General features: G+C 62.1%; 44 protein-coding genes and 2 pseudogenes. 21 read left to right on the top strand and 25 right to left on the bottom strand.

Annotation, left to right across the window (positions count from 1 at the left end):
- Window positions 1-214: 214 nt before the first annotated feature.
- From AC1D0I_RS25850 to AC1D0I_RS25835, 4 genes are all read right to left on the bottom strand, one after another.
- Window positions 215-739: an HK97 family phage prohead protease gene (locus AC1D0I_RS25850; protein WP_477398669.1), complete on the bottom strand. Its 525-nt coding sequence runs from the start codon at window positions 737-739 to the stop codon at window positions 215-217.
- 686 nt (window positions 740-1,425) lie between these two features.
- Complete coding sequence (locus tag AC1D0I_RS25845; RefSeq protein WP_477398667.1) at window positions 1,426-1,686, bottom strand: hypothetical protein; 261 nt, start codon at window positions 1,684-1,686, stop codon at window positions 1,426-1,428.
- Between the two features lie 353 nt (window positions 1,687-2,039).
- A complete protein-coding gene (locus tag AC1D0I_RS25840) occupies window positions 2,040-2,414 on the bottom strand; it encodes a hypothetical protein (RefSeq protein WP_477398665.1) in 375 nt (124 codons plus the stop codon).
- Window positions 2,415-3,650, bottom strand: a complete 1,236-nt coding sequence (locus AC1D0I_RS25835) for a tyrosine-type recombinase/integrase (RefSeq protein WP_477398663.1) — start codon at window positions 3,648-3,650, stop codon at window positions 2,415-2,417.
- 500 nt (window positions 3,651-4,150) lie between these two features.
- Here AC1D0I_RS25835 and AC1D0I_RS25830 point away from each other — a divergent pair, with 500 nt between their 5' ends.
- Together AC1D0I_RS25830 and AC1D0I_RS25825 are read left to right on the top strand one after the other, a co-directional pair.
- Window positions 4,151-4,546, top strand: a complete 396-nt coding sequence (locus AC1D0I_RS25830) for a hypothetical protein (RefSeq protein ID WP_477307219.1) — start codon at window positions 4,151-4,153, stop codon at window positions 4,544-4,546.
- Window positions 4,547-5,585: 1,039 nt separating this feature from the next.
- Window positions 5,586-5,852: a hypothetical protein gene (locus tag AC1D0I_RS25825; protein ID WP_477228830.1), complete on the top strand. Its 267-nt coding sequence runs from the start codon at window positions 5,586-5,588 to the stop codon at window positions 5,850-5,852.
- Here AC1D0I_RS25825 and AC1D0I_RS25820 read toward each other — a convergent pair.
- The 4 genes from AC1D0I_RS25820 to AC1D0I_RS25805 all read right to left on the bottom strand — a co-directional run bounded on the left by AC1D0I_RS25820 (window position 5,830) and on the right by AC1D0I_RS25805 (window position 10,471).
- Window positions 5,830-7,137 carry an O-antigen ligase family protein gene (locus tag AC1D0I_RS25820; protein ID WP_477398661.1) on the bottom strand — a complete coding sequence of 436 codons (1,308 nt, stop codon included), beginning with the start codon at window positions 7,135-7,137 and terminating at the stop codon, window positions 5,830-5,832. The genes AC1D0I_RS25825 and AC1D0I_RS25820 overlap by 23 nt on opposite strands.
- Window positions 7,134-8,672, bottom strand: a complete 1,539-nt coding sequence (locus AC1D0I_RS25815) for an undecaprenyl-phosphate glucose phosphotransferase (protein WP_477398660.1) — start codon at window positions 8,670-8,672, stop codon at window positions 7,134-7,136. The genes AC1D0I_RS25820 and AC1D0I_RS25815 overlap by 4 nt, the downstream gene beginning before the upstream one ends.
- Before the next feature lie 96 nt (window positions 8,673-8,768).
- Complete coding sequence (locus AC1D0I_RS25810) at window positions 8,769-9,899, bottom strand: glycosyltransferase family 4 protein (RefSeq protein ID WP_477228827.1); 1,131 nt, start codon at window positions 9,897-9,899, stop codon at window positions 8,769-8,771.
- An 8-nt stretch (window positions 9,900-9,907) separates the two neighbouring features.
- Complete coding sequence (locus tag AC1D0I_RS25805; RefSeq protein WP_095081215.1) at window positions 9,908-10,471, bottom strand: polysaccharide biosynthesis/export family protein; 564 nt, start codon at window positions 10,469-10,471, stop codon at window positions 9,908-9,910.
- A 259-nt stretch (window positions 10,472-10,730) separates the two neighbouring features.
- Between AC1D0I_RS25805 and AC1D0I_RS25800 the strand changes: the two genes are divergently transcribed.
- Window positions 10,731-13,040, top strand: coding sequence for a GumC family protein (locus tag AC1D0I_RS25800; protein ID WP_477398658.1), 2,310 nt, complete (start codon window positions 10,731-10,733; stop codon window positions 13,038-13,040).
- Between the two features lie 13 nt (window positions 13,041-13,053).
- On the opposite strand, the gene AC1D0I_RS25795 is transcribed toward AC1D0I_RS25800, so the two are convergent.
- Both AC1D0I_RS25795 and AC1D0I_RS25790 read right to left on the bottom strand, forming a co-directional pair.
- On the bottom strand, window positions 13,054-13,890 hold the full coding sequence (locus AC1D0I_RS25795) for a GNAT family N-acetyltransferase (RefSeq protein ID WP_477398656.1): 837 nt from the start codon (window positions 13,888-13,890) through the stop codon (window positions 13,054-13,056).
- 101 nt (window positions 13,891-13,991) lie between these two features.
- A complete protein-coding gene (locus AC1D0I_RS25790; protein ID WP_477398654.1) occupies window positions 13,992-15,221 on the bottom strand; it encodes a GNAT family N-acetyltransferase in 1,230 nt (409 codons plus the stop codon).
- A gap of 91 nt (window positions 15,222-15,312) precedes the next feature.
- On the opposite strand from AC1D0I_RS25790, the gene AC1D0I_RS25785 reads away from it, so the two are divergent.
- Window positions 15,313-16,371: a polysaccharide deacetylase family protein gene (locus AC1D0I_RS25785; RefSeq protein ID WP_477228823.1), complete on the top strand. Its 1,059-nt coding sequence runs from the start codon at window positions 15,313-15,315 to the stop codon at window positions 16,369-16,371.
- A 23-nt stretch (window positions 16,372-16,394) separates the two neighbouring features.
- Here the strand turns inward: AC1D0I_RS25785 and AC1D0I_RS25780 are convergent, their stop codons facing one another.
- Window positions 16,395-16,610 carry a DUF2842 domain-containing protein gene (locus tag AC1D0I_RS25780; protein WP_457152663.1) on the bottom strand — a complete coding sequence of 72 codons (216 nt, stop codon included), beginning with the start codon at window positions 16,608-16,610 and terminating at the stop codon, window positions 16,395-16,397.
- A 186-nt stretch (window positions 16,611-16,796) separates the two neighbouring features.
- Here AC1D0I_RS25780 and AC1D0I_RS25775 point away from each other — a divergent pair, with 186 nt between their 5' ends.
- Complete coding sequence (locus tag AC1D0I_RS25775) at window positions 16,797-17,888, top strand: COX15/CtaA family protein (RefSeq protein WP_477398652.1); 1,092 nt, start codon at window positions 16,797-16,799, stop codon at window positions 17,886-17,888.
- A 123-nt stretch (window positions 17,889-18,011) separates the two neighbouring features.
- On the opposite strand, the gene AC1D0I_RS25770 is transcribed toward AC1D0I_RS25775, so the two are convergent.
- The 4 genes and pseudogenes from AC1D0I_RS25770 to speB all read right to left on the bottom strand — a co-directional run bounded on the left by AC1D0I_RS25770 (window position 18,012) and on the right by speB (window position 21,226).
- A complete protein-coding gene (locus AC1D0I_RS25770) occupies window positions 18,012-18,335 on the bottom strand; it encodes a hypothetical protein (RefSeq protein WP_477398650.1) in 324 nt (107 codons plus the stop codon).
- Between the two features lie 95 nt (window positions 18,336-18,430).
- A pseudogene (locus AC1D0I_RS25765) lies at window positions 18,431-19,261 on the bottom strand (aminoglycoside phosphotransferase family protein); the annotation flags it as partial.
- Window positions 19,258-20,184, bottom strand: a complete 927-nt coding sequence (gene argC / locus AC1D0I_RS25760) for an N-acetyl-gamma-glutamyl-phosphate reductase (RefSeq protein WP_477398648.1) — start codon at window positions 20,182-20,184, stop codon at window positions 19,258-19,260. The pseudogene AC1D0I_RS25765 and the gene argC, both read right to left, overlap by 4 nt.
- Window positions 20,185-20,215: 31 nt before the next feature.
- Window positions 20,216-21,226 carry an agmatinase gene (speB, locus tag AC1D0I_RS25755; protein ID WP_095081232.1) on the bottom strand — a complete coding sequence of 337 codons (1,011 nt, stop codon included), beginning with the start codon at window positions 21,224-21,226 and terminating at the stop codon, window positions 20,216-20,218.
- A 124-nt stretch (window positions 21,227-21,350) separates the two neighbouring features.
- Between speB and AC1D0I_RS25750 the strand changes: the two genes are divergently transcribed.
- The gene (locus tag AC1D0I_RS25750; protein WP_477398646.1) at window positions 21,351-22,559 is read left to right on the top strand and encodes an acyltransferase family protein; all 1,209 of its coding nucleotides are present in this window, start codon (window positions 21,351-21,353) and stop codon (window positions 22,557-22,559) included.
- Window positions 22,560-22,708: 149 nt separating this feature from the next.
- The gene (locus AC1D0I_RS25745) at window positions 22,709-23,767 is read left to right on the top strand and encodes a glycerophosphodiester phosphodiesterase family protein (RefSeq protein ID WP_477398644.1); all 1,059 of its coding nucleotides are present in this window, start codon (window positions 22,709-22,711) and stop codon (window positions 23,765-23,767) included.
- Window positions 23,768-24,070: 303 nt separating this feature from the next.
- Here the strand turns inward: AC1D0I_RS25745 and AC1D0I_RS25740 are convergent, their stop codons facing one another.
- Window positions 24,071-24,943 carry an aldo/keto reductase family oxidoreductase gene (locus tag AC1D0I_RS25740; RefSeq protein WP_477398642.1) on the bottom strand — a complete coding sequence of 291 codons (873 nt, stop codon included), beginning with the start codon at window positions 24,941-24,943 and terminating at the stop codon, window positions 24,071-24,073.
- A 94-nt stretch (window positions 24,944-25,037) separates the two neighbouring features.
- Here AC1D0I_RS25740 and AC1D0I_RS25735 point away from each other — a divergent pair, with 94 nt between their 5' ends.
- Complete coding sequence (locus AC1D0I_RS25735) at window positions 25,038-25,937, top strand: LysR family transcriptional regulator (protein ID WP_477398640.1); 900 nt, start codon at window positions 25,038-25,040, stop codon at window positions 25,935-25,937.
- Window positions 25,938-26,088: 151 nt separating this feature from the next.
- On the opposite strand, the gene rpsI is transcribed toward AC1D0I_RS25735, so the two are convergent.
- The 3 genes from rpsI to AC1D0I_RS25720 form a co-directional block, all read right to left on the bottom strand.
- Window positions 26,089-26,571, bottom strand: a complete 483-nt coding sequence (rpsI, locus tag AC1D0I_RS25730) for a 30S ribosomal protein S9 (RefSeq protein ID WP_457152847.1) — start codon at window positions 26,569-26,571, stop codon at window positions 26,089-26,091.
- A gap of 1 nt (window position 26,572) precedes the next feature.
- Window positions 26,573-27,037: a 50S ribosomal protein L13 gene (gene rplM / locus AC1D0I_RS25725; protein ID WP_010915638.1), complete on the bottom strand. Its 465-nt coding sequence runs from the start codon at window positions 27,035-27,037 to the stop codon at window positions 26,573-26,575.
- 215 nt (window positions 27,038-27,252) lie between these two features.
- Window positions 27,253-27,717: a PaaI family thioesterase gene (locus AC1D0I_RS25720; RefSeq protein ID WP_477398638.1), complete on the bottom strand. Its 465-nt coding sequence runs from the start codon at window positions 27,715-27,717 to the stop codon at window positions 27,253-27,255.
- A gap of 212 nt (window positions 27,718-27,929) precedes the next feature.
- Here AC1D0I_RS25720 and AC1D0I_RS25715 point away from each other — a divergent pair, with 212 nt between their 5' ends.
- The 7 genes and pseudogenes from AC1D0I_RS25715 to AC1D0I_RS25685 all read left to right on the top strand — a co-directional run bounded on the left by AC1D0I_RS25715 (window position 27,930) and on the right by AC1D0I_RS25685 (window position 32,493).
- Complete coding sequence (locus AC1D0I_RS25715; protein WP_477398636.1) at window positions 27,930-28,751, top strand: enoyl-CoA hydratase; 822 nt, start codon at window positions 27,930-27,932, stop codon at window positions 28,749-28,751.
- Window positions 28,752-28,753: 2 nt separating this feature from the next.
- Complete coding sequence (locus tag AC1D0I_RS25710) at window positions 28,754-29,176, top strand: VOC family protein (RefSeq protein ID WP_477286223.1); 423 nt, start codon at window positions 28,754-28,756, stop codon at window positions 29,174-29,176.
- Window positions 29,176-29,295 (top strand): annotated as a pseudogene (locus AC1D0I_RS25705) (AAA family ATPase); the annotation flags it as partial. The gene AC1D0I_RS25710 and the pseudogene AC1D0I_RS25705, both read left to right, overlap by 1 nt.
- Before the next feature lie 50 nt (window positions 29,296-29,345).
- The gene (locus AC1D0I_RS25700; protein ID WP_477398634.1) at window positions 29,346-30,104 is read left to right on the top strand and encodes a GNAT family N-acetyltransferase; all 759 of its coding nucleotides are present in this window, start codon (window positions 29,346-29,348) and stop codon (window positions 30,102-30,104) included.
- Window positions 30,091-30,612: a CoA-binding protein gene (locus AC1D0I_RS25695; RefSeq protein ID WP_457152843.1), complete on the top strand. Its 522-nt coding sequence runs from the start codon at window positions 30,091-30,093 to the stop codon at window positions 30,610-30,612. The genes AC1D0I_RS25700 and AC1D0I_RS25695 overlap by 14 nt, the downstream gene beginning before the upstream one ends.
- 249 nt (window positions 30,613-30,861) lie before the next feature.
- The gene (locus AC1D0I_RS25690) at window positions 30,862-32,142 is read left to right on the top strand and encodes an O-acetylhomoserine aminocarboxypropyltransferase (protein WP_477398632.1); all 1,281 of its coding nucleotides are present in this window, start codon (window positions 30,862-30,864) and stop codon (window positions 32,140-32,142) included.
- A gap of 6 nt (window positions 32,143-32,148) precedes the next feature.
- Window positions 32,149-32,493 carry a cupin domain-containing protein gene (locus AC1D0I_RS25685; protein WP_095081251.1) on the top strand — a complete coding sequence of 115 codons (345 nt, stop codon included), beginning with the start codon at window positions 32,149-32,151 and terminating at the stop codon, window positions 32,491-32,493.
- Between the two features lie 70 nt (window positions 32,494-32,563).
- Here AC1D0I_RS25685 and AC1D0I_RS25680 read toward each other — a convergent pair whose 3' ends face one another.
- From AC1D0I_RS25680 to AC1D0I_RS25670, 3 genes are read right to left on the bottom strand one after another with little or no spacing between them, the layout of a single operon-like run.
- Window positions 32,564-33,292, bottom strand: coding sequence for a transporter substrate-binding domain-containing protein (locus AC1D0I_RS25680; RefSeq protein WP_477398630.1), 729 nt, complete (start codon window positions 33,290-33,292; stop codon window positions 32,564-32,566).
- Window positions 33,293-33,304: 12 nt separating this feature from the next.
- A complete protein-coding gene (locus AC1D0I_RS25675) occupies window positions 33,305-34,372 on the bottom strand; it encodes a hypothetical protein (protein WP_477398628.1) in 1,068 nt (355 codons plus the stop codon).
- A 24-nt stretch (window positions 34,373-34,396) separates the two neighbouring features.
- Window positions 34,397-35,647, bottom strand: coding sequence for a cytochrome P450 (locus tag AC1D0I_RS25670; protein WP_477398626.1), 1,251 nt, complete (start codon window positions 35,645-35,647; stop codon window positions 34,397-34,399).
- A gap of 104 nt (window positions 35,648-35,751) precedes the next feature.
- Here AC1D0I_RS25670 and AC1D0I_RS25665 point away from each other — a divergent pair, with 104 nt between their 5' ends.
- The gene (locus tag AC1D0I_RS25665; RefSeq protein ID WP_477398625.1) at window positions 35,752-36,855 is read left to right on the top strand and encodes an NAD(P)/FAD-dependent oxidoreductase; all 1,104 of its coding nucleotides are present in this window, start codon (window positions 35,752-35,754) and stop codon (window positions 36,853-36,855) included.
- Between the two features lie 23 nt (window positions 36,856-36,878).
- On the opposite strand, the gene AC1D0I_RS25660 is transcribed toward AC1D0I_RS25665, so the two are convergent.
- Entirely contained in the window at window positions 36,879-37,073 is a 195-nt protein-coding gene (locus AC1D0I_RS25660; protein ID WP_477398623.1) for a hypothetical protein, read from the bottom strand.
- The gene (locus AC1D0I_RS25655; RefSeq protein WP_477398621.1) at window positions 37,066-37,656 is read right to left on the bottom strand and encodes a hypothetical protein; all 591 of its coding nucleotides are present in this window, start codon (window positions 37,654-37,656) and stop codon (window positions 37,066-37,068) included. Before AC1D0I_RS25655 ends, AC1D0I_RS25660 begins: the two co-directional genes overlap by 8 nt.
- A gap of 352 nt (window positions 37,657-38,008) precedes the next feature.
- Here AC1D0I_RS25655 and clpP point away from each other — a divergent pair, with 352 nt between their 5' ends.
- The 5 genes from clpP to AC1D0I_RS25630 all read left to right on the top strand — a co-directional run bounded on the left by clpP (window position 38,009) and on the right by AC1D0I_RS25630 (window position 44,019).
- Window positions 38,009-38,638, top strand: coding sequence for an ATP-dependent Clp endopeptidase proteolytic subunit ClpP (clpP, locus tag AC1D0I_RS25650; protein ID WP_095081259.1), 630 nt, complete (start codon window positions 38,009-38,011; stop codon window positions 38,636-38,638).
- Between the two features lie 295 nt (window positions 38,639-38,933).
- Window positions 38,934-40,208 carry an ATP-dependent Clp protease ATP-binding subunit ClpX gene (gene clpX / locus AC1D0I_RS25645; RefSeq protein ID WP_023759839.1) on the top strand — a complete coding sequence of 425 codons (1,275 nt, stop codon included), beginning with the start codon at window positions 38,934-38,936 and terminating at the stop codon, window positions 40,206-40,208.
- A gap of 306 nt (window positions 40,209-40,514) precedes the next feature.
- The gene (lon, locus tag AC1D0I_RS25640) at window positions 40,515-42,926 is read left to right on the top strand and encodes an endopeptidase La (protein WP_477398619.1); all 2,412 of its coding nucleotides are present in this window, start codon (window positions 40,515-40,517) and stop codon (window positions 42,924-42,926) included.
- 302 nt (window positions 42,927-43,228) lie between these two features.
- Window positions 43,229-43,501 (top strand): HU family DNA-binding protein, encoded by a 273-nt coding sequence (locus tag AC1D0I_RS25635; protein ID WP_023798342.1) that lies wholly within the window; start codon window positions 43,229-43,231, stop codon window positions 43,499-43,501.
- Between the two features lie 335 nt (window positions 43,502-43,836).
- On the top strand, window positions 43,837-44,019 hold the full coding sequence (locus AC1D0I_RS25630; RefSeq protein WP_477398617.1) for a hypothetical protein: 183 nt from the start codon (window positions 43,837-43,839) through the stop codon (window positions 44,017-44,019).
- Between the two features lie 168 nt (window positions 44,020-44,187).
- Here AC1D0I_RS25630 and AC1D0I_RS25625 read toward each other — a convergent pair.
- Window positions 44,188-45,055, bottom strand: an 868-nt coding sequence (locus tag AC1D0I_RS25625) for an aldo/keto reductase (protein WP_477398615.1), incomplete at its 5' end; no start/stop codon positions are given.

Here is a 45,055-nt window from a genome sequence, read left to right as displayed (position 1 = left end):
ACTCCTGGACTTCGCAGGCTGAAACCCTGCACAGCCTCGCCAGTTGCGTTTCCCGCCGGCCGCTGTCCTAGACCCCCGAACCACACCGCGCGTCCTGGCGCCCACCTGTGGCCGCGTGCCACCGCAACCAAACCCGCTCTGCATCATGTCGATATGGGTGCACGGCGGTACGCAAGGGCGATGGCCGGCAACCTGACTCCACCCCTCCCGGCGCTTACCGGATACCACGTAGCCGCTGCGCTGCTTCGGCCCGCCGTCTGCTAGCAGCCAATCGGTTGGCTGCCGCAGTGTTGTCTGAGCCGCGTGACAGTGAAGCAGACGTCTTGTCGCCATAGGCGCCGTGAAGGACCAGCGATATCTCATACAGCCTAGCCTCTGTTATGAGCCTTCGCGGCATGTCAGCGGTATCGTCCCACTCCTCGATCCATGGACTGAAAGACACGCTGACTTCGCCGACCAGTGCCGCGGCGACCGTCGCCAGTGCCTCTTGCCCCATCGGCGATTCCAGGTTCGGCTCGATAGAGTACCAAAGCCCGGCAGGCGTAGACTTCAAGGTTAGCGTGCCATTGCTGACACGAGCCAATGGCCTGCTCGGATCATGAGCCCACAGCGCCGCTACATCTGGGAACTGAGATAAGGATTTGTCGAAGGCGCCACGCGCGAACCGCTCTTCAAAAGCGCCCGCAATCACGGCAGGCTGATTCCATTGGATTGCAAAACCGGTAATCAGGTCAGCCATCAACCACCTTCCGCATGCGTCGTTCGCGCTTGTCGAGTTCTAGTTTTCGCGCGATGTAGAGGGCCGAGTCTGATCGCTCTGCGTAGCCTTTTTCACCGGGCAACTTCACCATGCGTCGACCAGGCTTCAGCCGACCTTTTGCATCTGTCGAAGCGTGCTCCGCGCGTTCACTGTGCATAGCCGGCTGCCTCCGCTTCGCGCAGGTAACTGGCAATACGGCCCGAGCCTCTGTCTCCGAGCCAATAAGGTTTTGGTCCCAAATGGCCGTACTGAATGTCGACGGCATCCATGTCCTGGCACAACTCGTCAAATTCAGCGTGAGCAGCGTCTAGCGCTCGCATTGCCTCGAGCATCTTGCGGGTGCGCCTGCCGAACTCCGGTCTGGCCAATTCCGCGGCCTTGCGGTTCGCGGCGGGACGGGCCTCGGCGATAGCCGCGGAATGTCGTTATGCTTGATCTCGGTCCAATGGCCGGCGAACTTTTCGACGGTGTCGCGTGTTGTGTTTGCCCAATCAGGCTCGCCGTCCGCGAAGGGCACCAAAACGATGTCACCGCACAGGATGTCTGCAAAGTCGGCCAGGCAGTCCAACGCGTGTTCTCGCGGATCGATACCGACAAAAACAACGGCTGGCTCAATGTCGTAATCTTTGAATCCGTCCGGCAGAGCGAACGGCGGCAATATTTCATTAAGAAGGGACATTGGCGACGACGCCTCCAACCTGCTCAAAGGCGGCATCTGCCATTTGGCGCGCGTAGGCGCCTGTGAACTTGGCGAAGCGCTGTCCTAGCCTCTGCGGGGCGAATACGAAGCGCCTGCCCTCGGGCGTTAGCGCCAATTTGAGGCCGAGCACCTCAAAGCCTTCAACAATCTCGGCATCGAAAATCGCGACGTCGCGATACCGCCCGCCGCCATGATGGACGGCAGGCCTACAGTTCTTGATTATCAAGTGACAGTTCCTGTTCTAGGAGTTGCCGCCGTTGGGTCGGCGGAGGTTTTTTATCGAAGGGGCAGGGCGGCTAGGCTGCCTTCGCCGCAGCGCGGTTATCGTTGGCCGCTCGCCGATTAGATGCGACCCATTCGTCAAGGTCTTCGGTGCGGTAGATAACGCTGCTACCCAGCTTGATATAAGCGGGACCGGTGCCGTAACAGCGAGCCTTGTCTAGGTAGGATTTAGACAGGCCAACATAGTCCGCAGCCTGAATTACTCGTAGGTTTGCCATGCGTTTACCTCCGTGCATGTTGTTGCATGGGGATAGATAGGCAAGCGGAGCGATTCAGTTAACGCAAAAGAAATCCGACTTATTCGCGGGACGCCTCGTCGTGCGCTTCCTTGGCTTCCTGATACGTGCGGATGGCGGTGCGAACATGCGTCTCTGAGTACCCAAACTTCGTTGCTACCTGGCGGAGCGCCTCGTCGTAAGGAACACCGTTGTTGCGGAGCCAGCCGAACTGTTCGCCGATATCCAGCCAGTATCGCGGAAGCGCCCGTTTTCTCCCACGTGGCCTCTTCGCCGGTTTGAGCAGATCTGCGGCCAATCCCTGAACTATAGGGTCAGCCTTGCCCGAGCGCAGTATCTCGACAACCAGTGTCTTGGCATCCTCTGTGCGTCCCTCACTTAGCGCAGCCTCGATTGGAAGTGCCTGCAGACTAAATCCCTTTGGAAGCGGTGCCATTCACCGGCCTCCGATCGCATCGGCGATCTTTCCGGCAATGGCATCTGCCGCAGCGCGCACCGGGTCGACATGAAGGTGGGCGTAGCGTTGCGTGGTGCCAGCATCGGCATGGCCGAGCAACTTCCCTATGATTGGCAGGGACATGCCGTCGCCTGCGCCGACCGACGCGAACGTGTGGCGTAGGTCGTGAAGATGGACATCACTAAGGCCGGCCCGCGCGGCTATTGCTGCCCACGGCTTTTTTAGATCGGCGCGAGGTGCCTCATGCTCCGTTGCTGCCGAGTGACCGRCAATCACATATTTGCCAACGCGCGGCAAAGCGTCCAACACAGCTTGGGCTGCGCCGGAAAGCACTACGGTCTTGCGCCCTGTCTTTGAGTCCGGCAGGAGCAGTAATCCGCGCTTGGGATCATATTCCGACCATCGCAGGTTCAAGATCTCCCGCAAGCGGCATCCGGTCAGCATCAGCAATCGAATGGCGCCCGTTACATGTGGCCCGTAAACGGTGCGGTTGTTCTCTTTGGGCGCATGTTTGCTGTCTGACCGCTTGTGCGGAATGCCGATCGTCTCGGCTTCACGCAGCGCATCTCCTAGGCTTGCCATTTCGTCAGAAGATAGGAACCGCTCGCGGGCTTCCTCTTTGTTTCTGTCGATCTTTGCCGCCGGATTCATTCCCTCCGGAACATAGCCGCGCTTGGCGCCCCAAACAAAGGCGGCAGACAGCAGTGCTATTGCCCTGTTCGCTGAATATTTCGCCTGCTTAGACATGGTGGAATGCGCGCGCTGTACGTCGACACGGGTGAGGGCAACCGCCTTCGTTGTGCCCATGTGAGGCTCAATATGTTTGGCCAGCGTGATTTTGTAGAACGCGCGTGTCGACTCCTTCATATCCTTGCCAGCGACATAGTCCTCAACCAGCTTCTTGACTGTGCAGCCGCCCCGTTCGTCCGACCGCTCTTTGACCAAATCCTTGCCAAGGGCAGCGTTCGCAATCGCCCTGCGCGCTGCCTCGCGCGCCTCGTTGGCTTTTAGAGTTCCGACGCGGCCGAGCTTCAATCGCTTTTTGGCGCCGCCAGCCACCGGCCGATATTCGGCGAAATATGTTCCTGTATTGCCAGTCGTCCGGTACAGGCCGAAACCGGTTAGGTCATCGTCAAAATAGTAAGTTGTTTTGTTCGGCCTGGCACCTTCCATGATGCCTGAAACTGCCGCCGCCGTAATCTTGATTGTAGCCACACCCATCCCCTTTATAGCCACTATGTAGCCAGCATTTAGGTAGCGGCATCATAATAGTCAAGCGGGCATAAGTTGGATATCGTTGGATTTCTGCGGTTTTTGCCTACTCCGTGCAACGATGGGAATGGCTATAAAACCTAGTATTTAAGACTGGGGGTCAAGGGGTCGTCGGTTCGAATCCGGCCACTCCGACCATTTAAAAAACAAGGACTTACCCCCAAAGTCCTACCTTCCAAAAATAGCTGAAAAATCCGTCTGGGTAACAAAACCGACGAGTGACAACAAGCAGATACAGGACAAAGCGGCCCAGGTAGCCACCACGGCTCTCCCAAGTAACTGAAGAGCCGTGGCTACCGCCCCCCGGCCTATGCTGCTGCATATTAGAGACAGCTAACGGAAGTTTGCGTGCAACGCAATATCTTTGTTGCGCTGCACCATGATTTTCTACCGGCCGCCCATCGCGGCCGACACTACCGGCCTGGCCGGTTTCTCCAGATGGGATGACCACCCATGACCAACTCATCATTCATCAGCAGACCACGCTTGCTGTGCCGCGAAAGCAGCGGGGAGCCGTTTCACTGCAATACGAAAGAAGAGCGTGCTGCCCTACGCGCCAGGCTGGCCATGAACAAGCAGGACGAGCAACGTCGCATGGACGCCTGAGCGGCTACGACTTCTTTGAGGATCTCGTAGAGGCTGGAATTGTTGAGAACCGCCGCGAGGTGCCGCGCGATTTGGCAGAGGAAACTTGGCGTCGCATTGGCAATGATGTTCTCGATTACATGGTGGAATTCCACCGTGGCTTCGTGCCCCCGGAGCGGCCTATCTGGGCAGAGCGTGAGTTCGGCCCACCCGATAGGAAGAAGCGGCACGCTGGGACGCGCTGGAGGGAATAGGCGTCGCGCAGAATCATCTGCATCTTCCGCGGTCGATGTGGCCGCGGTTTATGGTCGACGCCTGCGGATGAAGAGGATCTCTGAAATAGGATTGCCAACTTGTAACTTGGAAAAAGGGGAAAACAAGTATTTACAAGGCCATCTCGCTTGGCTGCTCGATGAGTTGGAAATCAAAGATCCCCATGGAAAAGGTGAACGTGCCGCCGTCCGCTTTATCCGGAGTCTACGCCACCCTAAGTCGCGGTTTTAAGGGCGAGGATTTCAACTTGATGTTTAGCAAGAGCGTCTTATTCGTAGAGTACACGGAAACACGCTTGAAGAGGGCGCGCGCAAAATCAAAACGGTCTGTGCCCTCCTTCCTCGCGGCAGTGTCGCTGCGAGCGGATAATGACAGTCCGGGAACGGAGTTTTCTAGGTAGGAGCGCCGRCCGCCTAAATCGGCCACTGGCTGAATGCGCGCCGTCTCAGGAAACAACATGACCACCACACAACGCGGCCGCGGCGCTCGCAAATGCGCGGCGTCGCATCGATGTCGCTCGCGCCGAGACGGCAATGAGGCTGCGCGGCATCCTGCAGGGGGCAGCCCCATAGGAAACTAGCCCGCCAATCTTTACCGGCCCCTCATTTCTGCGCGGCCAAAAAATCTGAGATGTTCTTAAAGGTTTCGGGATCGTGGATGGCCGCCTCAAGATGGATCTGTAGGGTGGCATCCTCTTGAAACATTTTGAGCATGTCTCGGATTAGAAATACCGCCAGATCTCCCGATCTCCCGCTGAACTGACTATCGAGATGGGCTGAGCGCTAGAGACGCGGCACGAGGACAGCCATCCTGGCGACTGATCGATGAGGCGATGTCCAACCTTAGGCGGATCGCCTCGATTTTGAACCACGACGACAGAGAGCCGCCCAAACCCGCCAATTGATATTGTCAAAGTCCCCTTCTGCCATCCAGATACCAAGCGCACAGCACCGAACAGGGAACTGCGGTAATCTCGGCTGGCTCTGCGCTTTTCTTGAAAGGTCCGAAAAGGAGGTTGACGTGAAGATCAGGACGACAAGACACAATCACCCCGGTGAACCCGGCGTCATTCTGCTCGACCAGTCATTGCAAAACATGATCGTGGCGACCGACATACGCGATGGCGCAACGACGCTGTTCGGGACAGTAAATCTGCAGGTGAATTATTCCGGGCAGTACGACATCAGAGTCGAATTATCGCCAGGGGAACTCACGCAGGTCTACCAGTTGCTGGTCAAAAACCTCCTGGAAAAGATACAGGAACTTACGAGCGCTCAAGATCCTTGACGCTCGCAAACCAACCGCGTTCTACAGCTAGCCTTCCACCTTGGGCTTGAACCGGGTCCGGCCGCAACAGCCGCTGGTGTCTGTACTCAAGCGCGATGGCTCCCCAGATCAGGCCGAGCAGCAGGTAGACGTGGCGCCAGTGGTCGATATCGATGAAGGTGCCGAGCCCGATATTGCCGATGAAGGCGACATAGGCGCACAACAGGTAGGGCTGCCATGGCCGGTCGCGCAGCAGGATGCGGAATCCGGCTGCTATCGTCCAGGCGACGAGCGTCAGGAACGACACAAAGCCGAGCCAGCCATAGTCCATCAGCATCTTCAGCCAGATATCGTGCGTGTCTTCGCCAAAGATCGTGCCGAAGACCAGCGGGCCGATGCCGAACGGATGCTCGAGCGCCATCTGGAAGCCGATTGCGTAGCGGGCGAAGCGGCCGAGGCGGGCTGTGTCGTAACTCTGTTCGAGATGGGCGCGGTTGGAAAACATCTCCGACACCCCGGGCAGTTGCAGGATGACGATCATGGCGACGACCAGCAGCGACAGCGCGGCAACCGTCATCACCACCACGCGCAGCCGGAACATGCCGCTGGCGCTCTGCAGGAACAGGCAACCGGTGAGCAGGACAGCAGAAACGGCGAACATGCCCCAGGCGCCGCGCGAGAAGGAAAAGAAGATGCCGGCGGTGATGATCAGCAGCGGCACCGCCAGCAGCGGCATGCGCGTGACCGGTCCGGTCAAAAGCAGATAGAGCAGATAGATGCCGGGCAGAACCAGGAACGGTCCGAACACATTCGGGTCCTGGAAGGCACCGGCGGCGCGGTCGTATTTGGTGAACATCTCGGCGCCCGGAAAGGCGTGGAAATAGCCCGCTATGCCGAGCAGTGAGGTTATCACCGCCGACACGACATAGGCGAAGAAGATCAGCCGGTAGAGACTGGGTTGCACCGCGGTCACCGAGGCGAAGAACACCGCGGTGAAGGCGAGAAACAGCGAGACGGCGAGATAGAGCGGCGTGTTGGCGAGATCCGCCATCTGCGTCATCGCCATCATGCCACCGATGTTCATCGCCACCAGCAGCACCAGCAGCGGCATTGCCGCGCGCGACAGCCTGAGGCCGAAGAGGGCCCAGATGGCGATCAGCCCGGCCATATAGAGTTCATAGGGCGCCGGTTCGCTGATTACGAAGCCGGACAGGAATATGCCGACGAACACCGCGGCTGAGGAAATCAGCGCGATCAGCTTGGCGTTGACCGCGGCCTGCGGCAGCTCATGGGAAATCGCGCTCAATAGGCGTTTTCCGTGTTCAGCAGCCGGGCCGGCGTCAGGAACAGGATCCGCAAGTCGAACAGCAGAGACCAGTTCTCGATGTAATAGAGGTCATACTCCGTCCGCATGCGGATCTTCTCGTTGGTGTCCATCTCGCCGCGCCAGCCATTGATCTGCGCCCAGCCGGTGACGCCGGGCTTGACCTTGTGACGCGCGAAATAGCCGTCGACCACTTCGTTGTAGAGAAGGTTGTGCGACTGCGCGGCGATGGCGTGCGGGCGCGGGCCGACCAGAGACAGCGAACCCAGCAGCGAATTGAAGAACTGCGGCAGCTCGTCGATCGAGGTCTTGCGGATGAAGCGGCCGACGCGGGTGACGCGCGGGTCGTTCTTGGTCACCGTCTGCTTGGCGGTCGGGTCGGCCTTGTCCGTATACATCGAGCGGAACTTGTAGACCTCGATGATTTCATTGTTGAAGCCGTGCCGCTTCTGGTGAAACAGCACCGGCCCCTTGCTGTCGAGCTTGATGGCGATGGCGGTCGCCAGCATCACCGGCGAGAACACGACGATGCCGATGAGGCTGAAGGCGATGTCGAAGGCGCGCTTGGCGACCGAATCCCAGTCGTTGATTGGCCTGTCGAAGATATCGAGCATCGGCACCGAGCCGATGTAGGAATAGGCGCGCGGGCGAAACTGCAGCGCGTTGGAATGGGCCGACAGCCGGATGTCGACCGGCAACACCCACAGCTTCTTCAACAGCTGCAGCACGCGCGATTCGGCGGTCAGAGGCAGCGATACGATCAGCATGTCGATGCGGGCGATGCGGGCGAACTCGATCAGCTCCGAAATGGTGCCGAGCTTGGGATAACCGGCGACGATGGGCGGTGAGCGCTTGTCGCCGCGATCGTCGAAGATGCCGCAGATGCGGATGTCGTTGTAGGGCTGCTTTTCGACCGAGCGGATCAGCATTTCAGCCGCCTTGCCACCGCCGACGATGACGGCGCGCCGTTCCATGCGGCCATCGCGCGCCCAGCGCCGGATCAGCTTCGACATCACCAGTCTGAGGCCGAAAAGGAGAACGAAGCCGATGACGAACCAGGTGCCTAACAGAAGGCGCGAATAGTCTTCCGACATCTTCATGACGAATGCCGTCAGCGCCATGAGGGCGAAAGTGCCGGCCCAGACCAGCAGCACGCGGCCGAAATTGGCGATGGGCCGCATGAGGGCCACGATCTGGTAGCAGTCGGTGACGTCGAGCAGCACCACGGCAAGGAACGACGACGCGGCGATCGTCAGCGGGTATTGCCAGGCGAGATAGTTGAAGAACCCGACATAGTAGAAATAGATGCCGAGCCCCGACACCAGCAGCAAGCCGAATTCGACCATGCGTAGCACGCCGCTGACCATGATCGGCGACATGGTATCGCGCCTGTACTGCGAGGCGACCTGGCGGGCGACATCGTTCATGCCGCCGGGCGGCGTGTCGCCTTCGGCCGGGCCGTCGAATTTACGCACCGCCTCTGGTGAAAAGCGGCGCGCGGGGTCGATCTCGTTCATGGGGCTTTCCGCAAGCTTCCCTACGGTGAATAGCAAAAGAGAGCTAAGAAAGCCTTGAAACAACAAGTGGCTTTGAAACGGCCTGGGGCTTGAGGCCTATTTGTTGATCGCGGCGAAGTAGGCCTTCTCGATGTCGGCGGCCATCACATCGGCGCCGAAGCGTGCCTTGAGGCTGGCGCCATCGGGCATCAGCTTGCGATAGGCGGCGAGGTCGCCCAGCGCCTGGCTCACCTTGTCGGCAAGCTCGACTGGGCTAGGCCGGATCAGCGCACGGGAGCCGGAGCCGAAGATCTCCGGTATGCCGCCGACGGAAGTGGCGATCATCGGCTTACCGGCGGCAAGCGTCTCCAGGACGATGTAGGGCATGGCTTCGGCGCGCGAGGGAACGATGACGAGCGCCGCCAGCGCGAAAGCCTCCCTGGCCGGCATCGGCGGCAGGAAGCGGACGTAGCCCTCAAGCCCGAGGCTTTTCACCTGGGCGTGGTAGCGGGGCAGGTCGTCGCCGGAGCCGACCATCACCGCGGTCAGCGCGCGGCCGAGCCGAGGGCCGGCGAGGGCCAGCGCGTCGATGAAGATGTCGGGACCCTTCAGGTCGCGCATCATGCCGATATAGAGCAGATCGGCTGCGTCGGCCCCGGTGATCGCGGGCTCGAATTCGGCGGCGCGCAATCCGTTGTAGACCAGGGTGTTGGGGATTTGCGGCTCTCCGACCTTGCGGCGATAGGTTCGCCTTTCGTAGTCGGAGACAAACAGCAGGTGGTCGGTGAAGAGCGCCATGAAGCGCTCGAGCGCGAAGAACAGCTTTCCGGTGGTCGTGTTCTCGTCATAGTGGAGAGAGCCACCATGCGGCGAATAAAGGCGGGCTACGCGAGACCTTGATACCCGCAACAATGAGCCGAACAGACGGGTATAGGCGCCACCCTTGGCGCCGTGCCCGTGCAACACGTCCGGCCGCAATTCCTTGATGATCCTGTAAGTGCGCCAGGCCGACGCAAGGTCGCCCGGTCCGACATGGCGCTGCATCGGCGTGCGATGGATGCCGAGCGCCAGCATATCCTTCATCTGCTCGAACAGACGTTCCTCGAACTCGCCGCCGGTCGTCGAATCGCAGACGATGCCGACGGAATGTCCGGCAGCGACCTGCGCCTCGGTCAGGTCGCGCACATGGCGGAAAATTCCTCCGACGGGTGAGCGAAAGCAATGGACGATCCTGAGGTTGTCCACCACGTGGGTCGTCAGAACAGGCGTTCGCGGACGTAGACTGTATCGCCCGGCAGCAGCGGGTCGGACGTGACCACACGGCCGGTCATCACCTTACCGTTGATGTCGCGGGTGATGTCGACGCTTTCCTGGTTGGCGCGCGGGGTGAAACCGCCAGCGATGGCGATTGCCTTCTGCACCGTCAGGCCGGGGACGTACGAGTATTGGCCTGCGGCACCCACTTCGCCCATGACGAAGATCGGCCGGTAGCGGTCGATCTCGACCGAAACGTCGGGATCGCGCAGATAGCCTTGCCGCAATTTGTCGGCGATTTCCTTTTCCATCTGCTGCGCTGTGTGGCCGCGCGCCGGTACGGCGCCGACAAGCGGGAAGGAGAGGTAGCCGGATTGGTCGACGCTGTAGGTGTTGGTCAACCCGTCCTGCTCGAACACGGTGACGCGGACGCGGTCGCCCGCGCCAAGACGATAAGGCTGTTCGAGCACTTCGTGGAAGGCTGCCGGCGTCGGCCGGTAGCTGGAACAGCCGGCAAGCATCGATACGGCAAGCAGCGCGCGAAACAGGGAAGCAGTGCTTTTCATGACCGGACAGGTACCTTCGACTGGCCGCTGCAGCCCCGCAGCAACTCTAGGGATCGAGGTCCGTTATCATCCTGTTAGGGTTAATGGCCGGTAAAGGGAGCGGCCGACACAGCGCGCGGCGGCGAGAGTTTTGCGATTTTTTTGGCGGTTTTGTTTGGCGTCCGCCAGTAAACCCTAACGCAAACTTACGGCCATCTTAACGGCTGAGTTACCATAGTTGTTTACGGTGTGTCCTGACCCAGTATCGGAGTAGGGATGCATGTCCGTTCAGTCCGCGGCCGCAGATGTTGACGTCGATCTCAGGCAGCTCTTCGCCAGCCTGGCGAGGAACTGGCTGCGCATCCTCGTCGTCGCACTGGTGGTGACCGGCGCGGCTTTCGCGCTCGCCTCGTTTGCCACACGTCACTACAAGGCACAGACCCAGGTCGAGATTGCGCCGCGTGAATCCGTTTATACGCGGCCGGCCAGCAACAACGACGCCGACAAGCCAATTCTCGATGAACAGGGCGTCGCCACCCAGGTCCAGATCATTTCCTCCAACGAAATCCTCAAGCAGGTCGCGCAAAAGCTTGGTCTGGAGAAGCTGCCCGAGTTCGACGAAGCACTCGACATGTCGCCGTTGAGCCGCGCTCTGGTCCTCGTCGGTCTGAAGAGCGACCCGATGGAAATTCCGACGGAAGAGCGCGTCCTCAAGAAAATGCATGAGAAGCTCAACGTCTATAGCGTCGAGAAGACCCGCATCATTGCCATTGAGTTCTCATCGGAAGATCCCAAGCTCGCGGCTGCCGTACCAGATGCCATTGCCGTCGCCTATATTGAGGGGCAAGGGGCCGCCAAGCTCGAATCGAACAACGCCGCCGCTGATTTTCTGGCGCCGGAGATCGCCGACCTGCAGCAGAAGGTTAGGGATGCCGAGGCCAAGGTTGCCACCTACCGTGCACAATCCGATCTTTTGATGGGCGGCAACAATTCGGTGCTTGCCACGCAGCAGCTTTCCGAACTGTCGAGCGAACTGATGCGTGTACGCGCCAACCGCGCCTCGGCGGAAGCGACCGCCGACAGCGTGCGCAAGGCGTTGCAGGGCGGCGGTTCGCTCGATGCCGTGCCTGAGGTCTTGTCTTCCGATCTGATCCAGCGCCTGCGCGAGCGGCAGGTCGAGCTCAGGGCCAACATCGCCGATCTTTCCACCACCTTGCTCGACAATCATCCGCGCATCCGGGCGTTGAAGTCTCAGCTTGCCGATCTCGACGGCCAGATCCGCAACGAGGCGCAAAAGCTGATGAAGGGTCTGATGACCCAGGCGCAGACCGCGCAGGCTCGTGAGAACCAGCTTGTCGCCGACGTCAACACATTGAAGGCGGCATCGGCCCGCGCCGGCGAACAGCAGGTCGAGCTTGATGCCTTGCAGCGTGATGCGGCCGCCAAGCGCCAGCAGCTCGAATCGTACCAGGCGAACTACCTCAGCGCGGCGTCGCGCAAGGATCGCAACTATCTGCCCGTCGATGCAAGGGTGGTTTCCTTGGCGCAGGTGCCGTCCGAGCCGTATTTCCCGAAGGTCCTGCCCATCGTCAGTGCCGCCTTCGTCGCATCGCTGCTGGTCATGGCCATCGTGACGCTCCTAAGGGAGCTGTTTTCTGGCCGCGCCATGCGGCCGGCGACCGGTTCCCGCTTCGAACGCATCGATGAGGTCGCGATGCCCCATGTAGCTCAGGCGCTGGATAGGGTCGCGATGCCGGCTGTCCACCAGGAGCCCGCCGTCCTCCAGGACCCTATCCTTCGCCCGGAGATGGGAGAAGGCCCGGCTGACACGAGGTCGGAGCCCTACACAGCCGTGATGCCCTATGCCACCGCGATGCCCGAGATCGATGCGCCTTATGCGCATGCGGCCGAAGCGCCTGATATGGTCGCGATGACCGAAGCAGCGACAGCGCAGGAGACGGCTGCCGAGGCCGAACCGGTGCGTTCCACTCTGGGCGAGATCGACATTGAGAAGGCCGCCGAAAAGCTGATCGCCAGCGGTGCGGCGCGCGCCATATTCGTCTCGCCGGAGGGCGACGAGGCCGCCGCGTCGGCGGTCCTGGTGGCACGCGAGGTCGCCGACGCCGGCCTGCGCGTCCTGTTGCTGGACCTTACCGCTTCGGGGGCCGCCTCGCGGCCGATGCTGGACAGCGGCCTTTTCCCCGGCATCACCAACCTGCTCGCTTCGGAAGCGCAGTTCAGCGACGTCATCCATGCCGATCTCTATTCTGACTGCCACGTCATTCCTGTCGGCACCGCCGATCCGGTCCGCGCCATGCGCGCCGCCGACCGGCTGCCGATCATCATGCAGTCGCTGACCACAGCCTATGATCTGGTGGTGGTCGAATGCGGACCGGCCGACGCGCAAGGCATCAGCCGTCTGGCCGGCGATGCGACCGAGGTGTTGCTGTCCATGCTGGAGCCGGACGATGAAGTGACGCAGGCCGCGGTCAAGCTGATCGAAAGTGGCTATCCCGACCTGACGCTGGTGACGCCGCTCGGCCACGAACCGCCCGGCAATCCGGTGCCGGGACGGCGCTCGGCGGCCTGACGCTCCGCCTGATCTATCCCAATTCCAGGGTCGTCACGCCGAACAGCCGCTGCAGGCCGAGCTCCGGGGCCGGGCCCTTGTACATGCGGGTGGTCTTGAAGGTCGGCGCAAAGCCGGCCGCCTCGAGTGCCGCAATGAAACCGGCCTTTTCGGCGGGAACGTCGATGTGCAGGTCGCCGCCCTCGCAGGCCCCCGCCAGTCCGTCCAGCAGCTGCAGCGCCGTGTCGTCGCTGTCGGCAAACAGCGGGCCGATCTTGAAGCCCGAGCGGCACGGTCGAGCCACGCCATAGCCGGTGGTACCGCGCGGGCTGACCGCCGCCAACGCATGATGCGGCGCCTGCAGCCATCGCTGCAGGAAGGCTCGCCGGGGTGCCGGAAAGCAATATGCGTCATAAGCGATGATGTCGGGCACGAGCTTGGCCGTCACGGTGCGCAACCCGTCGGCCTCGACCACCGGGCCTGCCGCGCGGCCGCTATAGCGGATGGTCTCGTAGGCGGGTTTGAAGCCCTTGCGACGGTAATTGGCGCGCTGCTCGGCGACGCCGTCGAGGCCGACGGTCCTGCCGGCAAGCCTGTCCATGCCGGCGTCCCACACCGCCTTGCCGTAGCCCTTGCCGCGCTTGTCCGGCCGGCAGATGTAGAGGCCGATGAAGCCGAATCCGCTTCCATAGGCCACTGCCGAGATTGCCGCGACCATTTCGTCGCCGGCAAAGGCGCCGATAAAGCCCGCGGGATCGGCAGCCTGGAACATCGCCGCGTCTTCAAGACCAGGGTTCCAGCCTTCCACCGCCGCCCAGTCGATGAGAACCGCCAACTCATGCAGTGACAGCGTGCGGATGGTCGGCATCATCGTCCTCACTCCGTGGCGACAACTTAAGGCTTTGACGACATCGAGGCCGATCTCGATCTCTGAGTCAAACCCGCCCTTAGAGAAGCCCTGAATTTCCGAAACTAGCTCTCATTCTCGCCGGTTATGGGCGCTGCTTGTCCGGCAGTCTTGCGGCGCAGCATCTTGGTCAGCTTCCAGATCGTCGGGCTGTTCTTAATGAAGGCTTTGAACCTTGCTCCCTGCCGGAGCGTCACCGCCAGCGCGCGGCCCTTCAGAGTCAAGGGAACCAGCACCTCGAAATGCTGGGTTTCGATATCGCACCATAGCCGCTTGTAGGGCTCGTCGCCGACAGAGAAGTCGTAGACGGCAAAACCGGTCTCGCAGGCTTCCTGGATGTTGTCGAAGAACAGGAAGTCGCCGGGACTGGTGTTGCCGAGATCGTCCTCGGCGATCGCTCCGAACTCGCAGATCAGGCGCTTGCCCGAGCGGCTTGACCCGGTGACGGCGCGCAGCTTGCCGGCCACCTCGAGCCCGTGCAGCACGAAGGAGGGCTTGTCTTCGGCAAGCGCGTGCGTGAACAGCGCGCGGAAGAAAGCGCGCACCTGCTCGTCGCCAAAGACGTTGCTGATGCCCATCTTGCGGAAGCGGAATACCTTCATCTCGAAAAAGGCATCGAGCAGCCTGTCCACCTCGTCGGCCGTGCGCGCCTCGATGCGTCGGTGGCTGCCGACGGCTTCGAACTTGCGCATCTGCGAGCGGTGCTTCTTGCGCTTGCGCTTGCCGCTGGCGCGCAACAGCAGCGCATCGAAGCCACCGCCGAGATCGACGGCCAGCGACAAGTTTGGGCTGGCAAAATGGTCAAGCAAGGCGAGTGGATTGATGACACCGTCGAGATCGGGCAGCAACCGCTCGAGCGCGACGAGATCGATGTCCGGGCGTGCCTTGGCGATGGTCGCCAACAGCGATCGAATGGCCGGGATATCCGCCCTGGCCAGCCATTGCGGATCACAGGCGACGAAGTTGCCGTTGGCGTGGCGGTCGCCCATGAAGCGGGCGACGCGGTACGGACCTTTCGCGGTGACCTCCAGGGCCAGCGAAAAAACCGGCCGGCCTTCGGCGCTGAGCGTCGCTATGAGCAGATCCGGTCCGACCTGCTCGGCCCAGTTCAGTATCCAGCCGGCACTCTGCGCCGGTGCAAACAGGGCCGAGCGGCAGAATCCGGCATAGGCCGCGAGCCCTTCCGCGGACATCACTGAAATCGACAGGCCGGCCTGGTCTCCCGGCAAGGCTCGCGGCGACGCCTCGGTTGCAGCGAGCCGATTGCCGTCAAATGACGCTGTTGCGTCAACCATACCTCAATCCTTAGGGCGTACTGATGGCGATTTGGGGAGCCGCATAGGCGCATTCCGTGCTTGGTTTAGCCTAGGCGCAAAAGGTGAATGAATGATCGACGGGGGCGAGGCAATCCGGAAACTGGCGCTGAACGTCGCCCGTTATTCCGGTCTTGCACCGCTGGCCAAGCCGTTCATCGGCGGCATTGGCGCTATACTTATGCTGCACCGCGTGACCGCGACGCCCGAAAAGCCCGACAGCGTCAACCGTCATCTGAACATCGCGCCTGGCTTCCTCGATGCTGTGATCGCCGACATGAAGGCGAGCGGCTATGCCTTTGTTTCCATGGACGAAGCGGTCGAGCGCATCAAGGCGGGCGGCAAGGGTGGCGAGTTCGCAACCATCACCGCCGACGACGCCTATCGCGACAACATGACGGAGGCGCTGCCGGTGCTGGAGAAGCACGGCGCGCCGATGACCATCTATGTCGCGCCCGGGCTGATCAATGGCACCGCCGATTTGTGGTGGGATGTGGTCGAGGACATCGTCAACGTGCGCGACAGCCTCACCCTGACGCGGCCGAATGGCCCGCTGGTGATCGACTGCTCGACCCCTGCGAAGAAGTTACAGGCCAATATACGCCTGCATGTCTATCTCACCTCCGAAGTCCGCGAGGAGGACCTGCAAGCCGTGCTGCGTGACCTGGCTCGCTCGAATGGCGTCGACGCCGACGGCCCGCGCCTGCGGACATTGATGAACTGGGATGAAATCCGCAGCATCGCCACGCATCCGCTGGTGGCGATTGGCGCCCACACGATCAACCACAGCAATCTGAAGCGGCTTTCCGAAACCGATGCGCGGCACGAGATCGGCGCCGTGGGTGACATGCTGCAGGCGGAACTGGGCGAAAAGCCAAGCCATTTCGCCTATCCCTATGGCTATGCCAGGGCGGTGGGCTGCCGCGAAGTAGGCTTTGCCCGCGACGCCGGCTATGCCTCGGCCGTGACCACGCGCCACGGCGTGCTGCGCGCCGAACATGCCGGGTTCCTCCATGCCTTACCGCGCATTTCAGTCAACGGCCGCTACCAGAGCCTCGCTCATATCCGCACCATGCTGTCGGGCGTGACCACGCCGCTCGCCAACGCCGGCAAGATGCTCGTGACGATCTGACTGCGGCGGGGCCGGGTTCCGGTTCAGCGCTTCGCCTTCGGCTCCAGCATCAGCCACTTGATGATGCCCATCGCCGGAAGCACCCACAGCAGGCCGCTGAGCAGGAAGAACAGGAAATGCACCCACGGGCTCGACTCCGAGAGCCGGGCGACCGCGAAGATCGATGCGACCAGCGCGTAGATGATGACCAGCGCCACCAGCAGGAACGCTCCGATCAGCTTTTTCAGGCGCACGGGCATGGTTGGCCTCCTGGTCTAGGCCGCCGGGACCTCGCAGGTCCGGCAAGCTCTTGGCTTCGCATAGGCCTTGACGCGACCCTGTGCAACCGGTGAGACGCGGCGCGACGGCGTGCCGCGCCGTCTGGTCTTGCCAGCAAGGGTGCGATGGTCCACCAATCCGCCAAACCAACCTGCCGGGACAAGACCATGGCTGCCATATCAGCTGCCGCGCCCTTCGTGGCCCGCGACCGCGACCTGTACAATCGGGCGCTGCTGCGCGGCTGGCTCTATGTGGTGGTGCTGGTGCTGTTTGCGCTGGTGCTGGTCGGCGGCGCCACCAGGCTCACCGGTGCCGGCCTGTCGATCACGGAGTGGAAGCCGATCCATGGCGTGATACCGCCGCTCAACGACGCCGAGTGGCAGGAGGAATTCCAGCTCTACCAGCAGATCCCGCAATATGCCGAGCTCAACAAGGGCATGAGCATCGAGGCGTTCAAGTCGATCTTCTGGTGGGAATGGGCGCACCGCATCCTGGCGCGCAGCGTCGGCCTGGTGTTTGCCTTGCCGCTGCTGTTCCTCTGGGCGACGCGCCGCATCGAGCGCGGCCTGGGACCAAAATTGGTGGGCATCCTTTTGCTCGGCGGCCTGCAGGGCGCCATAGGCTGGTGGATGGTGGCCTCAGGGCTGGTCGACCGGGTCTCGGTCAGCCAGTACCGGCTGGCGACCCATCTGACGCTGGCGGCGCTGATCTTCACTGCCACCATGGTCGTTGCGCGTGGGCTGGCGCCGCATTCCGAACCCGCCGCCGACCGCTCGACGCAGAGGCTGGCCGGTTTCATCGTGTTTCTGGCGTTGATCCAGATCTATCTCGGCGGCCTGGTCGCCGGGCTCGACGCCGGCCTGAGCTACAACACCTGGCCGCTGATGGACGGCAAGCTCATCCCTGGTGATTTGCTGATCCTCGAGCCGGCGTGGCGCAATTTCTTCGAAAGCCCCAAGACGGTGCAGTTCGTCCACCGGCTCGGCGCCTATACGGTGTTCGTCGTGGCCCTCTGGCACATGATCGCCACGCGTCGGCGCCTGCCAGGCTCAACCCATGCCCGCCGCGCCACGCTGCTGTTTGTGCTGGTTTTGGTGCAGGCTTCGATCGGCATCGGTACGCTGCTGATGCATGTGCCGCTGCATATGGCACTGACCCATCAGGGGTTTGCGCTCATCGTGCTGGGCTTTGCCGCCGCGCATTGGCGCGGCACCAAGGGTGCCTATCCCTTGCCGCACGAAATCGCGCTCAGGAGCTGATCCCCAGAGCAGTTTCACCGTTTCACGGAAACGGTGAACTGCTCTATCTCTTTGTTTTGACGCAATTCCGGACGGAAAATCCGTTTCACACTTTTCCTGGAATTGCTTCAGCCGATCGGCCGGTCACATCCAGAATTCGTTTGACGCTGTCGTCTTCTCGCCGTCGAATTCCGCCTGGCGCAAGGCTGCGGCGGATGGCGTTGACTGGCTCTGAGCGGCCTTGGCCGCCTTGTCGGCGTCGGCGGCCCTGAGTGCATCAAGTTTGGCGTGGGCGACAGCGATATCCTGCTGCACCTGGGCGGCCTGGACCTGGTCCTTGATCGCCTTGGCCTGGTCTTCCAGGTCCTGGATCTGCTTTTCGAGCGCGGCTTCCTGGGCTGCATTGCTCGATGAACTGGACGAGGAATACTGGGTTGCCTGGGAGGAACCCGAAATCGCGCTGACCATGAGAATTCCCCTGATGGAGCCACGCAATGTGAGTAGCCCATCATGGTGAACAAGCCCTTACCGTCGCCGGTTGACCGGCTGGAACAGAAGCTTGGCCGCACCGCCCGGATCGCCTCGGCGATCGACAATTCGCGGTTCTCCTCGACCGCGTTGTCGTCTTCGTGATGCCAGGATGCCGACAGGCAACCATAGGCGATGGCATGATCAAGAATGGCGGGCGGAGCCTGGCCCAGCGTTTTGGCGAAGACCTCGGCCATATCCGCGATCCGCTCCGGATCGAGGCAAAGATCGTCCCGGTCGAGCGGGTTGTAGAACATGTTCGCGGCGTCGAAGCCGGGATCGCCAAGCACACCCTTCGGGTCGATTGCCAGCCAGTCGCGCGGCCCGTGCAGGATGTTGTCGTGATGCAGGTCGCCATGCAGAGGCATGATATCGTGCGGATCGGCCAGCAACCGATCGGCGATTGCCGCGGCCTCGACATAGAGACTGTCATGGCCGGCGTTGCGGTCGCTCGCGGCTTTCCTGAACAGGCTGGCAAACCGCTCCCTGAGCGGCTGCAACTCGGGCGGGAAGGGGTCTTTCCCAGGCGAAAACAGTTTCGCCATCACTTCGGCCGCGATTTCAGTGGCGGCGTTGTCGCCCTCTTTGTCGAGAACCTGCTGCAGCAGGGTTTCACCGGCATATTCGAGCAGCATGCTGTGGCCGTCGCGGCCAAGCAGGCGGACCGCGCCGTCGCCGCGCCGCCAGGCGAGATAGTGCTCGCCGCGCAATTCGTCCGCGACGTCGTCGAAAGGCTTGAGCGCCTTGACGATCGCCGGCGAACCATCCTCGTGCCGCACCTTCCAGATGCGGCTCGAAAAGGTTTCGGCAATAAGTTCGGGCGCGCTGACCTTCCAGCGCGTCGGAAAGACAGGTGCGTCCATCAGAGGCCGAGCATCAAGTCCATGTTCTGCACGGCGGCACCCGAGGCCCCCTTGCCGAGATTGTCATAGACCGCCAGCAGCAGAGCCTGTGCCCGTTTGTCGTTGGCGAAGACGTAGACCTTCATCCGGTTGGTGCCGTTGTAGATCTCCGGATCGATCTCCGGCATGCGCTCCAGATGCGCATAGGGCGCCACCTCGACCACACCGCCCTCGATGGCGGCGAAATGGTCGGCAATCGCCGCATGAAGCTCCGCACCCGTCGGCACATGGTCGAGACCACCGAGTTGCAGGGGCACCACCGTAATCATGCCTTGTGCGAAATTGCCGACCGCCGGCTGCATGATCGGATCATGCGACAGCCTGGCATAGGCCCTGAGTTCAGGCACGTGCTTGTGCTGCAAGGTGAGGCCATAGGGTAGGAACTCCGAGGCGTCCTCACCCTTGGCGACATAGTCCTCGATCATCGGCCGTCCGCCGCCCGAATAGCCGGAAATGCCGTTGACCGTGATCGGGAAGTCCGCCGGCAGCAGGCCGGCGGTGACCAGCGGCCGCAGCGTCGCGATCGGCCCCTGCGGCCAGCAGCCGGGGTTGGCGACGCGTTTTGCCGAGGCGATCGTCTTTGCCTGTTCCTTGTCCATCTCCGCGAAACCATAGGCCCAGCCTTCGGCGACGCGATGCGCGGTCGAGGCGTCGATGACCTTGGTGGTGTCGTTGGCGATCAGCGAGACGCTTTCCTTCGCCGCGTCATCGGGGAGGCACAGGATGGCGACATCGGCGGCATTGAGGAACTCGGCACGCGCCGCCGTGTCCTTGCGGCGCTCGGCAGGAACGGAGATGATTTCCAGGTCACCGCGCTCGGCAAGCAGCGCCCTGATCTGCAGGCCGGTGGTGCCGTGCTCGCCGTCGATGAAGATTTTCGGTTTCATTTGCCTGATCAAATTCCCTGATATTTCAAGGCTATATGCCTTGACCGTGATTCACCGCGGCACCGTTGTGGTTGCCGTTGTTGTTCAGCTCTTCCAGCCGGGCCTTTCGTTCGGCCAGCAGGCCGAGATACTGCATGGCCACCATCGAGCCGGCGATCGCCGTTATATCGGCGTGATCATAGGCCGGCGCAACCTCGACGACATCGGCGCCGACAATATCGATCTGGTTGAGCTGACGCAGCGTCGACAGGATCTTTGCTGAGGACGGCCCGCCGGCAACCGGCGTGCCGGTACCGGGCGCATAGGCCGGGTCAAGGCAGTCGATGTCGAAGGTGAGATAGGTCTTCTTGCCGCCGGTGCGGTCGACGATGGCGTAGGCGATGTCGGACGCGCGCATCTCCTCGATTTCGTGCCCGTACAGGATCTTGATGCCGAACGTGTCGGGCGCGTGGGTGCGGATGCCAATCTGGATCGAGCGGTCGGGATCGATTATGCCTTCATTGACGGCGCGGCCGACGAAAGACCCGTGGTCGATGCGCTTGCCGTCGTCCGGCCAGGTGTCCTGGTGGGCATCGAACTGCACCAGGGCGAGCGGGCCGTGGATGGCGGCATGCGCCTTGAGCAGCGGCCAGGTGACGAAATGGTCGCCGCCGAGCGACAACAGGAAGGCGCCGGATTTGAGGATCTTCGCCGCTTCGCGCTCGATCGTGCCGGGCGTCTTCTGGTGATTGCCCGAATCGAGCAGGCAATCGCCATAATCGACCACCGCGAGATGCTCGAACAGATCACGTGAAAACGGGTATTGCGGGTCGTTGTCGAGGATCGCCGAGGCGCGGCGGATCGCCTGCGGCCCGAACCGGGCGCCGGGCCGGTTGGTGACGGCGGCGTCGAACGGAATGCCCCATATCACCGCGTCCGCGCCCTTCACGTCCTTCGTGTATTTGCGCCGCATGAACGACAGCGCGCCCGAATAGGTCGGCTCGAGGGCAGCGCCCGTTTTGGAGCGGGCGGTGAAGGCATGGTCGATGTTGTTGGTCGCCATTACGGGTCCTTGTTTTTCATCGGGGTGCAACAACTACAGAACCGGCACGGAAGATGCCAGTCACAGCTTGGGGAGACGAAATGGCGCCCCTCAAGTGCCATGGCAAAACAGGATTTGTATCATCATGACGCAGACCGCGTTTCTTAATCCTCCCCGCGCCGTGGTGTCGACCCACAGCGGCACGATTGCCGGCGAACGCTTCCTGGTTCTCGATTCGTGGCGCGGCATCTGCGCGCTTATGGTGGCGCTGTTTCACTTCCCGACCGGTTCGACGATTTCGCAAAGCGCCTTCATCGGTTCGTCCTACCTCTTCGTCGACTTCTTCTTCGTTCTTTCCGGTTTCGTCATTGCCAGCAGCTACGGCAGCCGGCTCAGCCAGCCGGAAGAAGTGGCTCGCTTCGCCCTGGTCCGCTTTGGCCGCATCTACCCGCTGCATTTGCTCATGCTGGCCGCTTTCGCCGGCTTCGAGCTGCTGCGGCTGGCGCTGCCGCAGCTGCACGGCACCGGGGCAGCTCCCTTCACCGGAGGTTTCGACCTCAGGAGCCTGCTTGCCAATCTTCTCTTGCTGCAAGGCGTCGGCTTCGAGGATCACCTGACCTGGAATGCGCCAAGCTGGAGCATTTCGGCGGAGTTCTTCGCCTATCTCCTGTTTGCGGGCGTGGTCTTCGTCGCCGGCGAGCTCGCCTGGATATGGTTCGTCGGCGCTGCCGTCACCGCGCCGCTGTTCCTGCTTGGCTTCTCGACCCATCATATGGATGTGTCCTTCGATTTCGGCTTCATCCGCTGCCTGTACGGCTTCTCGCTCGGCGCCTTGCTTGCCTGGTTTCAGCATGATTCCATTGCAGGGGCGCGACAGGCCCTGGCCAGGGGCGGCCCGCGCATGGCCTGGACCCTTGCCGAGATCGTCATGGTCGCCGTCATCGTGCTTTTTGTCTCGCTGTCGGGCGATAATGATTTCGGCATCGCAGCACCCCTGGTGTTCGCGCTCGCGCTGTTTCTCTTCGCTCATGAAGGCGGCTGGATCAGCGCCCTACTGAGGACGCCGTTCATGCTGACGCTCGGCGCGCTGTCCTATTCGATCTACATGGTGCACATCTTCGTCCAGGCACGCATGATCAACATCGCCGGGCTCGTCGAGCGCAAGCTTGGCGTGGGCCTGATAGACGACATCGTGTTGCGCGGCCAGCCGGCGACCGGCTTCGGCGCCGGCTGGACAGGGGCCGTGGCGATCATCGCCATGCTTGTCGCCACCATCGCTGCCTCCTGGATCACCTGGCGTTTCGTCGAAATGCCGGCCATGGCCTGGTTCCGCCGGCTGTCGAAACGCATCTGATGCATCTGTCGCGAGCATGATCCCGAAAAGTGGAGACCGGTTCTCGGAAAGAATCATGCTCAAACAAGACATCTGCTAGCCGGCTTCGTTCACCGGGCTGTCACGGGCATCGCCTATCCGGGTTTCGATCCGGCAAGGAGCGATTCTCGATGCGGACCATCTGGCTGAGCCTTCTGCTTTGCGCGGCACTTGCGGCCGCCTCTGGCCAATCATTGGCTGGAGAAACGCGCGCCAGGCAGATCCTCGACCGCTTCGAACATGCCAACCAGTGGCGCGACCACGTCATGATCGCCGCGCATCGCGCCGGCAGCATGCAGGCCGGCAAGACGCTCTATGCCGAAAATTCGATCGCGGCCGTCAAGGGCTCGATCGCCATGGGCGCCGAAATCGTCGAGGTCGACATCAGGCGCTCGAAGGACGGTGAGTTCGTCGTCATGCATGACAGCTGGCTCGACCGCACCACGACCTGCAAGGGCGAGGTGGTGAAATACACGCTGGCTGAGCTGAAGACCTGCCGACTGGTGATTGAGGGTACCGGCGCCATCACCAATGAGACAGTTTCGACGCTGCGCGAGATGCTGCTGGCGACCAGGTACCGGATCCTCATCAACCTCGACAACAAGCTCGAGGTCGGCGATCTCTCCGGCATGATTGCGGTGGCTCGCGATCTCGGGATGGCCGAACAGGTCATCGTCAAGGAGAACCTGTGGAACGCCACCCGGATTGCCACGGTCAAGGCCGCCATGGATGCCATCGGCGGCGGCTTCCAATTCATGCCGATCATTGCTGACGACGCGGTGCACGATGCCGCTTTCGCCGAGACGGTCGACCACGCCTTTTCGCCGCGCGCGACCGAGCTGATCAACTGGCGGGCAGGCGCCGAGACGCTGACCGAGACCGGCGGGCCGCTGTTCAGCACGCGCATGCGCGCGGCCGCGGTGCGTGGCAACTGGCACATCTGGGCCGACACCTACGCAATCGTCAACAAGCCGGGCGGCTTCCTCGCCGGTGGCCGCGGCGACGAGCTGGCGGTCCAGGCCAGCCTGCCGCGCGAGACGTATGGCTTCTGGGCCGATCGCGGCGCCACCATCATCCAGACCGACGAGCCGAAGGCGGCGATCGACTGGCTGGCGGCGAATGGCTACCGCGTGCCTTACGCCGACGAGGCGCGGCCGGCTGAGCCGGCGAGTACGGCGAGCATCAACTAGGAGCGTTGGCGCCGCACCCCGCCTGGGAATGCCAGCGCCGTCACCCCTCCCGGCGCTACGCGCCGACCTCCCCATCGAGGGGAGGTAGGGGTCGCGGCTAACCGCGCGCGCCGAGTGGCTACAAGGCAAAGGTTTGTCGCCAGTTGGTCGTCGGAATGTTTGCAGAGTGATGGCAAACCTGGGCGCCCTACCTCCCCTTGATGGGGAGGTCGGCGCGCAGCGCCGGGTGGGGTGACTGCCGAGCCCGAACAAGCCGGCCGAAGGACGGCCTTTTGCTTTGCAACTGCTCGCAGTGCTGCGTCGTCAGGCAGCAGCCGCCATGCCATCCAATTCCCTGAGCACATCGTCCGAAAGCTTGAATTCGGCAGCGGTAAGGTTCTCCCGCAGATGCGCGACCGATGATGTGCCGGGGATCAGCAGGATGTTGGGCGCGCGCCGAAGCAGCCAGGCGAGGGCGACCTGCATCGGCGTGGCGCCGAGGCGCTGCGCCACATCGGACAGCGTCGAAGACTGCAGCGGGTTGAAGCCGCCGAGCGGGAAGAACGGCACGTAGGCGATGCCGTCACGGGCGAGGTCGTCGATCAGGGCGTCGTCGCCGCGATGCGCCAGATTGTACTGGTTCTGCACACAGACGATCTCGGAAATCCGGCGTCCTTCCTTGACCTGGGTCGATGTCACGTTGCTCAGTCCGATATGCCTGACCAGGCCTTGGCGTTGCAGTTCGGCCAGCACGGTGAGCGGCGCTTCGATCGACCCCTCGGCGGGACCGTGGGTGTCGAACATGATGCGCAAATTGACCACGTCGATCACCTCGAGGCCGAGATTGCGCAGATTGTCGTGCACCGCCTGGGTTAGCGCTTCGGCGGAAAAGGCCGGCAGCCACGAGCCATCCGCGCCGCGCCGGGCGCCGATCTTGGTGACGATGACCAGATCCTTGGGGTAGGGGGCAAGCGCCTCGCGGATCAGCCGGTTGGTGACGTGCGGGCCGTAGAAGTCGCTGGTGTCGATATGGTCGATCCCTTGCGCAACGGCCTCGCGCAGCACGGCCACTGCCGCGTCATGGTCCTTGGGCGGGCCGAACACACCGGGCCCGGCGAGCTGCATGGCGCCGTAGCCGAGCCGCTTCACTGTGTGGCTCCCAAGGGTGAAGGTGCCGGCCTGTTGGATAGTGGACATGATGATTGATCTCCTTTGAGGCGGCGAAGATAGGTGCTGCTCAATCTTGTGATAATCAGGTACAATCCACACAGGCTGTACGGAATTGCGAACAATGATGGATCTCAATGACCTGAACGCCTTCGTGGCGGTGGCGCGCGCCGGGGGCTTTCGCGATGGTGCGCGCGCCAGTGGCGGCAGCGCCTCGGGCTTGAGCGAGGCGGTGCGTCGCCTGGAAGCGCAGCTCGGTGTCAGGCTGTTCAACCGCACCACGCGCAGCGTTGTCCCGACCGAGGCCGGTCTCAGCCTGCTGGAGAGGCTCGGTCCGGCGCTGTCGGAGGTGGAGGCCGCCCTCGATGTGGTGAATGGCTTTCGCGACAGGCCGGCGGGCTCGTTGCGTCTCAATGTGCCGGTCAGCGCCGCGCGGCTGATATTGCCCGACATCGTCCCAGGCTTCCTCGCCGCCTTTCCCGGCATCCGGCTGGAGGTGATCGCCGACGAGAATTTTGTCGATGTGCTGGCTGCCGGCTGCGACGCCGGCATCCGCTACGACGAGCGGCTGGAACAGGACATGATCGCGGTGCCGATCGGACCGCGCGTGCAGCGTTTCGCCACGGCCGCCAGCCCAGCCTATCTCGATCGCCATGGGCGGCCGCAACATCCGGGCGACCTGCTCAGCCATGCCTGTGTGCGCGGCCGCTTTGCCAGCGGGGCGATGCTGCCGTGGGAATTCGAGCGCGACGGCGAGGTGGTGCGCATCGATCCCACAGGGCCGCTGATCGTGCGGATCGGCGGGGCGACCGATCTGGCCGTCGATGCGGCCATCGCCGGCACCGGCATCATCGGCCTGTTCGAGGGCTGGCTTCGCCCGCATTTCGAAAGCGGCGCGCTTGAACCCATTCTGGAACCGTGGTGGCAGAACTTCTCCGGGCCGTTTCTCTATTATCCGGGTCGCCGACTCGTGCCGGCCCCGCTGCGGGCGTTCATCGATTATATCAAGGCCGGCAGACCCTGAGACCTCCGCCAGGCATGAATTGCGCCGGCGCCATCACCCCACCCGGCGCTACGCGCCGATCTCCCCATCGAGGGGAGGTAGGGTGCCGCGCTCTTCCAACAAAAAAGGCCGCCCGAAGGCGGCCTTTTCGATTGGCAAAACTGCGGAGCGCTTAGCGCTTCGAGAACTGGAAGCTGCGGCGGGCTTTCGCCTTGCCGTACTTCTTGCGCTCGACGACGCGGCTGTCGCGGGTCAGGAAGCCACCCTTCTTGAGCACGGCGCGCAGCGCCGGCTCGTAGTAGGTCAGCGCCTTGGAGATGCCGTGGCGCACCGCGCCGGCCTGGCCCGAGAGGCCGCCGCCGATGACGGTGGCGACGATGTCGTACTGGCCCGAACGGTTCGAGGCGATGATCGGCTGGTTGAGGATCATCTGCAGGACCGGACGCGCGAAATAGGTCGCGAATTCCTTGTCGTTCACGATGATCTTGCCGGAACCCGGCTTCACCCAGACACGCGCGATGGCGTTCTTGCGCTTGCCGGTGGCGTAGGCGCGGCCCGACTTGTCGAGCTTCTGGACATGGACGGGTGCCGCGGCCTGCGTGTTGGTGTTGCCGGTGGCGGCGCCCAGTTCTGCGAGCGAGGAAAGCTCAGCCATCTTATGCGACCTTCTTGTTCTTGGAATTCAGCTTGGCCACGTCGAGAACTTCGGGCTGCTGGGCGACATGCGGATGCTCTGCGCCTGCATAGACGCGCAGGTTCTTCATCTGCCGACGGCCGAGCGGGCCACGCGGGACCATGCGCTCAACGGCCTTCTCGACGACACGCTCGGGGAAACGACCCTCGAGCAGCTGGCGCGCGGTGCGCTCCTTGATGCCGCCGGGGTGGCCGGTGTGCCAGTAATAGACCTTGTCGGTGAACTTCTTGCCGGTGAACACCACCTTGTCGGCATTGATGACGATGACGTTGTCGCCGTCGTCGACATGCGGGGTGAAGGTCGGCTTGTGCTTGCCGCGAAGATGATTGGCGATGACAGTGGCGAGACGGCCGACGACGAGACCCTCGGCGTCGATCAGGATCCACTTCTTCACCACATCCGCAGGCTTCTGCGAAAAGGTTGTCATGTTTTCTGCTTTCGGTTCGGACCTTCACCAGGGAAKGCGTTTCTTGTTGCTTGGATTGGCGAAAAGCGCTTGCCCGCCGCCAATAACAAAACGGCGGCCTTTGAGGGCCGCTGCTTCGTGAGGGCTTATAGGCGAGGGCAGTTGTCGCGTCAAGGCCATCGAAAGGGCCAATATCAGGAAAAGAATAGCAAAAACAATATCTTGGGAAAAAGGTATTATTTTACCACATAACCATTCCGCTTCGGCGGGATCGAATAGGTGCCGGTGGCATGCGCCACCGTATGTCCGTCCGGGCCGGCGACGATGTCGATGTCGAACACCATCAGGCTCTTTCCCAGCTTCAGGATCCGGCAATGGCCATCGATCGGCCCGGCCTCGGCCTTGCGGACGAAGTTGATGTCGAGGTTGACGGTAACGGAAAGCGCGTCCGGCCCGGCATGAGAGAGCACGCAGACATAGCCGCCGATATCGGCGAGCGTGAACAGCGACGGACCCGACACTGTGCCACCAGGGCGCAGGTGCCGCTCGTCGGCATTGAGACGCACGAGGCAACCGCCCGGGAACACGTCGATCGCCTCGTAATGTTTGAACTGGTCGTTGAGCTGGGGATAGACGCTACCCATCAGCACATTGACTTCCGCCGCGGTCAGCACCGGCTTGAGATTGCTCTGGGCGGGCATGGCGGTCTCCCTCGTATGCGCCTGTTTGAACGCGGCCGGGCCTTCTGGCAACACCGTTTCAGCCGTCATTGATGACAATCCTAAGCCACCGGGACAAATGCAGCGCAGCCTTGTCGCTTGTGCCAGCAATCTGTTTGATGGTGTTGGACGAGGCACGATGGCGTACTAGATTGAAGCATCCAACCACGATCCTTAATCGCGGAGAAACGACCATGGCTGAAATCCTTGCCATCAAGCCTGCCGCCGTTGAAGGTCCGGTTGTCGCACAACTGGACAAGGGCGTGCTGCGCCTCACGCTTGCCAATCCGCCTGCCAACGCTCTGTCGCTGGCGGTGATGGCGGCGCTGACCGCGGAATTCGAGCGCGCCAAGGCCGACAAGGCGGTTCGCGTCATCGTTCTCTCGGCAGCCGGCAAGGTGTTCTGCGCCGGCCATGATCTCAAGGAAATGACGGCGCGCCGTGCCGACGCCGATCATGGCAAGGCCTTCTTCGCGGAGACGTTTGCGGCCTGTGCCACGCTGATGCAGGCGATCGTGCGTCATCCGTTGCCGGTTATCGCCGAGGTTGATGGCCTTGCCACCGCCGCCGGGCTACAACTGGTCGCCAGCTGCGACCTGGCGATCGCGTCGCATGAGGCGACCTTCTGCACCCCGGGCGTCAACATCGGCCTGTTCTGCTCGACGCCGATGGTGGCGCTGTCGCGCAACGTCTCGCGCAAGCATGCGATGGAGATGCTGCTGACCGGCGAGACGATCGATGCGGCGACCGCCAAGGAATTCGGCCTGGTCAACCGCGTCGTGCCGCGCGAATACCTGAATCAGATTGTCACCAAATACGCGCAAACCATTGCTTCCAAATCATCTTTGGTGGTCAAGACAGGCAAGGAGGCCTTTTACGCGCAGGCCGAGATGGGACTGGCCGACGCCTATGCCTATACCGGCGCGATCATGGTCGAGAACATGCTGGCGCGCGACGCGGAAGAGGGCATTGGCGCCTTCATCGGCAAGCGCAAGCCGCAATGGACGGACGAGTAATCGTGGAACCGCGCATCTCCATCATCACCATCGCGACGGACGATCTCGACCGCGCCGTGCGCTTCTACGAGGCGATGGGCCTGACCCGTCATGCCGGCATCACCGACGGCGTCGCCTTCTTCCAAATGGGCGGCGCCATTCTCGGCCTGTTCCCGCGCGCCAGCGCCGAGGAGGATTCGGGCGTTGCCTTCACTGGGGCGCCGTCCGCCGTCTACCTCGCTTACAACACCCGCTCCGATGCCGAAGTCGACGAGGTTCTCGCCATGGCGGAAAAAGCCGGCGGTCGTATCGTCAAGCCGGCCGGCCGTGCCTTCTGGGGCGGCTGGTACGGATATTTCGCCGATGCCGATGGGCATGTCTGGGAAGTGGCGCACAATCCAGCTTTCCCGATCGCGGAAGACGGCACGATTTCGCTGCCCGATTAATGGCTTGTCGCAAGCAGCTGACGCGGCTCAAGGCAGCCTATCTCAAACGCATCCGGCTTGACTGGAACCTGCCGCTGTTTCGCGACCACGATTTCGAACTCGAATTCACCACGCCGATCTGCACCGATCCGCAGGCCTTTGTGCAGGAAGCGCTGTCGGAGGACGATGCGTGACCGATGACGATCTCAACTGGCGCAGCGAACAGGCGTACCGCGCAGCCTGGCCGGCAGCGGCCGAAACCGTCGTCGACGGCTGGCTTCTCAGACGCTCCGGTGGCCGGACCCGGTGCGCAAACTCGGTCAATCCCTTGCGTGGCAAGCGCGGTGCGCCCGACAAGGTCATCGACGCCGCCGAGTCCTTCTATGTCGGTCACGACCAGACGCCGCTGTTTCGAGTGCCTGATATCGCCGACGAGCTCGAAGCCGCACTCGACCATCGCGGTTATCAGCTCGAAGGCGGAACCATCCATCTTTATGCCGGTATCGACGACCTGGCGGAGATCCGCGACGGGCGCGTCACTGTATCGCCGGTGCCCGCCGAAGACTGGCTCGCAGCGCGGTTTCGCATGGGCGCCCACGACGACATAGATCGCCGCGTCTTTCGCGAGATGACGGGGCTGATCGCCGGTGACCGGGCGTTCGTGTCCTGTGAACGCGACAGCGAAATTGCCGCCCTGGCCTATGGCGTCATCCGAAACGGGCTGCTTGTGGTGGAATCGGTTGAAACCGACGGCCGCTTCAGGCAGCAAGGCCTGGGCCGCAAGACGGTCGGCGGTCTGATCGACTGGGCACGACGGGCGGGTGCTGACGCGGCATGCCTGCAAGTGGTGGCCGACAATGCGCCAGGCCGCGCGCTCTATGCTTCGCTTGGGTTCAGCCGTGAACTTTACCGCTATCACTACCGCAGGAAGCCGCATGAACCACGATAGTTACGACAACACCTACATCGCCGGCATCCTCAATTCGGTGAAGACCATCGCCATGGTTGGCGCGTCCGCCAATGACGTGCGGCCAAGCTATTTCGTGCTGAAATATCTGCTGGCCAAGGGCTTTTCGGTGTTTCCGATCAACCCTGGCCAAGCCGGCAAGCAAATCCTCGGCCGGATGACCTATGCCAGGCTGGCCGATATTCCCGAACCGATCGACATGGTCGACATCTTTCGCGCGGCGTCGGCAGTGCCGGGCATTGTCGATGAGGTGTTGCGGCTCGATCCCTTGCCGAAAGTCCTCTGGATGCAGCTTGGCGTACGCCATGACGAGACAGCCGCGCGCGCCGAGGCTGCCGGCATCAAGGTGGTGATGAACCGCTGCCCCAAGATCGAATATGGCAAGCTGTCCGGCGAGATCGGCTGGACCGGCGTCAATTCCGGCGTCTTGTCGTCGAAGAAGCCGCTGATGCGCCCCGGCTTCCAGAGTTTCGGCGTTCGCCAGAAATGATGCATGTCGCCCAAAAGTGCGCAGCGGTTTTGGGATAACGACATGCACCAAAAAGGAGCCTCTAAGGCGCGTCGGATAAAGTCCTTCAAACGCGGCACGCCTTAGAAGCAAATTATTCCGCAAGGCCGTGCATTTTCTCGCGTCCCGGCCGCAGATCGTTCGCCGAAGGGCATTTTCTTCTTTGCATTCGCGCCCGGGCTTCGCCAAGAATGCCCGGCCATTTCAAGAGTTTCAAAAAGAGAGGTTTCGATGACCCGCACGCCCGGTTTCAACACGCTCGCCGTCCATGCCGGCGCCAAGCCTGACCCGGCCACCGGCGCCCGGGCCACGCCGATCTACCAGACGACCTCCTTCGTCTTCGACGATGCCGATCACGCCGCCTCGCTGTTCGGGCTGAAGGCCTTCGGCAATATCTACACCCGCATCATGAACCCCACCCAGGCTGTGCTGGAAGAGCGCATCGCGGCCCTCGAGGGCGGCACGGCGGCGCTTGCGGTCGCCTCCGGCCATGCCGCGCAAGTGATCGTGTTCCACAATCTGATGCAGCCGGGCGACAATTTCGTCGCCGCCAACAAGCTCTATGGCGGTTCGATCAACCAGTTCGGCCATGCCTTCAAGAATTATGGCTGGGAGGTGCGCTGGGCCGACACCAATGACATCTCGACCTTCGAGAGCCAGATCGACGACAGGACCAAGGCGATCTTCATCGAGAGCCTCGCCAATCCGGGCGGCACCTTTGTCGATATCGAGAAGATCGGCGACATCGCCCGCAAGCACGGCCTGCCGCTCATCGTCGACAACACGCTGGCCTCGCCCTACCTGATCCGCCCCATCGAGCACGGCGCCGACATCGTCGTCCATTCGCTGACCAAATTCATCGGCGGTCACGGCAATTCGATCGGTGGCGCCATCGTCGACGGCGGCACCTTCGACTGGTCCAAGTCGGGCAAGTACTCGATGCTGTCGGAACCGCGCCCCGAATATGGCGGCCTTATCCTGCACGAAACCTTCGGCAATTTCGCTTTCGCCATTGCTGCCCGCGTGCTTGGCCTGCGCGACCTCGGTCCGGCGATTTCGCCGTTCAACGCCTTCCTGATCCTGACCGGCCTGGAAACCTTGCCGCTGCGCATGCAACGCCACTGCGACAACGCCGTGACCGTCGCCGCCTGGCTGTCCAATCATCCCAAGGTCGCCTCGGTGAATTATCCCGGCCTGCCCTCAGACAAGAACCACGCGCTGCAGAAGAAGTACTCGCCGCAAGGCGCCGGCGCCGTGTTCACATTCGGCCTCAAGGGCGGCTATGACGCCGGCGTCAAATTCGTCGAGGCGCTGGAACTGTTTTCGCACCTCGCAAATGTCGGCGACACCAAGTCGCTGGTCATCCACCCGGCCTCGACCACGCACCGCCAGCTTTCCGACGAACAGAAGGTCAAGGCCGGAGCCGGTCCGGACACTGTGCGGCTTTCCATCGGCATCGAGGACGTCAACGACATCGTTGCCGACCTCGAACAGGCGCTTGCCAAGGTCTGATCGATCATGACCGCGTTTCTTTCCGTCGACATCAAAAACGTCGAACCCGAATCTGGCGCGCCGGCGCCGGATCGGCTGATCTCGGGCGATCCGAAATTCCGCACCTGGAACGTCGAGGAGCGTGATGGTGGCCTCTATGCCGGCATCTGGGAATCGACCCCGGGCAAATGGCGCATCGTCTATGACGAATGGGAATTCTGCCACATCCTGTCCGGCGTTTCGGTGATCGCCGAAGAAGGCGGTGCGGCGCGCACCGTCAAGGCCGGCGACAGCTTTGTGCTCAGGCCCGGCTTCAAGGGCAGTTGGGAAGTGCTTGAAACGACCCGCAAGGAGTATGTGATCAAGCTCTAATGCATGTCGCCCAAAAGTGGCCCCGGTTTTGGGGGAACGACATGCATAAAAACAGGCATCCAGGCCGGGGTCAGATGACGCGATCGATATCGCTGTCTGAAAATCCGTATCGCGCCATCATCTGCCGGTGCCAGTCACCGCCCAGCAATTCATCGAGGCAAGCATCGATGTCCCTGAGCAGGGCGCGGTTGCCCTTGGCGATTGCGAAGGCACCGGCCGATGGCTGTTTTTCGCTGGCCGGGACCTCGACAAGGCCAAGCGGCATTTCGGACCGCTGGGTCAGATAGCCTCGATGCGCCATCGCAACGCTGGCATAGGCATGCACCACGCCGGTGGCCACTGCGTCCGCCGCATCGGCCTGGGTTGCAAACATACTGATCTGCTCCGGCGCAATCCCGTTGTGCAACGCCGTGAGATGCTGCACCTGGTCGGTAATGACGCCAAGCAAAGCCGTCCGGTCCCTGGCAATGGACTGGTAGCCGCCAAAGCCGCGCGGATTGTCTTTCGCGACCAGCAACCCATCCTGCAACGCCCAGATCGGACGTGTGAAGGCGACAAGCTGCTGGCGCTCCTCGGAGACGAACAAGCCGGTCGTCATGGTCCAGCGGCCCTCGACCAGCCCTGGCAGCAATTCAGCGAATTCGGTCCCGATCGGCCTGAAGCCCGCCAATCCGAGCTTCTCGCCGAGCCTGCGCGCAAGCTCGACGTCACAGCCCGAGACCTCGCCCGATGCACCGGTGAAGCAAAATGGCGGCTCTTCGAGGAAGGCGAATTTCAACTCGGTCATATGTTTGGGCAAACCGTCGCCTTCCTATTTCGCCGGGAACTGGCTGAGGCAGGCCTCCGACGCCTTGTCGTGGAAGGTCAGGGCATTGGGGTCCTCTGCCTCGATATCGGCGTCGGAAATCTCGTTGCGATAATACTGCGCCACCAGATCAAGCCCCGCCTGGCTGATGCCCTGGGTCGGCATTTCGCGCGCAAGGCAGCCGCAAAGGCTGAGCGCTCGGTCCGGTGAGCCAATCTTGTGGTTGGTGAGGATGAAATCCTGTGCCGGACAGGCATCGAGAAAGCTGTCGAAATTCAGCTTCTGCTGCGGCTGGTCGCCATGATTGAAGTACGCCGGCGGCCATTGGCTCTTGCCGCTGGCGACATCGCAGCCGGTGCCGACGTCCTCGGCATTTTTCAGAAGCGCCTGCCAGGCAATCTCTTTCGCGCCCGTCGGATATTCGAAATTCTCGCCCAGCGATGCGGTGTACATATCGAGATCGGGCTGCGTGAAGCCGGTCACCTGAAACCGGCTGAACCGGCATTGGCATTCAGCGCTCACGCGTTCCGCTTCACCCTCCGCCGGCTGCTCGTTGGATCTGCTTTTCYGGCAGGCCGCCATGAAGGCGGCGCCATCGAGCGACGAGGCAGGAAACGTAGAGGCGTCGACATAGCCTTTTCCGTCCCAGCCGATCATCATCTGGTCGGACTGGATGTCGAGAAAACCGTTTCGTTTGAAGGCGCTGAGCCCGATCTTGTCCTGCGGCACCAGCCTTGCACCGGGAATGTCGCCGAGGACTTCCTGGTAGCTGTCGCCTTCGAGGACGAACAGGAAGTTGCCGCAATGGATGCCGTCGCAGCCAGGCGCATAGCGATAGGCGAAGATCTCGGGAAAGCCGTCGAGGTTGAGATCGACCTCGACCGCAAAGGATGGCGGCGGGAAATCCTTGGCTCCGGTCTGCCGCTCCAGCAGGCCGGCCGCCATTTTCTGGGCGATCGCCACGCTGTTTTCCCACGGGATGTTCTCCGGCTGTTGCTGGGCATGCGCCACCCCCAGGCCCGCGCAAAGCAGTGCCACTGCGAACGCCGCCGCCGGTCTCGAAAACACCCTCATGTCGCAGCCCCATGCCCGCGATCGTCAGAAGCCGACGGCGAGCGTTTCCAGCCCATGGAAGTGGTAAGTGTCGCGGAAGCGCGGCGGTTCGGCAAGATGCAGCTTTGGCTGCCGGTCGAACAAGGTCTTCAGCGACACCTGCAATTCGAGCCGGGCCAGCGGCGCACCGATGCAGAAATGGATGCCGGCGCCGAAGGACACGTTCTTCTGGTCCGCCCGATCCGGCCTGAAGGCGAGCGGTTCGGCGAAGGCGCGCGGGTCGCGATTGGCCATGCCAAGAAGCAGCCCGATCGTCTGGCCCGGCTGTACGACGATGCCTGGCGCGACTTCGATCTCCTGATAGGCGTAGCGCGTGAACATGTGCAGTGGCGCGTCGAAGCGCAGGCATTCCTCGACTGTCGCCGCGGTGGCTTCGGGTGAGCCGAAGAAGCGACGGGGATCGCCGCCTTGCGACAGGATCGAGCGCACGGCATTGCCGGTCTGATGCACGGTCGCTTCATGGCCGGCATTGAGCAGCAGGATTGCCGAGGACACCATCTCGTCCTCCGACAGTTTCTGGCCGTCCTCCTGCGCCGAGATTAAGAGCGACAGCAGGTCGTCACCGGGGTTCTTGCGCCGCTCGGTGACATGGCCGCGCAGGAAATCGGCAAAATCGCCTGCGGCGCGGTTGGCCTTCTCCTCGGTTTCGCGCGTGCGGCTATGCATGTACATGGCGACCATCTGGTGCGACCAGTCGAGCAGTTGCGGCCCCATCTCGACCGGCACGCCGAGCATTTCTGCAATGATGGTGATCGGCAGCGGCGCCGCAAAGGCGGGCAAGAGGTCGACAGCCTTGCCTGGTTCGAAACGGTCGATCAACTCGTTGGCGAGCGCTTCGACACGCGGCCGCAGCCGTTCGACCTGGCGCGAGACGAAGGCGCGGTTGACCAGCGTTCTCAGCCGCGTGTGCACCGGTGGCTCCAACTCCAGCATCGAATTGGCCTCGATGCCGTCGAATGCCCTGAGATGACTGCGGTCCTGGCCGACACCGCGCCTGTCTGGAATGCCGGCCGGGTTCTGGCGGCCGAAGCGGCGGTCGCGCAGCAGCCGGTTGACCTCGTCGAAGCCGCCAAAGCACCAGAAGCCGAACTCTTCCCAGAAGAATGCATTCGAGCTGCCGTGCAGAAAGGCGTAGGCCTCGTAAGGATCTTGAAAAAAGGCAGGCTCGTGCGGATCGAGCCGCAGGTGGCGGATGGCTGGATCAAAGGCCAGATAAGGTGGCGTCAATTTGGTCATGCCAGACCAATAGCGCGGCTTGCCAGCCCGGTTCCAGACCGTATGTTGCGCCCCGTAGCCCAATGCGTTGAGCCAGCCGATACGGCTGCGGAAAGACTGACCTGATGAATGTGATCGTTGTCGGCGCGGGCATTGCCGGTCTTTCCACCGCGTGGTCGCTGGTCAAGGCCGGCCATAGCGTTTCGATCGTCGAACAGGGACCGATCCCCAACCCGCTGGCGGCATCAGGCGACCATCACCGCATCATCCGCCGTGCCTATCGGGCCGGCACCGGCTATGGCCGGCTGATCACCGAAGCCTATCAGGCCTGGGACGAGATGTGGGCCGATCTCGGCGAAAGCCACCTCGATCCCAGAGGTTTTGTCTGCATTTCGCGCGCGCCGGGCGACGAGGCCGAGGAATACCGCGAGGGCCTGGAGGAGGGGAATTTCCCTTTCGACTTGCTGGCGCCGGATGTAGCCGCGCAGCGTTGGCCGTTTCTTGAGGCCGGCACGTTTCGCTATGCCTATTTTTCGACCGAAGGCGGCGCGCTGCACTGCCGCAAGATCGCCTCCGGTCTGGCCAAATGGCTGCGGACCAATGGCGCCAATGTCTACGAGAACAGCAAGGTCGTCGAAATCGACGAGGAAACCGGCCACATCGCGCTCGAAAGCGGCGAAACGATGCAGGCCGACCGCATCGTCGTCGCTGCCGGTGCCTGGGTGTTGAAACTGTTCCCGGAACTGGACGGCGAACTGAAAACCTATCGAACGGCACTTGCCTATGTCGAACCGCCGGCGGACCTAAAGGCCGCCTGGCAGGCAGCACCGGTCGTCCTCGATGTCGGCGGTACGGTCGACGGCTACGTGATCCCGCCCTCCGGCGGTGGCGGCATGAAATTCGGTTCCGGACTGCACAGGGTGCCGACCAGCGACGCCGATTGGAACCGGGAGCCGGTGCCGGGCGAGGGCGAGGCGATCCGCAACCTGTTTTCGCCGCCGATCGCCCGCATCGATGAGTATGAGGTGACCGAGGTCGTCACCTGCGCCTACACCTTCACCGCCGACGAGAAATTCATGGCGCACGAGAAGGGCAGATGCCTGATCGTCTCGGCCTGCTCCGGCCATGGCTACAAATTCGGTGCTGCGGTCGGCCGGCGCGTTGCCGCTGCCGTTGGTGATGGCGACATCGCCGGCCTGAAGCGCTGGCTGCGAGCGGAGGTTGCCTGAACGGACCCTCGTAAGACAGCGCGCTAGCCGGAGGCGTAAAAGAAAAGCGCCACTGCTGCGATCGTTAGAAAACCGAAGAACGCCGCATAAGCGTAGTATCCATCGGGTCCAGATGGGCTTTTCCATTTTAGCACCGCCGCGTCGTACAGGTCGTGTCGCAGGAAGAGATAAGCCGCAGCCACACCAAAGGCGATGACGATCCAGCCAAGACTATCCATTGCAGTGCCTGGGAATATGCACGCGCCGCCAGCCCGATGACCCTTCGCTGACCAGCACGCGCCGCGCCACCGTCCGGTAAGAGGCGGGAACATTGATGATGCGCCTTTGCTCCGGCTGCACCAGCACCTCCTCGGCGATGCTGTCATACTGCGCCGGGGTGACGACACGCCGTGTGCGTTCGGGCTGGATCACCACGGTCTCGGCGACACGCCCGTAGCGCGCCTTGTGCCAGACCTTGCACAGCACCTTGCGGCCATGGATGACGCGCCATTCCCAGGAATAGCCGCCATCATCGATCTGGACCGTGTGGTAAACGGTGCGGGTGACGGCGGGCACGACCTCGTAGGTCACTTGCGCTGGAACCGTCATCACCACGCGTTCGCGTGTGCCATAGATGGCCGGAACATAGTCGACCTGCTGGCCGGGCGGGCTGACCAGCACGTTTTCGTAGACGGTGTCGTAGACATCAGGCGTGCGGACCGGTTCATAGCATTCGACGGCGCGGCCGCCGGCCGCGGTTTGCGAAATCGTGCCGAGCACGGTCAGCCCGGCAATGGCGAAGCATGCGGTTTTCCTGAACATGACACTCCCCCTGTTGAACGGCACAATGACGGTTCAACGTTGGATTGTAGGGGAAGCGGCGTCGGGTAAAAGGGGGATTTGCCGTATTTCGTTAAGCAATGCGGTTAAGAAATTGCTACGAATGGTGATGACATCGTCAAACGAATGGTGATGACATCGCCAAACGATGACGACACGGGTCGATGATCCCCGTGAATAACCTTGATTCGACTTACCCAGATGGCTAGGACGGGTCGGCCTTGCACAAGGATGAGCCGGCATCCTATTTACGGAATGACGATCCAGAACCGATTCTGCCCGATCTGCCAGCCTTCCCGGCGCCGGAATCCCACCGCGAGATAAGAGATAACTGATGAAGAACCCCGTCGAAACCTACATGAACCTCGTTCCGATGGTGGTCGAACAGACCAATCGCGGCGAGCGGGCCTACGACATTTTCTCGCGCCTCCTCAAGGAGCGCATCATTTTCATCACCGGTCCGGTCGAGGACGGCATGGCGACGCTGGTCTGCGCGCAGCTTTTGTTCCTGGAAGCCGAGAATCCGAAGAAGGAAATCAACCTCTATATCAACTCGCCTGGCGGCGTCGTCACCTCGGGCATGGCGATCTACGACACCATGCAGTTCATCAAGCCGGCAGTGTCGACGCTCTGCATCGGCCAGGCGGCCTCGATGGGGTCGCTGCTTTTGACCGCCGGCCACAAGGACATGCGCTTTGCCACGCCGAACGCCCGCATCATGGTTCACCAGCCTTCCGGCGGCTTCCAGGGCCAGGCGTCCGACATCGAGCGCCATGCCCAGGACATCATCAAGCTGAAGCGTCGCCTCAACGAGGTCTACGTCAAGCACACCGGCAAGAGCTACGAAGAGATCGAAAAGACGCTCGACCGCGACCATTTCATGACCGCCGACGAAGCCAGGGATTTCGGCCTCATCGACAAGGTCATTTCGTCGCGCGAGCCGGTAGAAGGCGCTGTGGCATAAGGGCTGGTTGGCAGTTGGATGGCGGCATCACGCGCTTTTGGCGCATCTTGCGGCATTTCGGCCACAATTGGCTGTTCCCTCGGGGGCCAGGATTGCCTACGTTAAGGCTATGTTGAGTTTCGGCGGCTTAGCTTTATGCGGGGCTGTCGCGAATCATTGCCACGTTTTCTGATTTGTGTTTCGTACGGAATGCGTTGCAGGAGCCGGACACTGGCGGCGGCGGATTCCCGCGATAGATGAGAGTATGCGCCCTTTCAGCCAGACCATCGGCGGGCGGCCATGAAAGGACATGAAAATGAGCAAGGTCGGCAACAACAGCGGCGATTCCAAGAATACGCTCTACTGCTCGTTTTGCGGCAAAAGCCAGCACGAAGTGCGCAAGCTGATCGCCGGTCCGACGGTCTTCATCTGCGACGAGTGCGTCGAGCTCTGCATGGACATCATCCGCGAGGAGAACAAGACCTCGATGGTGAAGTCGCGCGAGGGCGTGCCGACACCGCAGGAGATCCTCAAGGTTCTCGACGACTATGTCATCGGCCAGCCCTACGCCAAGCGCGTGCTGTCGGTGGCCGTCCACAATCACTACAAGCGCCTCGCGCATGCCGGCAAGAACAACGATGTCGAGCTGGCGAAGTCGAACATCCTTTTGATCGGCCCGACCGGCTGCGGCAAGACGCTGCTGGCGCAGACGCTGGCCCGCATCATCGACGTGCCCTTCACCATGGCTGATGCCACGACGCTGACCGAAGCCGGTTATGTCGGCGAGGATGTCGAAAACATCATCCTCAAGCTGCTGCAGTCGGCCGACTACAATGTCGAGCGGGCGCAGCGCGGCATCGTCTACATCGACGAGATCGACAAGATTTCGCGCAAGTCCGACAATCCCTCGATCACCCGCGACGTGTCGGGCGAGGGCGTACAACAGGCGCTGCTGAAGATCATGGAAGGCACCGTCGCCTCCGTGCCGCCGCAGGGCGGCAGGAAGCATCCGCAGCAGGAATTCCTGCAGGTCGACACCGCCAACATCCTGTTCATCTGCGGCGGCGCCTTCGCCGGGCTGGACAAGATCATCTCGGATCGCGGCCGGAAGACCTCGATCGGCTTCGGTGCCATCGTCGCTTCGCCCGAGGATCGCCGCACTGGCGATGTCTTCCGCCTGGTCGAGCCCGAGGATCTGTTGAAATTCGGTCTTATCCCCGAATTTGTCGGCCGTCTGCCGGTCCTGGCGACCTTGGAGGACCTCGACGAGCCGGCGCTGATCCAGATCCTGACCGAGCCGAAGAACGCGCTGGTCAAGCAGTATCAGCGGCTGTTCGAGATGGAGAATGTCGACCTGACCTTCCACGAGAACGCCCTGTCGGCGATCGCCAAGCGCGCCATCGAGCGCAAGACCGGCGCGCGCGGCCTGCGCTCGATCATGGAAGCGATCCTGCTCGACACGATGTTCGAACTTCCCGCGCTCGAAGGCGTGCGCGAAGTGGTTATTTCGGAAGAGGTGGTTACCGGCAGTGCCCGGCCGCTCTATATCTACTCCGAGCAGAAGGAAAAGAAGGGCAATGTCAGCGCCTGACATGACCCCACAGCGGAATTTTGAAACGGCGCCGCAAGGCGCCGTTTTGCTGTCACGCATGGTTTTGCGGCTGCGCCCGGTCTTGCAGTCACAAATCTGTCACTTGCGGGCAAGTTGGAGGAGCGGATTTGTACGGGCCTCTTGATCTTTGTGGATCGTGCATCCAACTAACTGGAGAAGGCCGAGGTGCCCGATTTCTGTGCTGTAAAACTCCCGTCATAAACGGTGGTAGGCGGAACGATCCCCGGTCGTTAATATGAGATTCGCGGTTGGCTGATTGGCGGCCGCGACAGGAAAGGTTGGACAATGGCCAAAATATCCAAGGCTCCCAGCGACGGCGTCTTCGCAGTCCTCCCACTGCGCGACATCGTGGTGTTCCCGCACATGATCGTTCCGCTCTTCGTCGGGCGTGAAAAGTCGATCAAGGCGCTGGAAGAGGTGATGGGTCAGGAGAAGCAGATCCTGCTCGCCACCCAGATGAATGCCGCCGACGACGATCCCGAGCCCGATGCCATCTTCGACATCGGCACGCTCGCCAATGTGCTGCAATTGCTGAAGCTGCCCGACGGCACCGTCAAGGTTCTGGTCGAAGGCGCCTCGCGCGCGAAAATCGTCTCGTTCACCGACCGCCCCGACTTCCACGAGGCCCGCGCCACGGCGCTGGTCGAGCCGGAAGAGGAAGAGGTCGAGGTTGAGGCGTTGGCTCGCTCGGTGGTCACCGACTTCGAGAACTACGTCAAGCTGAACAAGAAGATCTCGCCAGAAGTGGTGGGTGCCGCCAGCCAGATCGACGACTATTCCAAGCTCGCCGACACGGTCGCGTCGCATCTCGCCATCAAGATTCCTGAGAAGCAGGAAATGCTGGCCACGCTCTCGGTCAAGGAGCGACTGGAAAAGGCGATGGGCTTCATGGAAGCCGAAATCTCCGTCCTGCAGGTGGAGAAGCGCATCCGTTCGCGCGTCAAGCGCCAGATGGAGAAGACACAGCGCGAATACTACCTCAACGAGCAGATGAAGGCGATCCAGAAGGAGCTCGGCGAAGGCGAGGACGGCCGCGACGAGGCTGCCGAGATCGAGGCGCGCATCAAGAAGACCAAGCTCTCCAAGGAGGCCCGCGAAAAGGCGGAAGCCGAGTTGAAGAAGCTCCGGACGATGTCGCCGATGTCGGCGGAATCGACCGTCGTGCGCAACTATCTCGACTGGATCCTGTCGATCCCGTGGGGCAAGAACTCCAAGGTCAAGCAGGACCTGGCTTTCGCGCAGAACGTGCTCGACACCGATCATTTCGGTCTCGACAAGGTCAAGGACCGCATCGTCGAGTACCTTGCCGTGCAAAGCCGCCAGAAGAAGCTGAAGGGGCCGATCCTGTGCCTCGTCGGCCCTCCCGGCGTCGGCAAGACCTCGCTCGGCAAGTCGATCGCCAAGGCGACSGGKCGSGAATWCRTCCGCATGGCGCTCGGCGGCGTGCGTGACGAGGCCGAGATCCGTGGCCATCGGCGCACCTATATCGGCTCGATGCCCGGCAAGGTCATCCAGTCGATGAAGAAGGYGAAGAAGTCCAACCCGCTCTTCCTGCTCGACGAGATCGACAAGATGGGCCAGGACTTCCGTGGCGATCCGTCGTCTGCGTTGCTCGAGGTGCTCGATCCGGAACAGAACTCGACGTTCATGGACCATTACCTCGAGGTCGAATACGACCTGTCGAGCGTGATGTTCGTGACGACGGCGAACACGCTGAACATCCCTGCGCCCTTGATGGACCGCATGGAGATCATCCGTATCGCCGGCTACACCGAGGACGAGAAGATCGAGATCGCCAAGCGGCACCTGATGCCGAAGGTGGTGCGCGACCATGCCCTGCAGCCGAAGGAGTTCTCCGTCGGCGAGGACGCGATCCGCGCCATCATCCAGACCTACACCCGTGAAGCGGGCGTCAGAAGTCTGGAGCGCGAGCTGATGAAGCTTGGGCGCAAGGCGGTGACCGAGATCCTGAAGACGAAGAAGAAGACGGTCAACATCACGGCGGCGAACCTCGCCGACTACCTCGGTGTCCCGCGCTTCCGCTTCGGCCAGGTCGAGGCTGACGATCAGGTCGGTGTCGTTACCGGGCTTGCCTGGACGGAAGTCGGCGGCGAGCTGCTGACGGTCGAAGGCGTCATGATGCCCGGCAAGGGCCGCATGACGGTGACCGGCAACCTGCGCGACGTGATGAAGGAATCGATTTCGGCGGCGGCCTCCTATGTCCGCTCGCGCGCCATCGATTTCGGCATCGAGCCGCCGCTGTTCGACAAGCGCGACATCCACGTGCACGTGCCGGAAGGTGCGACGCCCAAGGATGGACCGTCGGCCGGCGTGGCGATGGCGACCGCGATCATCTCGGTGCTGACTGGCATTCCGATCAAGGCCGATGTGGCGATGACCGGCGAGATCACGCTGCGCGGCAGGGTGCTGCCGATCGGTGGGCTCAAGGAGAAGCTGCTTGCCGCGTTGCGCGGCGGCATCAAGAAGGTGCTGATCCCGGAAGACAACGCGAAGGACCTGGCGGAGATTCCGGACAACGTGAAGAACGGCATGGAAATCATTCCGGTCTCGCGGGTCGGTGAGGTGTTGCGCCACGCGCTGGTGCGTATGCCGGAGCCGATCGAGTGGGTCGAACCTGTCAATCCGCCGGCGAYGACCGACACCGCGGACGATGCCGGCAAGACGCTTGCACATTAGAGCGGCGGCGCGCGTCCACCTGGACGCGCAAAGGACGCTCTGACACTCGGGACTTGCGCATGGTCCCTTCCGAAAACCGGCTACGGTTTTCGGGGTCATGCGTAAGTTTTCGCTAAGGTTGCAGTGCACAAACAGAGAGCCGGGCTTCGCGCCCGGCTTTTTCATGTGAAAAACCCCGGAATTCCGGGCTTTTTCCGCTTTTTCTTGGGCATTTCGACTTGGTTGCGGGAACGCTTCTTTCTAAAGTCCGTTTCCTGCCGGATGAGTCGTAAGTTCCGGTGTTCTCATGGAAGGGAATTTTTATGAACAAGAACGAACTGGTGTCCGCTGTCGCCGACGCCGCGAGCATTTCGAAGGGTGACGCACAGTCGGCGGTCGACGCGGTGTTTTCCGTGATCACCGGCGAACTGAAGAAGGGCGGCGATGTCCGGCTTGTCGGCTTTGGCAATTTCACCGTGTCAAAGCGTGCGGCTTCGACGGGCCGCAACCCGCAGACAGGCGCCGAAGTCCAGATCCCGGCGCGTACCGTGCCGAAGTTCTCGGCCGGCAAAGGCCTCAAGGACGCGGTCAACTAAGCGACTTTTTCTTTTCAGAGACCAGAAAAGCCGGGCTTGCCCCGGCTTTTCTTTTTTGTGCCCGACGCCGGTACACGCGACAAGAAGAGCCGGCTTGCCCGGCTTTTCTTTTGCCGGGCCTGGAGTGGACGATCTCTGGGTCATGCCGTCCCGGAAAATGAGGGCGCGAAGCAGCCAAACTCGCACGTCCGGAGAACCGGGATGAAGGGGCGCTTGGCGCGAGTCCGCTTTTTGCGCTCGACCGAGGGTCCTGGCCATACTATCCTGCACCCTAGGACATTGGCGGCGCTGCTCCACGTCGGGAAGAGGTTCCCCATGCCTAGGGGTGTTCGGAAATGAACCTGTTGATCGACAAGCTTGCCGGATTGGTCTTTATCGTCATTGGCTTCCTGCTGGCGGCATCGGGTTACCGGGCCGCATCGACGGGATATATGGCTGCCGGGATCGTTCTGCTCTCCATCGGAATTGCACTGGTGGTACGCAAGGTGTTGCGGCGAAATCAGGACAATCAACAGTGATGGCCGCCAGGGGTAGAGGGCTGATCCCCTGGCTCCGCACGGTCCAGGACGATCTCAAAATACGCCTGGGCCGTGCACCGTGAACGGATTCAGGCGACGCGCTTTGGGTCTTTGCTCTTATGCATGCCGTTGTCCCAAAACCGGGTCCACCTTTGGGCGATACATGCACTAGCCATTCGGCGCGTCGGCGCGCATCAGGCCTTCCTGCTTGAGATCGGCCCAGAGCGCCGCCGGCAGTTTCGCATCGAGCAACGAACGGTTGCTCTCGACTTCGCTCGGCCGCTGGCCACCGGGGATCACCGAAACCACCGAAGGGTGCTGCAGCGGGAATTGCAGGGCAGCCTCGATCAGCCGCACGCCATGGCGCTTGCAGACGGCTTCGATACGGGCAACGCGCTCCATGATATCCTGCGGTGCCTCGGAGTAGTTGTAATACGCGCCGGGCTTCGGCCCCGTCGCCAGAATGCCGGAGTTGTAGGGACCGCCCAGAACGATGCCGATGCCGCGTGCCTGGCAGAGCGGCAGGAAGGACGCCAGCGCCTCCTGTTCGAGCAGCGTATAGCGCCCGGCAAGCAGGAACAGGTCGAAATCGCCGCGCTCGGCCAGCGTCTGGGCAACCTGCCACTCATTGATGCCGCCACCGAACGCCTTGATCACGCCCTGGTCGCGGAGCGACAGCAGCCCGTAATAGCCCGAGCGCATGAACTCCTCGATACGCCGGTCGGCCGCTTCCTTGCTGCCATGGGTGAATATGTCGACATCGTGCACGAAGAGGATGTCGATGCGGTCGACGCCGAGGCGCTCGAGCGAGGCTTCGAACGAACGCATGACGCCGTCATAGCTGTAGTCGTAAACCTCGCGGCGCGACGGCGTGTCGAAGAACTTGCCGATGCCGGTGCGCTGTTCCGGCGGGCAGGCGCGCATGATGCGGCCGACCTTGCTCGACAGCACATAGTCATCGCGCTTCTTCGAGCGCAGGAACGGATTGAGCCGCGTTTCCGACAGGCCCAGCCCATAGAGCGGCGCGGTGTCATAG

It is taken from the genome of Mesorhizobium sp. P2_D1, from assembly GCF_056404455.1.
This window is presented reverse-complemented; position numbering and strand designations above follow the sequence as displayed.

What these genes read in the sequence shown, in the direction of transcription:
- AC1D0I_RS25635 (WP_023798342.1), top strand. Translation starts at nt 43,229, where the DNA reads ATGAACAAGAACGAACTGGTGTCCGCTGTCGCCGACGCCGCGAGCATT.
- rplM (WP_010915638.1), bottom strand. Translation starts at nt 27,037, where the DNA reads ATGACAACCTTTTCGCAGAAGCCTGCGGATGTGGTGAAGAAGTGGATC.
- AC1D0I_RS25785 (WP_477228823.1), top strand. Translation starts at nt 15,313, where the DNA reads ATGATCGACGGGGGCGAGGCAATCCGGAAACTGGCGCTGAACGTCGCC.
- AC1D0I_RS25790 (WP_477398654.1), bottom strand. Translation starts at nt 15,221, where the DNA reads ATGGTTGACGCAACAGCGTCATTTGACGGCAATCGGCTCGCTGCAACC.
- speB (WP_095081232.1), bottom strand. Translation starts at nt 21,226, where the DNA reads ATGGCGACCAACAACATCGACCATGCCTTCACCGCCCGCTCCAAAACG.
- AC1D0I_RS25815 (WP_477398660.1), bottom strand. Translation starts at nt 8,672, where the DNA reads ATGAACGAGATCGACCCCGCGCGCCGCTTTTCACCAGAGGCGGTGCGT.
- AC1D0I_RS25850 (WP_477398669.1), bottom strand. Translation starts at nt 739, where the DNA reads ATGGCTGACCTGATTACCGGTTTTGCAATCCAATGGAATCAGCCTGCC.
- AC1D0I_RS25775 (WP_477398652.1), top strand. Translation starts at nt 16,797, where the DNA reads ATGGCTGCCATATCAGCTGCCGCGCCCTTCGTGGCCCGCGACCGCGAC.
- AC1D0I_RS25735 (WP_477398640.1), top strand. Translation starts at nt 25,038, where the DNA reads ATGATGGATCTCAATGACCTGAACGCCTTCGTGGCGGTGGCGCGCGCC.
- AC1D0I_RS25740 (WP_477398642.1), bottom strand. Translation starts at nt 24,943, where the DNA reads ATGTCCACTATCCAACAGGCCGGCACCTTCACCCTTGGGAGCCACACA.
- clpP (WP_095081259.1), top strand. Translation starts at nt 38,009, where the DNA reads ATGAAGAACCCCGTCGAAACCTACATGAACCTCGTTCCGATGGTGGTC.
- AC1D0I_RS25665 (WP_477398625.1), top strand. Translation starts at nt 35,752, where the DNA reads ATGAATGTGATCGTTGTCGGCGCGGGCATTGCCGGTCTTTCCACCGCG.
- AC1D0I_RS25715 (WP_477398636.1), top strand. Translation starts at nt 27,930, where the DNA reads ATGGCTGAAATCCTTGCCATCAAGCCTGCCGCCGTTGAAGGTCCGGTT.
- argC (WP_477398648.1), bottom strand. Translation starts at nt 20,184, where the DNA reads ATGAAACCGAAAATCTTCATCGACGGCGAGCACGGCACCACCGGCCTG.
- AC1D0I_RS25840 (WP_477398665.1), bottom strand. Translation starts at nt 2,414, where the DNA reads ATGGCACCGCTTCCAAAGGGATTTAGTCTGCAGGCACTTCCAATCGAG.
- AC1D0I_RS25690 (WP_477398632.1), top strand. Translation starts at nt 30,862, where the DNA reads ATGACCCGCACGCCCGGTTTCAACACGCTCGCCGTCCATGCCGGCGCC.
- AC1D0I_RS25805 (WP_095081215.1), bottom strand. Translation starts at nt 10,471, where the DNA reads ATGAAAAGCACTGCTTCCCTGTTTCGCGCGCTGCTTGCCGTATCGATG.
- rpsI (WP_457152847.1), bottom strand. Translation starts at nt 26,571, where the DNA reads ATGGCTGAGCTTTCCTCGCTCGCAGAACTGGGCGCCGCCACCGGCAAC.
- AC1D0I_RS25655 (WP_477398621.1), bottom strand. Translation starts at nt 37,656, where the DNA reads ATGTTCAGGAAAACCGCATGCTTCGCCATTGCCGGGCTGACCGTGCTC.
- AC1D0I_RS25630 (WP_477398617.1), top strand. Translation starts at nt 43,837, where the DNA reads ATGAACCTGTTGATCGACAAGCTTGCCGGATTGGTCTTTATCGTCATT.
- AC1D0I_RS25720 (WP_477398638.1), bottom strand. Translation starts at nt 27,717, where the DNA reads ATGCCCGCCCAGAGCAATCTCAAGCCGGTGCTGACCGCGGCGGAAGTC.
- AC1D0I_RS25660 (WP_477398623.1), bottom strand. Translation starts at nt 37,073, where the DNA reads ATGGATAGTCTTGGCTGGATCGTCATCGCCTTTGGTGTGGCTGCGGCT.
- AC1D0I_RS25670 (WP_477398626.1), bottom strand. Translation starts at nt 35,647, where the DNA reads ATGACCAAATTGACGCCACCTTATCTGGCCTTTGATCCAGCCATCCGC.
- AC1D0I_RS25770 (WP_477398650.1), bottom strand. Translation starts at nt 18,335, where the DNA reads ATGGTCAGCGCGATTTCGGGTTCCTCCCAGGCAACCCAGTATTCCTCG.
- AC1D0I_RS25745 (WP_477398644.1), top strand. Translation starts at nt 22,709, where the DNA reads ATGCGGACCATCTGGCTGAGCCTTCTGCTTTGCGCGGCACTTGCGGCC.
- clpX (WP_023759839.1), top strand. Translation starts at nt 38,934, where the DNA reads ATGAGCAAGGTCGGCAACAACAGCGGCGATTCCAAGAATACGCTCTAC.
- AC1D0I_RS25830 (WP_477307219.1), top strand. Translation starts at nt 4,151, where the DNA reads ATGACCACCCATGACCAACTCATCATTCATCAGCAGACCACGCTTGCT.
- AC1D0I_RS25795 (WP_477398656.1), bottom strand. Translation starts at nt 13,890, where the DNA reads ATGATGCCGACCATCCGCACGCTGTCACTGCATGAGTTGGCGGTTCTC.
- AC1D0I_RS25780 (WP_457152663.1), bottom strand. Translation starts at nt 16,610, where the DNA reads ATGCCCGTGCGCCTGAAAAAGCTGATCGGAGCGTTCCTGCTGGTGGCG.
- AC1D0I_RS25750 (WP_477398646.1), top strand. Translation starts at nt 21,351, where the DNA reads ATGACGCAGACCGCGTTTCTTAATCCTCCCCGCGCCGTGGTGTCGACC.
- AC1D0I_RS25800 (WP_477398658.1), top strand. Translation starts at nt 10,731, where the DNA reads ATGTCCGTTCAGTCCGCGGCCGCAGATGTTGACGTCGATCTCAGGCAG.
- AC1D0I_RS25685 (WP_095081251.1), top strand. Translation starts at nt 32,149, where the DNA reads ATGACCGCGTTTCTTTCCGTCGACATCAAAAACGTCGAACCCGAATCT.
- AC1D0I_RS25695 (WP_457152843.1), top strand. Translation starts at nt 30,091, where the DNA reads ATGAACCACGATAGTTACGACAACACCTACATCGCCGGCATCCTCAAT.